The sequence below is a fragment of the uncultured Arthrobacter sp. genome (genome assembly GCF_964021775.1).
Lineage (GTDB): Bacteria > Actinomycetota > Actinomycetes > Actinomycetales > Micrococcaceae > Arthrobacter.
Window position 1 is genome coordinate 56,832 of the sequence record NZ_CAXHZI010000010.1, and the last position, 57,050, is coordinate 113,881.

44 protein-coding genes (1 of these 44 only partly in view) are annotated in these 57,050 nt (G+C 68.7%); 14 read left to right on the plus strand and 30 right to left on the minus strand.

What is annotated here, in order from left to right; all coding sequences use genetic code 11:
- The 3 genes from ABIN76_RS10645 to wecB form a co-directional block, all read left to right on the plus strand.
- A protein-coding gene (locus ABIN76_RS10645) for a glycosyltransferase (RefSeq protein WP_346959687.1) crosses the window boundary here: on the plus strand, positions 1-785 show its 3' portion. Its footprint begins 373 nt before the window's first position; only the last 785 of its 1,158 coding nucleotides appear in the window; its start codon lies off the left edge, out of view; the stop codon is at positions 783-785.
- Between the two features lie 109 nt (positions 786-894).
- Complete coding sequence (locus ABIN76_RS10650; protein WP_346959688.1) at positions 895-2,901, plus strand: DUF6541 family protein; 2,007 nt, start codon at positions 895-897, stop codon at positions 2,899-2,901.
- A 75-nt stretch (positions 2,902-2,976) separates the two neighbouring features.
- Entirely contained in the window at positions 2,977-4,053 is a 1,077-nt protein-coding gene (wecB, locus tag ABIN76_RS10655) for a non-hydrolyzing UDP-N-acetylglucosamine 2-epimerase (RefSeq protein ID WP_346959689.1), read from the plus strand.
- 107 nt (positions 4,054-4,160) lie between these two features.
- On the opposite strand, the gene ABIN76_RS10660 is transcribed toward wecB, so the two are convergent.
- From ABIN76_RS10660 to glf, 11 genes are all read right to left on the minus strand, one after another.
- Positions 4,161-5,261 carry a glycosyltransferase family 2 protein gene (locus ABIN76_RS10660; protein ID WP_346959690.1) on the minus strand — a complete coding sequence of 367 codons (1,101 nt, stop codon included), beginning with the start codon at positions 5,259-5,261 and terminating at the stop codon, positions 4,161-4,163.
- Positions 5,254-6,372 carry a glycosyltransferase family 4 protein gene (locus ABIN76_RS10665; RefSeq protein ID WP_346959691.1) on the minus strand — a complete coding sequence of 373 codons (1,119 nt, stop codon included), beginning with the start codon at positions 6,370-6,372 and terminating at the stop codon, positions 5,254-5,256. The genes ABIN76_RS10660 and ABIN76_RS10665 overlap by 8 nt, the downstream gene beginning before the upstream one ends.
- Positions 6,369-7,475 (minus strand): glycosyltransferase, encoded by a 1,107-nt coding sequence (locus tag ABIN76_RS10670; RefSeq protein ID WP_346959692.1) that lies wholly within the window; start codon positions 7,473-7,475, stop codon positions 6,369-6,371. The genes ABIN76_RS10665 and ABIN76_RS10670 overlap by 4 nt, the downstream gene beginning before the upstream one ends.
- Before the next feature lie 53 nt (positions 7,476-7,528).
- Positions 7,529-8,524, minus strand: a complete 996-nt coding sequence (locus ABIN76_RS10675; protein ID WP_346959693.1) for a Gfo/Idh/MocA family oxidoreductase — start codon at positions 8,522-8,524, stop codon at positions 7,529-7,531.
- Position 8,525: 1 nt separating this feature from the next.
- Positions 8,526-9,617 (minus strand): DegT/DnrJ/EryC1/StrS family aminotransferase, encoded by a 1,092-nt coding sequence (locus ABIN76_RS10680; protein WP_346959694.1) that lies wholly within the window; start codon positions 9,615-9,617, stop codon positions 8,526-8,528.
- Positions 9,614-10,210, minus strand: coding sequence for an acyltransferase (locus ABIN76_RS10685; protein ID WP_346959695.1), 597 nt, complete (start codon positions 10,208-10,210; stop codon positions 9,614-9,616). The genes ABIN76_RS10680 and ABIN76_RS10685 overlap by 4 nt, the downstream gene beginning before the upstream one ends.
- Before the next feature lie 48 nt (positions 10,211-10,258).
- Complete coding sequence (locus ABIN76_RS10690; protein WP_346959696.1) at positions 10,259-11,548, minus strand: nucleotide sugar dehydrogenase; 1,290 nt, start codon at positions 11,546-11,548, stop codon at positions 10,259-10,261.
- Positions 11,549-11,650: 102 nt separating this feature from the next.
- A complete protein-coding gene (locus ABIN76_RS10695; RefSeq protein ID WP_346959697.1) occupies positions 11,651-12,376 on the minus strand; it encodes an ABC transporter ATP-binding protein in 726 nt (241 codons plus the stop codon).
- Positions 12,376-13,254, minus strand: coding sequence for an ABC transporter permease (locus tag ABIN76_RS10700; RefSeq protein ID WP_346959698.1), 879 nt, complete (start codon positions 13,252-13,254; stop codon positions 12,376-12,378). The genes ABIN76_RS10695 and ABIN76_RS10700 overlap by 1 nt, the downstream gene beginning before the upstream one ends.
- The gene (locus ABIN76_RS10705; RefSeq protein WP_346959729.1) at positions 13,251-15,149 is read right to left on the minus strand and encodes a glycosyltransferase; all 1,899 of its coding nucleotides are present in this window, start codon (positions 15,147-15,149) and stop codon (positions 13,251-13,253) included. Before ABIN76_RS10705 ends, ABIN76_RS10700 begins: the two co-directional genes overlap by 4 nt.
- A gap of 119 nt (positions 15,150-15,268) precedes the next feature.
- Positions 15,269-16,456, minus strand: a complete 1,188-nt coding sequence (glf, locus tag ABIN76_RS10710; protein ID WP_346959699.1) for a UDP-galactopyranose mutase — start codon at positions 16,454-16,456, stop codon at positions 15,269-15,271.
- 271 nt (positions 16,457-16,727) lie between these two features.
- Here glf and ABIN76_RS10715 point away from each other — a divergent pair, with 271 nt between their 5' ends.
- Positions 16,728-20,717 carry an FtsK/SpoIIIE domain-containing protein gene (locus tag ABIN76_RS10715; protein WP_346959700.1) on the plus strand — a complete coding sequence of 1,330 codons (3,990 nt, stop codon included), beginning with the start codon at positions 16,728-16,730 and terminating at the stop codon, positions 20,715-20,717.
- 24 nt (positions 20,718-20,741) lie between these two features.
- On the opposite strand, the gene ABIN76_RS10720 is transcribed toward ABIN76_RS10715, so the two are convergent.
- Positions 20,742-21,122 carry a hypothetical protein gene (locus ABIN76_RS10720; RefSeq protein WP_346959730.1) on the minus strand — a complete coding sequence of 127 codons (381 nt, stop codon included), beginning with the start codon at positions 21,120-21,122 and terminating at the stop codon, positions 20,742-20,744.
- A gap of 356 nt (positions 21,123-21,478) precedes the next feature.
- Here ABIN76_RS10720 and ABIN76_RS10725 point away from each other — a divergent pair, with 356 nt between their 5' ends.
- Positions 21,479-21,727, plus strand: coding sequence for a WhiB family transcriptional regulator (locus ABIN76_RS10725; RefSeq protein WP_003804966.1), 249 nt, complete (start codon positions 21,479-21,481; stop codon positions 21,725-21,727).
- Positions 21,728-21,835: 108 nt separating this feature from the next.
- Here the strand turns inward: ABIN76_RS10725 and ABIN76_RS10730 are convergent, their stop codons facing one another.
- The 4 genes from ABIN76_RS10730 to ABIN76_RS10745 are packed head-to-tail and all read right to left on the minus strand — an operon-like array spanning position 21,836 to position 30,327.
- Complete coding sequence (locus tag ABIN76_RS10730; protein ID WP_346959701.1) at positions 21,836-23,305, minus strand: PAS domain-containing sensor histidine kinase; 1,470 nt, start codon at positions 23,303-23,305, stop codon at positions 21,836-21,838.
- 35 nt (positions 23,306-23,340) lie between these two features.
- Entirely contained in the window at positions 23,341-28,236 is a 4,896-nt protein-coding gene (locus tag ABIN76_RS10735) for an NAD-glutamate dehydrogenase (protein WP_346959702.1), read from the minus strand.
- Positions 28,237-28,294: 58 nt separating this feature from the next.
- Positions 28,295-29,686, minus strand: coding sequence for a chromosome partitioning protein (locus ABIN76_RS10740; protein ID WP_346959703.1), 1,392 nt, complete (start codon positions 29,684-29,686; stop codon positions 28,295-28,297).
- The gene (locus tag ABIN76_RS10745) at positions 29,686-30,327 is read right to left on the minus strand and encodes a hypothetical protein (RefSeq protein WP_346959704.1); all 642 of its coding nucleotides are present in this window, start codon (positions 30,325-30,327) and stop codon (positions 29,686-29,688) included. The genes ABIN76_RS10740 and ABIN76_RS10745 overlap by 1 nt, the downstream gene beginning before the upstream one ends.
- Positions 30,328-30,480: 153 nt before the next feature.
- Here ABIN76_RS10745 and ABIN76_RS10750 point away from each other — a divergent pair, with 153 nt between their 5' ends.
- Positions 30,481-30,696 (plus strand): helix-turn-helix domain-containing protein, encoded by a 216-nt coding sequence (locus ABIN76_RS10750; RefSeq protein ID WP_346959705.1) that lies wholly within the window; start codon positions 30,481-30,483, stop codon positions 30,694-30,696.
- A gap of 10 nt (positions 30,697-30,706) precedes the next feature.
- On the opposite strand, the gene ABIN76_RS10755 is transcribed toward ABIN76_RS10750, so the two are convergent.
- Positions 30,707-31,279 (minus strand): hypothetical protein, encoded by a 573-nt coding sequence (locus tag ABIN76_RS10755; protein WP_346959706.1) that lies wholly within the window; start codon positions 31,277-31,279, stop codon positions 30,707-30,709.
- 176 nt (positions 31,280-31,455) lie between these two features.
- Here ABIN76_RS10755 and ABIN76_RS10760 point away from each other — a divergent pair, with 176 nt between their 5' ends.
- Together ABIN76_RS10760 and ABIN76_RS10765 are read left to right on the plus strand one after the other, a co-directional pair.
- A complete protein-coding gene (locus ABIN76_RS10760; protein WP_346959707.1) occupies positions 31,456-32,193 on the plus strand; it encodes a LysM domain-containing protein in 738 nt (245 codons plus the stop codon).
- A gap of 46 nt (positions 32,194-32,239) precedes the next feature.
- Entirely contained in the window at positions 32,240-32,713 is a 474-nt protein-coding gene (locus ABIN76_RS10765; protein ID WP_346959708.1) for an Rv3235 family protein, read from the plus strand.
- Positions 32,714-32,809: 96 nt separating this feature from the next.
- On the opposite strand, the gene secA is transcribed toward ABIN76_RS10765, so the two are convergent.
- The 7 genes from secA to mtrA all read right to left on the minus strand — a co-directional run bounded on the left by secA (position 32,810) and on the right by mtrA (position 43,051).
- Positions 32,810-35,548 carry a preprotein translocase subunit SecA gene (gene secA, locus ABIN76_RS10770; RefSeq protein ID WP_346959709.1) on the minus strand — a complete coding sequence of 913 codons (2,739 nt, stop codon included), beginning with the start codon at positions 35,546-35,548 and terminating at the stop codon, positions 32,810-32,812.
- 84 nt (positions 35,549-35,632) lie between these two features.
- Positions 35,633-36,889: a DNA glycosylase AlkZ-like family protein gene (locus ABIN76_RS10775; RefSeq protein ID WP_346959710.1), complete on the minus strand. Its 1,257-nt coding sequence runs from the start codon at positions 36,887-36,889 to the stop codon at positions 35,633-35,635.
- 29 nt (positions 36,890-36,918) lie between these two features.
- Positions 36,919-37,638 (minus strand): ribosome hibernation-promoting factor, HPF/YfiA family, encoded by a 720-nt coding sequence (gene raiA, locus ABIN76_RS10780; protein WP_346959711.1) that lies wholly within the window; start codon positions 37,636-37,638, stop codon positions 36,919-36,921.
- A 143-nt stretch (positions 37,639-37,781) separates the two neighbouring features.
- Positions 37,782-38,762 carry a ComF family protein gene (locus ABIN76_RS10785; protein ID WP_346959712.1) on the minus strand — a complete coding sequence of 327 codons (981 nt, stop codon included), beginning with the start codon at positions 38,760-38,762 and terminating at the stop codon, positions 37,782-37,784.
- Between the two features lie 68 nt (positions 38,763-38,830).
- Positions 38,831-40,549 carry an LpqB family beta-propeller domain-containing protein gene (locus ABIN76_RS10790; RefSeq protein ID WP_346959713.1) on the minus strand — a complete coding sequence of 573 codons (1,719 nt, stop codon included), beginning with the start codon at positions 40,547-40,549 and terminating at the stop codon, positions 38,831-38,833.
- Positions 40,546-42,405: an MtrAB system histidine kinase MtrB gene (gene mtrB, locus ABIN76_RS10795; protein ID WP_346959714.1), complete on the minus strand. Its 1,860-nt coding sequence runs from the start codon at positions 42,403-42,405 to the stop codon at positions 40,546-40,548. The genes ABIN76_RS10790 and mtrB overlap by 4 nt, the downstream gene beginning before the upstream one ends.
- Positions 42,377-43,051 carry an MtrAB system response regulator MtrA gene (gene mtrA, locus ABIN76_RS10800; RefSeq protein ID WP_346959715.1) on the minus strand — a complete coding sequence of 225 codons (675 nt, stop codon included), beginning with the start codon at positions 43,049-43,051 and terminating at the stop codon, positions 42,377-42,379. Before mtrA ends, mtrB begins: the two co-directional genes overlap by 29 nt.
- Positions 43,052-43,598: 547 nt before the next feature.
- On the opposite strand from mtrA, the gene ABIN76_RS10805 reads away from it, so the two are divergent.
- Genes ABIN76_RS10805 through ABIN76_RS10830 form a run of 6 tightly spaced genes read left to right on the plus strand, consistent with a single transcriptional unit; the run spans position 43,599 to position 49,548 of the window.
- Positions 43,599-44,648 carry a hypothetical protein gene (locus tag ABIN76_RS10805; RefSeq protein WP_346959716.1) on the plus strand — a complete coding sequence of 350 codons (1,050 nt, stop codon included), beginning with the start codon at positions 43,599-43,601 and terminating at the stop codon, positions 44,646-44,648.
- Positions 44,645-45,358, plus strand: coding sequence for a DUF4129 domain-containing protein (locus ABIN76_RS10810; RefSeq protein ID WP_346959717.1), 714 nt, complete (start codon positions 44,645-44,647; stop codon positions 45,356-45,358). The genes ABIN76_RS10805 and ABIN76_RS10810 overlap by 4 nt, the downstream gene beginning before the upstream one ends.
- Positions 45,355-46,512 (plus strand): DUF4350 domain-containing protein, encoded by a 1,158-nt coding sequence (locus tag ABIN76_RS10815; protein ID WP_346959718.1) that lies wholly within the window; start codon positions 45,355-45,357, stop codon positions 46,510-46,512. Before ABIN76_RS10810 ends, ABIN76_RS10815 begins: the two co-directional genes overlap by 4 nt.
- The gene (locus tag ABIN76_RS10820; protein ID WP_346959719.1) at positions 46,509-47,525 is read left to right on the plus strand and encodes a MoxR family ATPase; all 1,017 of its coding nucleotides are present in this window, start codon (positions 46,509-46,511) and stop codon (positions 47,523-47,525) included. The genes ABIN76_RS10815 and ABIN76_RS10820 overlap by 4 nt, the downstream gene beginning before the upstream one ends.
- Positions 47,526-47,528: 3 nt before the next feature.
- Entirely contained in the window at positions 47,529-48,821 is a 1,293-nt protein-coding gene (locus ABIN76_RS10825) for a DUF58 domain-containing protein (protein ID WP_346959720.1), read from the plus strand.
- 16 nt (positions 48,822-48,837) lie between these two features.
- Entirely contained in the window at positions 48,838-49,548 is a 711-nt protein-coding gene (locus ABIN76_RS10830) for a DUF4166 domain-containing protein (protein ID WP_346959721.1), read from the plus strand.
- Positions 49,549-49,551: 3 nt separating this feature from the next.
- On the opposite strand, the gene ABIN76_RS10835 is transcribed toward ABIN76_RS10830, so the two are convergent.
- From ABIN76_RS10835 to ABIN76_RS10860, 6 genes are all read right to left on the minus strand, one after another.
- Positions 49,552-50,583 (minus strand): hypothetical protein, encoded by a 1,032-nt coding sequence (locus ABIN76_RS10835; protein WP_346959722.1) that lies wholly within the window; start codon positions 50,581-50,583, stop codon positions 49,552-49,554.
- Positions 50,584-50,591: 8 nt separating this feature from the next.
- The gene (locus ABIN76_RS10840; protein ID WP_346959723.1) at positions 50,592-51,029 is read right to left on the minus strand and encodes a chorismate mutase; all 438 of its coding nucleotides are present in this window, start codon (positions 51,027-51,029) and stop codon (positions 50,592-50,594) included.
- Positions 51,030-51,182: 153 nt separating this feature from the next.
- The gene (locus tag ABIN76_RS10845; RefSeq protein ID WP_346959724.1) at positions 51,183-52,898 is read right to left on the minus strand and encodes an ABC transporter ATP-binding protein; all 1,716 of its coding nucleotides are present in this window, start codon (positions 52,896-52,898) and stop codon (positions 51,183-51,185) included.
- Positions 52,895-53,929 carry an ABC transporter permease gene (locus tag ABIN76_RS10850; RefSeq protein WP_346959725.1) on the minus strand — a complete coding sequence of 345 codons (1,035 nt, stop codon included), beginning with the start codon at positions 53,927-53,929 and terminating at the stop codon, positions 52,895-52,897. The genes ABIN76_RS10845 and ABIN76_RS10850 overlap by 4 nt, the downstream gene beginning before the upstream one ends.
- Position 53,930: 1 nt before the next feature.
- A complete protein-coding gene (locus ABIN76_RS10855) occupies positions 53,931-55,022 on the minus strand; it encodes an ABC transporter permease (RefSeq protein WP_346959726.1) in 1,092 nt (363 codons plus the stop codon).
- A 132-nt stretch (positions 55,023-55,154) separates the two neighbouring features.
- Positions 55,155-56,789 carry an ABC transporter substrate-binding protein gene (locus ABIN76_RS10860; protein WP_346959727.1) on the minus strand — a complete coding sequence of 545 codons (1,635 nt, stop codon included), beginning with the start codon at positions 56,787-56,789 and terminating at the stop codon, positions 55,155-55,157.
- Positions 56,790-57,050: the final 261 nt, after the last annotated feature.

The following is a 57,050-nucleotide window of genomic DNA, read 5'->3' on the forward strand; positions in this document are numbered from 1 at the left end:
CCGTCATCGCACCGTTGCGGACACCCGAGGGAAACATCCTCGCGGCGCCACGGATCCGGCCGTCAAAGCCGCGCGTCCTGCACCCGCTCCGAGACGGGCTGGCGTACCGCAGCGTGCCGTACGGCCTGCTGCGCCGCGAGAGCCTGCAGGCCGTGGGGTTTGGCTACACCGAAGGCATCCTTACCGGTGAAGACCTCGAACCGACGCTGCGCCTGTGGTTCCGCTCCGGGCCCATCTGCTACCCCTACGGCGCCCCGGCGTACCGGCAAACCGACGACTCAGGACCGGCCCGCGTCACAAGCTCGATCCGGCCGCTGCGGCAGGAGTTCGCCTGGCTGGAGAACCTGCTGGAGGCTGACTGGCTGCGGCAGGCGACGACGCCGGAACGGCGCGCCATCGCGCATAAGATCCTGAGGGTGCACGGCATCGGCGCCCTGCTCCGGCGCGCGGACGCCCCCGGCTTCCTCGGCGACCCCCCGTTGTGGGACTCCGAGGAAAGTCTCTACTGGCGCGAACTGGCCACAAGGGTGATGTCTTTGGCGGGCGGTTCCATTCCAAGCATCAGCCGGCGTGACGCCAACTTTCTCCAAGCGGCTGGGGCGGCGAGCGATCTTCGTCAACTGCAGGTCCTGACGGCGGGATACCGGGCTTCCGGCAGGAGCGGGGAGCTGCTCACCCCACGGAAACTGGACTCGCTGTCGAACGATTCGATCATTCGTCACTACGTCAAAGAGAGACTGAGGGGCTGGACCGGCGTTTTCCGGGCACCGCCCGCCGCAACTTGACGACGGCACCCGTGCCCCGGCCCGGCCGGTTGCCGGCGGCTTCCGGGCACGGCGGGACCCACCGCGCTTGCTAGACTCGAGTCGATCATTCGGACGGGCAGGAGCATTGATGAACTGGTGGCAGGCGTTTCCCGCTATCGCCGTGGCCGCACTCCTGCTGTTCCTCCCGGGGTTGGTGCTCGCGCGCGCACTGGGCGCCAAAGGATACGCCACCGCAGCCATGGCCCCCTTGGCCTCCGCGGGACTCATCGGCCTGGCCGGCGTGGTGGGGGGACTGGTCCGGCTGGGCTGGGGGCTCCCCAGCTACCTGCTCGTGACCGCAGTCTGCACCGGCCTGGCGGTCCTGCTGCGACGGTTCCTTAGGGACCGGATCACCCCCGTCGCGCCGGCCTCGGCGGCACCCGCCGTCCAATGGGCTGCAATCCTGGGCGGCCTGGTGGCAGGGGCCACCCTCATCACCACCCGCCTGCTTCCGGCCATCGGCAAGCCCGGGAACTTCGCCCAGGTCTATGACAACGTCTTTCACCTCAACGCGATCCGCTACATCCTCGAGACCGGCAACGCATCGTCACTGACGCTGGGCCGAATGCTCACCCCTGACGCCGGGATAGCCATCTACCCTTCCGTATGGCATTCCCTGGCCGCCCTCGTGGCCCAGCTGACCAACAATGACGTCTTCGTCAGCGAAAACGCCGTCACCGTCGCGGTGAGCGCCCTGTTGTGGCCCTTCGCCTGCATCATGCTGGTCCGGGGCATCGTCGGTCCCCGTGTCCTGCCGCTCGTCGTGGCCGGCACCCTGAGCGGTGGCTTCTGGATTTTCCCTTTCCAATTGCTCCAGTGGGGCCCGCTGTACCCCAACACCCTTGCCTACAGCCTGCTGCCGCTGGCGCTGCTGGTCCTCGTGGGGTTGTTCAAGGCAGGCCGGGAAAGGTTCCTGGACAACATCAGTCTCTGGACTTTTTTGCTGGTTGCGCTGGCGGCATTGTTCCTCTCGCAACCCAATGGTGCCACGGCACTGATGGCGTTCTCCGTCCCGCTGATCGCCGGCTTGTGGTTTTCCCAGTTGCGCGCCCGGATCCGGGCCAGGGCCGGCGTCAAGCCCATCGCGGTCGTCGTCCTGTGGGGGGTGGCCTCAGCAGCTGCATTCCTGGTCATCTGGCAGGCCCTGCTCCTGAGCTATGACAACTGGAAGCCCAGCCGGACCCTGGCCGAGGCGGTAGGAGACGTCACGACCGGCACCCTCCTTGGCGGCAGCGAGACCATGGTCGCCTCGTGGGCGGCGCTGCTGGGCGTCGTCACCATCCTGCTGCGGCGGAAGGGGGCGTGGATGATTGCCTGCGCGCTCATTGCCGGCGCCCTCTACATCGTCGCCGTCTACCTGTACCAGGGCCGCTTCCGGCACTTCACGACCGGCAGTTGGTACCAGGATCCCTACCGGCTCGCCGGCCTGGTGCCGTTGTTCATGATTGTGCTGGCCGGCGTGGGCGCCGACGGCCTGGTGTCCGCGGTCAGGGGACTGCTTCAGCGCGTCGCCGCGAAACGATCCGCCGGCCGGCGGCTGGGACTCCCCGAGTTCAGGGGATCCGGCAGCCTGTACGCCGTCGCAGCAGCTGCGATCATGGCCGTCCTGCTCTCCAACCTGGTGAACAGCGTCCAAGGCCCCGGCCTGACCGTCGTCGCCGCGAAGATCACCAAGTCCTATTCCTTTTCCCCGGGCTGGGCGGTATCCAATGATGAGTTCGCCCTGATGTCCCGGCTGGGGTCGACAGTGCCGAAGGACGCCGTGATCGGCGTCAACCCGTTCAACGGCGGCCCGCTGGCCTACGCCGTTTCCGGCCGCCACGTGACGCAGTACCACATTTCGCCCGGGCCCGACGCCGAGCTGCGCAAGATCGCGAAGGACATCACCACGGCGCAGCCGGGATCGGACACCTGCCGGTTCGCGGCGAAAGACCATGTGGACTACATCCTCGACTTCGGCAGTTTTTACATGCTCAACTTCCCTGAAGCCCGGGCCTACCCCGCGTTCGTTGACGTCATGACGACCCCGGGCGCCAAGGTCGAACTCGTGGACCAGCAGGGCGCGGCCAAACTGTACAAGGTCGACGCCTGCTGAGCCTGCCGCTTCGGGGGCCCGTGCCCGGGGTCACAGCCGCCGTGGCCGGGTCCCGCAATCGCCTAAACTGGGACAATGCGTATTCTTAGTGTTGTCGGCGCAAGACCACAGTTTGTAAAGCTCGCACCGATCGCTGCGGCCCTGTCCGGCCGGGCGGAGCACCTCATTGCCCACACGGGCCAGCACTATGACGAACTCATGAGCGATGTCTTCTTCCGCGACCTGGGCATCCCGGCACCGGATTTCAACCTCGGCGTCGGGTCCGGCAAGCACGGGGCACAGACCGGGGCCATGCTCTCCGGCCTGGAGGAGATTCTGGAAGAGGCCAGGCCCGACTGCGTGCTGGTGTACGGGGACACGAATTCAACCCTGGCCGCGGCCATCGCCGCGGTCAAGCTGCACATCCCGCTGGCGCACCTTGAGGCAGGGCTACGCTCCTTCAACCGGCGGATGCCGGAAGAACACAACCGGGTCCTGACCGACCACGCCGCGGACCTGCTGCTGGCGCCGACGCAGGTTGCCGTCGACCACCTGGCCAATGAGGGCCTGGCGGCCATGACGGTCCTCGTCGGAGACGTGATGACCGATGTCCTGTACCAGGTCCGTGACCTGCTGCAGAGCCGGGACGAGCCGCTCCCCCTCGATGTGTCCCCGCAGGGCTTCTACGTCAGCACCATCCACCGCCCGGACAACACAGACTCGCCGTCCCGGCTCAAGTCCATCCTTGGGTCTCTGGCCTCACTGGACCGCCCCGTGCTCCTGCTGGCCCATCCGCGTCTGGTGAGCTTTGCCGAACGGCACGGGCTCGACCTCGAGCAGGGAAGCATCCGGGTGTGCCCGCCGCTGGCCTACCCGCAGCTGGTCAACGCCGTCGTCAACAGCGCGGGCGTCGTCACCGACTCGGGCGGACTGCAGAAGGAAGCCTTCCTGCTGCGGGTCCCGTGCACCACGATCCGTCCCGAGACAGAGTGGGTTGAAACCCTCGAGTCGCGGTGGAATGTCCTGGTGAGCGAAGACCTCTCCATCCTCGCCGACACCGTGCAGCGGCCCGCTCCGGAACCCACCGACGCTGCCCCGTACGGCGACGGGCACGCCGCCGAGAAGATCGTGGACGCGCTGCTGAAATTCAGCGCGGAGTCCGGCAGGAGCTAGGACGCGCAAGCGTCCGTCAGGGGCGGGAACGGGCCACAAGAGCCCTTTCCCGCCCCTGCTCCTCTCCGGCACCCGGAGCGCTGCCCGGTGGCCGGGTCTGTGCAGTCCTAGAGCAGCGCGGAGGCCGCCATGAACCGCAGCGGCGCTTCAGGTTGCAGCTGCACCGCCAGGTTCGATGCGATCAAGGTCTCCGGCCGTCCAAACCTGCGGCGTGCTGTTGCTGCCGCCAGGATCTCGGCCGTCGGGCTGAGCGCAAGGATCCCGCGGAGCAGCCGGGCGTCAGCCAGGGATAAGGGCCGCTCCGCCCCCGGTGCCGCGGCGAGAAGTTCCCGGGCCACGCGCGAAAGTTCTTCGCGGTCCGCGTCAGTCCAGCCGCCTTGTTCGGTGCGAGGGAGAATGACGCCAAACACATGAACCCGCAGCAGCTTGGTGACCAGGGCACGTCGATGCGCCAGGGAAAGCGCCAAGAACCAAGGGTCGGCGACCAGCTCCGTGGCAAAGGCGAACAACTCGCCAATGTCCCGTCGCTGTCCGGTGACCCGGTCTTCGGCGTCTGCGCCAACGACGTATTTACCGGCCCCGCGGGCGTAGTCGATCCGTCCGCCGCCGAACCAGAGTTTGGCGGAGAAGATCTGGTCCTCCCCCGTCCGCAAATCCGCGCTGAATTCAAGGCCAAGCCGCTGGATTTCGCTGCGTCGAAGCAGCCCCAGTGGCGCTGTTCGGTAGCTCAGGCGGTCCTTCACCGGATCGAGTTTAAATCGTCGGCCGACCCGCACCGGCGGGGTCCGTACCAGCGCCCCGGCGGCGTGCCGCTGCGGAGCAATAACCATCGCCGAGGAGTGCGTGCGGGCGAGGTGGAGCCAGTCGCGTAGGGCTCCGTGTTCAAGATAATCGTCGCTGCCAAGGATGCACACAAATTCAGCGGTGGCCTGGGCCAGCGCGTAGTTGAACGGCCCGGCCGGGCTGGGGATGCCGTCACGGAGTTCCAGGAATCTGGTGGCCGACGCCAATTCAGGCGGGACGTTGCCCGCAATCTCCTCCATGGAGATGTTGTGGCACACCACCGTAATCCGGACTCCGTCTGGGGCATTCAGCTCCAGGCCGGCCGAGGCAATCGAGGCGACGGCCCGTGCCACCGGCCGGGTGCTGCTGTGCACGGCAATGACGACGTCCACTGCCGGGGCTACGCCCGTTGTGCCGTTATCCATGTCGTCTCCGCCTTGTTGTCCCTTTGGTGGCCGGCACCCGGTCGTAGATGTCCTCGAAGAGCCGTCCGACAGTGCTTCGGCTGAACCTGGCCCGGATCGGCGCGGCAATGGCTGAGGGGTCGATTTCCGCGAAGGTCCGGCGGGCCGCGACGATGGCGGCGGCCAGGGACTCCGGCGAAGCGTCATCCACGAGGACGCCGTTCGCCGGGGTCACGTAGTCGGTGAACCCGCCCACCCGCGGTACGACGACGGCGCGCCCGGCAGAGAGGGCCTCGGCGGCGGAGGTGAAGAAGTTCTCGTGCGCCGTCGGGAGGAAAAATAGATGGGCCCGTTCGAAGAACGCAAAGACTTCTGCGGGGGGAACCGTGCCGACCAGGGTGACGTTTCCGTCGAGCTTCAGCTCCGTTATCAGTTCTTCGGCCTCCGGGCGCAGGGGTCCGTCACCCACCCAGCTGAGATGCACGTCGTGACCTGATTCCTTCAGCGCCGCAACGGTCCGAATGGCCAGCAGCGGCCTCTTGCCCGGAACTAGGCCGCCAACGGCGACCAGGCGCAGCCGATCCCCGGCGGGCAGCGGCTGCAGCGGACGCTCATTGGCGACAACACAGGGAACCAGCACCGCAGCCCCCGGACGTGCGAAGACCTGCAGTTTCTCCACGAGTTCCGCCGTTACTCCGGTGACAGCATGCGGAAGGCGCAGGACCCATCGCAACCATGCGAAACGTGGCCACAGCCCCGCCACGTTCCGCGGGTTAGTGACACCGCTCCAGTGTTCGGAATGCACCCAGGGCATCCGCCGCAGGAGAGCTGGCAAGGCGGCCACGAGTGCCGAGGAAAAGGCCATTGTGTGCAGCACATCCGCCGTCGAGCATTCCCTCAGCAGGCGCAGCACAGACAGTGCGGTCCACGGCCGGCGGGGGTCGAGGGAAATCCGTCGCACGGGCAGGCCGTCATAGGTTTCGGTAGCCGCGGGCAGCCCGCTGCCCAGCCGCATATGCACCACACGGACGTCGTGAAGGCGTTGGATCGCTTTCGCGTGCTCCAGATTGAAGGGTGCCTGCGCCGGCGACCCCGCACTGGGGAACCACGTGGTGACCACGAGAATTTTCAACGGTGGTTCCTCCCTAACGCCGCGATGACGGCAGCGGCCTCCTGGCCAGCTGCGGCGAGGGAGGCGTTGTCCGCCACCCACTGCGAGCGGAGTCCCCGGCCGGAGTCGGCGTTTTCCAGGGCGGCGACCATGGCGGCCGCCACCGCCTGTGGGTCGTGGGCGACGGCGTCGCCGAGTCCGTAGCCGGCCACCACGGCGGCCCCCTCGCCGGCGCCGGCGAAGATCACCCGGGTGCCGCACCCGGCGGCGGCGTAAATCTTGGTTGGCTTGGCGAAGTCATAGCCCTGGCCCGGCTTAATACTGACAAGTGCAGCCGCGGCTCCCCGCAGCCAGGACGCAGCCTGCCGGGGCGGAACGACGCCGCCGAAAACAACACCGCCCGGAGCGATCTCGGCGGCCAGCGCGCGGAGCGCCGGCTCGTCCGTTCCCTGCCCGAAAAAGCGGATCTCCGCGTCCGGGAACTTCTGCTGCACGATCGGCAGGGCGCGGACAAAGACGTCGGCTCCCTGCCATTCGGAGATGGTCCCGGTGTAGGCGAAATAGGGCCGCCGGCCGGCGACGGCCTCGACGTCGGGGTTGAAGACCGAAGTGTCGACCCCGTTGGCCACCACCCGGAGCCGTTCGGCCGGCACGCCGAACTTCGCGACCTGCTCGGCAACCGCGTCGGAGATCGCGATAACGCTGGAGGCGCGGCGCAACACAAAGCCTTCAACACGCCGCATCAGGCCGATGACGACGCCCGGCACATCCATGGCGGACAGCGCTTCGCTCCACACGTCTGCCGCGTAATAGACGAACGGACGGCGGCGCAGCCAGCTGCTGAGGGCCACCACCAGGCCGGTGGTGGGGGGCGGTTCGGAGACGACAACATCCGCGTCCAGTGCCAGCAGGCGGAAAAACGCCGGAATGTCGAAGCTCAGGTACTGCAGGTACCCCCGGACGTTGCCGCCCGGGTCCCGCAGCACCGGCCACCGGCTGATCCGGAACGGGACGCTGCCCGCCGAGGCACCCCCGGGGGCACGGGTCGTCACGACGTGCACCTCAGCTCCTGCCGCCACCAGCCCGTCCACCAACGCCTGGAGGCGGAATGCGGCGGCCCCCACTTCGGGTGTGAAAAGCCGGGTGGCGACCGCGACCCGCAATCGGGGACCGGCCGTCACGAGGCGGCGACTTTGACCATCTGCCCGCTGCGCGCGGACTCCAGCACGGCCTCGGCGACGGACAGGGTGTCGAGCCCTTCGCGCATGGTCACGACGTCGTTGCGCAGCCCCAGGACGGCGTCGCGGAAGGCTTCGTGCTCGGTACGCAGCGGCTCCGGCTTGGCGATCGCCAGCCGCGTCATGTTGCCCTCGGAGACACCCCGGAAGGCCGCCATGGACTCCCACTCCGTGGCCACGGTGCCGTTCTCGAAGAACGTCAGGTCCGCGGTCACCGTGTCGGCAACGAAGGCGCCCTTTTCGCCGGTGACGATGGTCAGGCGCTCCTTCATCGGGGAAAGCCAGTTCACCAGGTGGTTGGTGATGACACCGTTTTCCAGCTGGCCGGTTGCGGCGACCATGTCTTCATGCGGACGGCCGCTGCGGGTGGTGACATGGGCGAAGATCGACTCGAAGCGGCTCTGGGCGAGCCAGGCGGTCAGGTCGATATCGTGCGTGCCCAGGTCCTTGACGACGCCGACGTCGGCGATGCGCGAGGGGAAAGGACCCTGCCGGCGGGTGGCAATCTGGTACACCTCGCCGAGTTCGCCCGCTTCGATCCGCTTCCGCAGGGACTGCAGCGCCGGATTGAAGCGCTCGATGTGCCCGACGGCGCCGACCAGGTTCTTGGCCTCGAAGGCGTCGACGAGGCGCTGGCCTGCCGGGGCGCTGGCGGCGATCGGCTTCTCCACGAGGGTGTGGACGCCGGCTTCGGCCAGGGCCAGGCCGACTTCCTCGTGCATCCCGGTCGGGACAGCGGCGACGGCCATGTCGAGGCCCTGGGCGATCAGTTCCTCCACCGAGGACAGCACCTTGAGGCCGCCGGCGACGCCGTGCGGGTCGCCGTAGGCGTCCGCGACCGCCACCAGGTCGACGCCGGGCAGTTCGCGCAGGACGCGGGCGTGGTGCCGTCCCATCATTCCCAGCCCGATCAGGCCGACACGCAGGTTCGCCATCTCAGGCACCGGCCTTGGCGACGGCGTTAACCGCCGTGACGATCCGCTCGAGGTCATCCTGGCTCAGGGACGGGTGGACCGGCAGCGAGAGCACTTCCTTGGCTGCCGTTTCCGTGTTGGGCAGGTCTTCGGTGCGGTTGAAGGACGGGAGCCGGTGGTTCGGGACCGGGTAGTACACGCCGGTTCCGATGTTGTATTCCTCCCGCAGTGCCTTGGCCAGGCCGTCACGGTCCTCGGTGACCCGGATGGTGTACTGGTGGTAGACGTGGCCCGCGCCCGCCTTGACGGCCGGGGTCCCGACGTTCTCCAGGTGGGCGTCGAGGAAGGCAGCGTTCTGCTGCCGTTGCGCGGTCCAGGCCAGCACCTTGGTGAGCTGGACGCGGCCAATGGCCGCGTGCAGGTCGGTCATGCGGGCGTTGAAGCCGACGATTTCGTTCTCGTACTGCTTCTCCATGCCCTGGTTGCGCAGCAGCCGCAGCTTGTGCTCGACGGCGGGGTCCGACGTCGTGACCATGCCGCCCTCGCCGGAGGTCATGTTCTTGGTCGGGTACAGGCTGAACATGGCGAAGGTGCCGAAGCTGCCCACCTTCTTGCCGTTAAAGCTGGCGCCGTGCGCCTGGGCGGCGTCCTCGTACAGGTCGATGCCCCGCTCCGCGGCGAGCCGGCCGAGGCCCTCGACGTCGAACGGGTGGCCGTAGAGGTGGACCGGCATGATGCCCTTGGTCTTCTCCGTGATCAGCGAAGCGACATGGTCCGTGTCCAGGGTGTAGTGGTCCAGTTCGATGTCGGCGAACACCGGAGTGGCGCCGGTCAGCGCCACCGCGTTGCCGGTGGCGGCAAAGGTGAACGAGGGCACGATGACCTCGTCGCCCGGGCCGACGCCGGCGGCGAGGAGGCCAAGGTGCAGCCCGGAGGTGCCGGAGTTCACGGCGACGGCCGCGCGGCCGTCAACCAGCACCGAGGAGAACTCGGTTTCGAACTCCGCTACCTGCTTGCCTTGGGCCAGCATTCCGGAGGCGAGGACGGCATCGACGGCCGCCCGCTCTTCATCGCCGATGATCGGCTTGGCTGCGGGGATAAAGTCCAGGCTCATGCGTTGTCCTCTGCCTCTTTCAGGAAGTTTTCTTCTTCAACATATTTGGCGCCCGTCTCGGGGCACACCCAGAAGCCGTCCGCCTCACGCAGCGGGAAGCCGGCCTTGCCGACCCACCCGAGCCGCTTGGCCGGTACGCCGGCCATCAGGGCGAACGCCGGGACATCCTTGGTAACGACGGCGCCCGCGGCGATGGTCGCCCAGCGTCCGATCGTGACCGGTGCGACGCACACGGCCCGGGCGCCGATGGACGCTCCATCCTCGATGGTGACACCCACCGGGGTCCAGTCGTGCGCGCTCTTCAACGATCCGTCCGGGCTGACCGAGCGCGGGTAGGTGTCGTTCGTCAGGACCACCGCGGGTCCGATGAAGACGCCCTTCCCCAGCTTGGCGGGCTCGTAGACCAGAGCGTAGTTCTGGATCTTGGTGTTGTCGCCGATCTGGACGCCGGTGCCGACATAGGCGCCGCGGCCGACGATGCAATTTTCTCCCAGGACGGCGTCTTCACGCACCTGGGCCAGGTGCCAGATCTTGGTGCCGGCGCCCAGCACCGCGCGGTCCGAAACATCAGCGCTCGGGGCAATGTTATTCATCGTGGATCTCCTGTCAAAGGGAAGAAGTGATCGGCGCGCGGGTCGGGGTCAGGCCTTGCCGATGACGCGGTACTGGACGCCGTCCCAGGCCTCGGCGCTGCTCACGCGGCGGCCGTCGATGAACACCCGGACGCCCGGGAGGTCCTGCGGCCCGAGGGTCCGGTACTCGGCGTGATCGGCCTGGACCACGGCCGCATCGGCCGGCTCCCCCAGGTGGTAGGGCTGGAAGCCCAGCTTCTGGAGTTCCTCGTCGGTGTACAGCGGGTCGTGGACGAGTGCCGTGGCGCCGCGGGATTCGAGTGCCTTGACGGCGTCGAAGACACCGGAGAACGCCGTTTCCTTAACGCCGCCGCGGTACGCGGCGCCCAGGACCACCACCCGGGCTCCCGCCAGGTCGCCGTAGGCGCCCTCCAGCAGGCCGATGGTGTAGGCCGGCATGCCGGCGTTGGCCGCGCGGGCGGCGCGCACCACGGTGGCCTCCGGATCGTTCCAGAGGTACAGCCGCGGGTAGACGGGGATGCAGTGTCCGCCGACGGCGATTCCGGGCGTGTGGATGTGGCTGTAGGGCTGGGAGTTGGCGGCCTCGATGACCTGGTAGATGTCGATCCCGGCCGTGGCGGCGAAGCGGGCGAACTGGTTGGCCAGTCCGATGTTGACGTCGCGGTAGGTGGTTTCGGCAAGCTTGGCCAGCTCCGAGGCCTCGGCGGACCCCAGGTCCCACACGCCGTTCGGGCGGACCAGGTCGGCCCGCTCGTCGAAGTCCAGCACGGCCTCGTAAAACTCGACGGCCTTGGCTGCGCCGGCCGGCGAGAGGCCGCCCACCAGTTTGGGGTACTTGCGCAGGTCCTCGAACACCCGGCCGGTGAGGACCCGCTCCGGCGAGAACACGAGGTGGAAGTCCTGGCCCTCGACCAGGCCGGAGGCGGCTTCCAGGGCCGGCTTCCAGCGGCTGCGGGTGGTGCCGACCGGGAGGGTGGTCTCGTAGGAGACCAGGGTGCCGGGCGTCAGGTGCTTGCCCAGTTCCGCGGTGGCCGCGTCCATCCAGCCGAAGTCAGGGTTCGCGTCGGCGTCGACAAACAGCGGGACGACCAGCACGACGACGTCGGCGTCGGGGACCGCGTCCGCGTAGTCGGTGGTGGCCCGGAGCTTGCCGGCGGGCACCAGCTCGGAAAGCTTTTCCTGCAGGTGGGCTTCGCCGGGGAACGGCTCCGTTCCGGCGTTGATGAGGTCGACAACCTGCCGGTTCACGTCGACTCCGACGACCTCATGACCCTTGGACGCAAACTGGACGGCCAAGGGCAGGCCGATCTTTCCCAACGCAATTACAGCAATCTTCACGATTCTCGTGCCTTTTCTCTCATACCTGATGGCGGGGCCAAAGGACCTGTCTCCACCCTAGCGGCTGCCGCACGGCGGCGGCGTTGTAGCGGGGCCGGACGGCTAGTTGCGGAGCCGGCTGACCGCCTCGTGGATCGGCCCATCAAACAATACATTTCCGTGCTCAAGCAGGACACCGCGGGCGCAGATCCGGGAGACCAGGTCCAGGTCGTGGCTGACGACGACGAGCGTCTTGCCGCGCTCGGCCAGCTCCTGGATCTTGTCGATGCACTTGCGCTGGAACGGTTCATCGCCCACGGCCAGGATCTCGTCGATCAGGAAGACCTCGGGATCGGTGTGGACTGCTACGGAGAACGCCAGGCGCAGGTACATGCCGGAGGAGTAGAACTTCACCTCGGTGTCGATGAATTCGCCGATTTCCGCGAATTCCACGATCGACTCGAAGCGGTCGTTCACCTCCTGCTCGGTCATCCCCAGGATGGCTCCGTTGAGGTAGACGTTGTCGCGGCCGGAAAGGTCGGGATGGAAACCGGCGCCGACCTCGATCAGGCCGGCGACCCGGCCCCGGGTGCGCACCGATCCGCTGTCCGGGAGCATCACACCGGAGATGTGCTTGAGCAGCGTGGATTTGCCGGAGCCGTTCAGCCCGAGCAGTGCAACGGTTTCGCCGGTCTGGACATGCAGCGAGACGTTCCGCAGGGCGTGGAACTTCTTGGTCAGGTCGCCTTTCCTGCCCTTGGCCAGCCACACCACCGTCTCCTTGATGGAGCGGGTGTGGCGGAGCACGAACTGCTTGCTGATATCGGTGACTTCAATTGCGTTTACCACTACAGCTCCTGGGCGAAACGGCCCTCGAGCCGCCTAAAGGTGAATTGGCCGAGCGCCAGGACGAGGACGGACACGACGAGGCCGACCGGGAACCAGAGCCCCAGCAGGTCCGGCGGCATGGGCGAAGACCCGTCGGTGGTGGGGTACCAGAACGCGTAATGGAACAGCTCCACGCCGACCGTGATCGGATTGGCCTGGTAGACCGCGAAGGCGGCCGCACCGAGTTTCGCCTCAACCATGGACCACGCGTACATCACCGGCGACGCCCAGGTCGCCACCATCAGCAGCATGTCGACCAGGTTCTCGGAGTCCCTGAAATAAACGTTCGCGGCACCGAAGAGCAACCCGAGTCCGGCGGCCAGCAGTGCAACGATGGCGAACCCGCCGACGGCCGAGAGCAGCTGGAAAAGGTCCGGCTTCCAGCCGGTGAACAGGCACGCCGTCACCAGCACCACCAGCTGCGGGAAGAAGTGCACCGCCGAGACCCACACCGACGCGACCGGGAAGAGCTCCCGGGGCAGGTAGATCTTCTTGATCAGGTTGCCGTTGTACACGATGGACCGGGCAGCGTTCCCCAGGGCCTCCGTGAAGAAGTTGATCAGGACGATGCCGGAGAACAGGTAGACCGCGTAGTTCGTCAGCCCTTCCGGATTCCGGGGGCTCCGCTCCAGCCCGAGGAAGACCCCGAGCGCGATGTAGAAGACGATGAACTGGACGCCCGGCTTGACGTAGGACCAGAGCAGGCCCAGGACCGATCCCCGGTAGCGGATCTTGAGTTCCTTGCGGACCAGCAGCTTGAGCAGGAACCGCGAACGGGCCACGTCGGCCAGGCCGCGGCCCAGGCCGGGCTCAACGAGTTCCTGGGTGCTGGCGGTCATCGGGTGCTGTCACCTTTGCTGTTGGCGTCGAAGGTCTGCTTCCACGCGTCCATCGAGGTGATCTCGGCGAGGGCGCCGCGGTATTCCTGCTTGAGGGCCGGCCACCGGCGCAGCACCTCGCCGTAAACCTTGACGCTTTCGGCGAGCAGGGCGCGCACCCGGCGGGGATCGCGCTTGTACCAGGACACCGCGCTGCCCTCGGCGTTGGAGACCAGTGCGCTGTCGAACTGGGAGACCCGCCACCACTTGTTGTCCTGGTGGGGCACGATGGTCTCAGGGTGGGCCTTGGACGTGTCCGACACCGGGAAACCGACGTGCCGGACCACAGTCTTTGCCACCCACGGCAGCAGCCCCAGGTAGGACGGCACCGAGACGCCCTTGCCGCGGCGCGGAACCTTGGTGGACAACACCGACGGGTAGTCGTCAAAGCTCGGCTTGAACTGGGCTTCCGAGAACTCCTGGGCCATGGCACGGATCTCGGGGAGCTTGGTGGGAAGCATCTTGTGCAGGCTCCCGGGTCCCTGCAGCAGATCCTTCATGGCCTCGATGCGGCCCTGCAGCGTGTAGTACTGCATCGAAATGTTGTGCTTGAGGTCCAGCTTGATCGAGTTCTCCACCAGGCCGCCGCCGAAATCGTAGGGGCTGTGCAGCAGTGCGTAGATGAACCGGTTCCGGGTGTGGAAGTAGGCCTGCCAGCCGACCAGGTCGTCCTTGTCGATCCAGGAAACATGCCAGACAGCGGACCCCGGCAGCGACACCGTGTTGTACCCGGCGGCCTTGGCGCGGACTCCGTATTCGGAATCGTCCCACTTGATGAAGACGGGCAGCGACAGGCCGATCTCACGGATCACCGCGGTAGGGATCAGGCACATCCACCAGCCGTTGTAGTCGACGTCGACGCGGCGGTGCATCCACGGGGTGTCCCGCAGGTTCCGCTGCGCGAAGTTGTGGCGCATTTCCTGGTTGGGGTTGGGTTCGGCCGGGCCGATCAGGTACGGGTTGACGACCTCGCCCAGGGTGTGCAGGACGTTGCGGTCGTGCAGGTCGAACATGTGGCCGCCGACGAGGGTGGGCTTCTTGCAGTAGTCAGCGAAGGTGCCCAGCCGGATGAGGCTCTCGGCCTCGATGACGACGTCGTCGTCGAGCAGCAGGACGTAGTCGCTGCCGTTCTCCACCGCCTCGTACATGCCGCGGGCGAAGCCGCCGGAACCGCCCAGGTTGTTCTGGTCAATGATGCGCAGCTTGCCGCCGAGTGCACTCTCAACTTCGGCGAAGCCCTCGGCATCGGCCACCTTGTCGGTGCCCTGGTCGACGACGATGACTTCCTTCACGTGCTCCAGGGCCTCCGGGTGCTGCCCCAGGATACGGAGGTTGTTGATGCAGTAGGCGGTCTTGTTCAGCGTCGTGATTTCGAGCGTGATCAATCCGGTCTGCCGCCGCGCGGCCCGGGTCTGCCATTCGGCGCCGACGAACTCCATGTCGTCGGTTCCGGCGGTGATGTCGAACCAGTACCAGCCGCCGTCGCCGAAGGGGGCCAGGGACAGGACGAACTCCGTCTGCGCTTCGCCGTCGACCCTGGTGGTCTCGACGTGTTGCAGCGAGCCGCGGGCGTTGGAGCGGTAGATGCTGACGGTGCCCCGCCCGGACGTCCGGACCTGGAGACGGACCTCTTCCACCGTGGTCCAGCGGCGCCAGTAACTCGCCGCGAAGGCATTGAAATAGGTGGCGAAGGAGATCCGCTCGCCGGCCCGCACCGAGGCGCTGGTCCGCGAGGTGATGTCATCCGCGTGCGCCATCCGGGCCGGGTCGAGGAGCTTGACCGGCGTCTTGGAACGGCCGAACCCGGACAGTTCCGCCGAGATGTCGGTGGCACTGCTCACCACGCCGGAGTCCATGTAGAGCGGGAGGGTCTCGTGTCCCCGCTCCCCCGGCAGGATCACACGCTGGATGGTTTGCCAGGCGGCGTCGTTGCCCGGCCCGGCGGTCACGGTCTGGTTGTCCTGCTGGCCTACGCTCACGCGTCCACCCCTCCGCTTTCAATCTTGGCGCCACCCTCGAAATGCGGGCGGATCTTGTTCTCGAACATGGTCAGGGCGGAGCCGATGGCCATGTGCATGTCCAGGTACTTGTAGGTGCCGAGGCGCCCGCCGAACAGCACGTCCTTCTCCGCGGCCGCGAGGTCACGGTACTTGAGCAGGCGTTCGCGGTCCGCGGGGGTGTTGATGGGGTAATAGGGCTCGTCGCCCTTTTCCGCCGCACGGGAGAACTCGCGCATGATGACGGTCTTCTCCGTCTGGTAGTCGCGCTCGGGGTGGAAGTGGCGCGGTTCGATGATGCGGGTGTAGGCGACATCGGCGTCGTTGTAGTTGACCACCGACGTTCCCTGGAAGTCCCCGACGTCGAGCACCTCCTCCTCGAAGTCGATGGTGCGCCAGGAGAGGTCGCCCTCGGCGTAGTCGAAGTAGCGGTCCACCGGTCCGGTGTAGACGACGGGGATGTTGCCGACGAGTTTGTCCTTGCTGTACTCGTGGGACTCGTCGAAGAAGTCGGTGTTGAGTCGGACTTCGATGTTCGGGTGCTCGGCCATCTTCTCGATCCACGCGGTGTAGCCGTTGGTCGGCAGGCCCTCGTACTTGTCGTTGAAGTAGCGGTTATCGTAGTTGTAGCGCACCGGGAGGCGGGAGATGATGCCGGCGGGCAGGTCCTTGGGATCCGTCTGCCACTGCTTGCCGGTGTAGTGCTTGATGAACGCCTCGTAGAGCGGCCGGCCGATGAGCTGGATGCCTTTGTCGTTGAGGTTCTGCGGGTCGGTGCCCGCCAGCTCTCCGGCCTGTTCCTTGATCAGGTCCTGGGCCTGGCCCGGGGTCAGGTTCGCGCGGAAAAACTGGTTGATGGTGGCCAGGTTGATGGGCAGGGAGTAAACCTCGCCCTTGTGGACGCCGTAGACCTTGTGCACGTAGTTCGTGAACGTCGTGAAGCGGTTGACGTACTCCCACACGCGGTCGTTTGAGGTGTGGAAAAGGTGGGCACCGTACCGGTGGACTTCGATCCCGGTCTGCTCCTCCTTTTCGCTGTAAGCATTGCCGCCGATGTGGTGGCGGCGGTCGATGACGACGACCTTCAAGCCCAGCTCGGTGGCGGCCTGTTCTGCGATTGTCAGGCCGAAAAAGCCCGACCCTACGATGACGAGGTCAGCGGTCACAAAATCTCCTGGTTCGAATGCGGGCAGCGCAACGTTGTGCATCGTCTGCTGCTCTAGACTACCGAGCGTTATGCCGGAGCCACGAATCGCGGCGTCCCGGGCGCTGTGCCGCCGGCGGCCCCCGGCCCCGTGCTATGCCCGGCCGCCCGTTGCGCCGGAGGCACTTTTCCACCTCCGGGCGTTATCCACATGGCTGGATTGTGTTGCCACCGGCGCCGGGCCGGTCCCTAGCCTGTTTTAAGTACACGTCTGAGCAGGAGGGAGTTTCCCGGTGTTGCTGCACTGCACCCTGGTCCGCGGGCCGGGCGCCGCACCAGGAATAACGGCTGACCCGGTTGAGCTGTCCGTGGAGCTGCCGCGCGGCTGCCCGGGAACCGAACTCGAGGCAGCGGTGGCCCGGCAATACGACACCACCGGCCTGACGGTGGCCGGCGTGCCGCTGGGCACCCTGGCCGCCGGGGATGCCCCGCTGGTCAGCGGCGCGGTCCTGGTCGACGGCGCCCCTGCCGGCCCGGCGCCCGACGGCGGAGCCGCCCTTCTGCTGGCCGTGCTCAGCGGACCGGGGGCGGGGACGCTGCTGCCGCTGCGCCGCGGAAGCTACCGCGTGGGCCGGGGCGGAACGGACCTGATCCTCCCCGACCCGGAGCTGTCCCGCGCACACGCGCTGCTGGAGGTGGCCGATACGGGGGTCACCCTGGTCGATCTGGGCAGCGCGAACGGCACCACAGTCGACGGCAAACCGGTCACCAGCGTGCGGGTCTCCAGCGACTCCATCATCGGCTGCGGCCAGTCCACCCTGGGCCTGGTGTTCCGCGGCGGCCGCGCGGCCCGGCGAAGCCCGGCGGCGGGGCCCGGCGGCTCCGATGCCGGCCGTGACACGTCGGAGCCGCTGCGGATCCCGAACCCGGGTCCCGCCGGCAACCGCGCGGCCCTGGTGCTGACCGCCGTGGTCCCGCTGGCCGTGGGCGTTGCGCTGGCCGTGGGCACGGGGCTGTGGATGTTCCTGGCGTTCTCGGCCCTGTCCGCGGTGTCGGTCCTGGTACCGGCACTGTCCGGCCGGAGGCGGCGGCGCGAGCTGAAGGCCGCCATCGCCGCCGCCGTCGACGAGGACCGCGGCCGGCGCCGGCGGGCCGCCCCCTCCGCCGCGGACCTCGCCCTCAACGCCGGGGCCCCGGACTCCGGCGAGGCCCGGGACGGACCCGACGGCGGCCCCGTCTGGTTGCGGCTTGGCCTCGCCCGGGAAACCGCGAGAATCAGCCTGGTTCCGGACGACCCCGCATTCCTGGCCCCTGCCGTGGGACTGGTTCCGGTGTGCCTGGACCCCGCCGCGCCGGCCGGTTTCCGCGGCCCGGAAGATGCCCTCGCCGGGCTGGTCCGTTTCCTGGTCATGCAGCTGGCGAGCTTCCCCCGGGCGCGCCGGACGCGGATTCTGCTGCACGGTCCCGTCCGGTCACTGCCGCCCGCGGCCCGCTTTCTGTCGCAGGTGTCCCTGTCTGCCAGCGGGTCACTGACCGCAGCGGACCTTGCCGCCGGCCCCGGCCCGGGCTGGGACCGGGGCGTGCTGATCGTGCTGCCCGGGACGGACCATGCCGCGGCGCTCTGCGCTGCGGGGGCCGGCTGCGGCTGGCAGGTGCTGGATTGTGCCGCCGCCTCTCACCCCGGTCCTGGCCAGACGGTCGTGCTGGGCGGGCGCGGGGCCGTGCTCACCATCGGCACCGCCAGGACCGTCTTCACCCCCGATCTTGTGCCGGCGGAGGTGTTTGACCGGTTCTGCCGAAGCGCGGGCGGAGCGGAGCCCGCGCCGGAGGCAGGCTCCTCGCGCGTCCCGGACGCGTGCCGGCTGGGTGAGCTTCTGCCGCTCTCGGCCGGAGAGATCGAGCGGCGCTGGTCCGCGGCCGGCGGCCAGCCCCGGCGGGGACTGCCTGTTCCGGTCGGCCGGGCGGCAGCGGGGCCGCTCCACCTGGACCTGGAGTCGGACGGGCCGCACCTGCTGGTGGCCGGGACCACCGGATCCGGAAAGTCCGAGTTCCTGCGCACCCTCGTGGCCGGGCTGGCGGCCAGCTACCCGCCGAACCTGCTCAACCTGCTTTTCGTGGACTTCAAAGGCGGCTCCGGGCTCGGACCGCTGACCGGCCTGCCGCATTGCGTCGGCATGCTGACCGACCTGGCCAGCCACGAGGTGGAGCGCAGCCTGGCGTCGCTGCGCGCGGAAGTCCGGTACCGGGAGGAACTGCTGGCCGCGGCCGGAGTCCCGGACCTGTCCTCCTACCCGGCACAAACCTCCGGGGTGCCGGCGCTGCCCCGGCTGGTCCTGGTGATCGACGAGTTCAGAATGCTGGTCGAGGAGGCGCCCGCCGCACTGCGGGAGCTCATGCGGATCGCGGCAATCGGACGGTCCCTGGGGATCCACCTCGTCATGGCCACGCAGCGCGCCCAGGGAGCACTCTCAGCAGACATCCGGGCCAATGTCACCAGCAGCGTCGTGCTGCGGGTCCAGTCGGAGCTGGAGTCCGCCGACGTCATGGATTCCCGGCTCGCCGCGGCCATTCCGCTGGACAGCCCGGGGCGGGCCTACCTGCTGCGCGGCAACGCGGCACCCGAGGAATTCCAGACCGCTGTCCTGACAGCCGCACCGCAGGCCGCCGGCCAGGCCGTGACCGTCATGACGGCCGCGGCCCGGCTGGACCGGGAGCCTGCATCCCGCCGAAACGCCCCGGGGCCTCGCGTCCTGGCCACCCCCGCCCAGGCTGCTGCTCCGCTGGTCCGGCTGACGTCAGGGCTGTGGGCCGGGCATGGCGGCGGGCTCCCCCGGCGCCCTGTAGCCCCGCCGCTGCCCGTGCGGTTGCCGTTTCCCCGGGCTGGAACCGGACTGGCCGCCACTGCGGCCGCGCCGGGCGTGCTGCTGGGGATGGTGGACGTGCCCGAACAGCAGCAACTCCGCGAACTCCGTTGGCACGCGGGCGGGCACGGCCATCTTGCCCTCATCGGAGACGCCCGCGGCGGCACGTCCACCGGGCCCGCAGCGGCCTGCCAGCTGGCCGTGGAACAGCTGCTGGGCGATGACGTCGAATCCCACCTGTACATCCTCGACGCCGACGGCTCCCTGCGCCGCGCGGCGGGCTCGCCCCGGACCGGTGCATGGGCGGGCGCCGATGAGCTGCGCCGCGCCGTCCGGGTGCTGGAGCGGCTGGCCGGGGAAATCCGGAGCCGGTTGACCGCTCCCGGAGCGGCACCTGCCCCTCCGCTGGTCCTCGTGCTCAACCACTGGGGGTCGTGGGTCTCCGCGTTTCGGTCGAGTCCCCTGGCGTGGACCGAGGACCTCGTGAACGACATCATCCGGGACGGCCCAGGGGCGGGCCTGACCGTCATCGTCTCCGGCGGGCGCGAACTTGTGACGGCACGGTTCTTTGCGGCGCTTCCCAACCGCATCTTCTTTCCGGCCGGATCGACGGAGGAAAGCAGGCACGGCTGGCCGCGGCTGCCGGAAATTCCGGCCCTGCCCGGCAGGGTGGCCGCAGCCGGCGCCTTCGCCGGGGCCACTGCGCACGCGGCGCAGCTGTGCGAGCCGCCGGAGGCAGGGATCCGGACGAACACCCGCGGCGGCCTGACCGTTCGGCCGTTCCGGGTTGAGCCGCTTCCCGCGGTAGTGACCGTCCCCGAGGTCCGGGCCCGGATCGGCCCGGAGCTCCCGGCGCCGCCCGCCGGCCCCGGGTGGCTCTGGGTCGGGTTGGGCGGGGATGAACCCGGCCCGGCCGGCCTGCCGCTGCCGCCGGGCACCGTCCTGGCCGTGCTTGGCGGACCCGGAGCGGGCAAAAGCTGCCTGCTGCGGGCGCTGCCGGGCCTCAATCCTGTGCTCGAGTGGCTGCGGCCCGGGCCCGGCGCCCGGCCGGAGGACTACTGGTCGGCCGTCCTGGCGCGGGCGCGGGCCGGGCAGCTCGACCGCGGCGCCATCGCTCTGGCCGATGACCTGGACCTTGCCGGCATGGACACCAACATGCGGCTGGTGGAGCTCAACGGGCTGGGCTGGACTGTGGTGCTGACCGCCGGTTACCGGCCGCTGCTCCAGCAGCGGGTGCCGCTGGCGCTCCAGGTCCGTGGCCAGGGCTGCGGGATCCTGATCGCCCCCCGCGCCGCGGCCGATGCGGATCTTTTTGGCATCCGGTTCGAGCCGGAGCACAGCCCGCCGCCAGGCCGGGCCGTCCTTGTGGTCAACGGCCGGCCCGCGGCCGTGCAGTTGGCGATCGAGGTGCCGCCGGCGTAGCGCGGTTCCGGGAGCCCGGAGTCGCTAGAGGGCGCGGCTTGAGCCGCCCGGACGGGATGCGAAGGCAATGACCCGCTTGTCGAACAGCAGCACAATCGCCAGGGCCGCAGGCAGCAGCATGGCCAGCCCCGCCGCGGGGTACCCGCCGGTCAACGTCGGGAAGCCGATGGTGAGCATAAACAGCTGGGCCACCAGCGCGCCGGCCCTGGGCCAGCGGTAGCCGCGGAAGAGGAAGTAGCTTACGGCGAAAAGCCACGCGGAGAACGCCAGCAGGAGCCCCAGGGTGAAGACCGCGCCCCAGAAGGACAGGACGGGGGCTCCGGTCAGCAGCTGGAAACCGTACCAACCGGCGGCCACCAGCAGCGCCGTGGCCTCCAACGCCGTGACGACGGCGATGACGGTGATTCCGGCGGGCCTCGCTGAGGGAGCGGGTCCCGGTTCGCCGGGTACTGGACCGCCGGCCACCGGACCGCCGGGCTGCGGCTCAGGGGGCTGGGCGGGGTTTACGGGGGGTCTTGACACACTGGCACCCTACCGGACATAGTCGAGCAGATGTGGGGGTACCGCCAGCCAATGTGATGCATCGCTCACGATTTGGCGGCATTTGTACGGCAAATACCCCTTGTTTACACAGCGTTAACATGACACGCTTAATCCAGATGACCGAGGGGGCCCACAGGGCCCCTTTCTTATGAAGCCTCTAGTGAATAATTTCACAAGAGGCATTTAACGAATTCCCAGGAATGGAGTTACTGATCAGCATGGATTGGCGTAACCGCGCAGCGTGCCTTGACAAGGACCCGGAGCTGTTTTTCCCCGTCGGAAACACCGGCCCCGCCCTCCTGCAGATCGAGGAAGCTAAGAGCGTCTGCCGGCGCTGCCCCGTTGTGGACACCTGCCTGCAGTGGGCCCTCGAATCCGGCCAGGACGCGGGCGTCTGGGGCGGCATGAGCGAAGACGAACGCCGCGCCCTAAAGCGCCGCGCGGCCCGCGCCCGCCGCGCTTCCTGATCCCCCGCCTTCGGGCGAGACATCAGCAATGGCCCCGGACCACTTGGTCCGGGGCCATTGCTTTGCCTGTGCCCTTTGCCTTTGCCGTTGGCTTTGCGCTGGGGGCGCTCAGCGGGTGGCGAGGCTGAGGACCACCTGCACAGCCGTTCCGCCGCCCTCGCGTGGCTTCCACTGGATGCTCCCGCCGAGTTCGCTGGTGACCAGGGTGCGCACAATCTGCAGCCCCAGACCCTCGGTGTAGGACCCGGCCGGCAGCCCGACGCCGTCGTCCGCCACCGTCACGGTGAGCAGTTCGTCCCCGTCCTCGCTTTCGGAACGGTCGGCGAGCAGCCAGACCGTCCCGGCCCTGCCCTCGAGCCCGTGCTCGACGGCGTTGGTGACGAGTTCGTTGATGACGAGGGCCAGCGGCGTCGCGAAGTCGCTGGGCAGTTCGCCAAACAATCCGGAGCGCTGCGTCTTGACTTGCTGGGAGGGGGAGGCGACTTCGGCGGACAGGCGGAACTGGCGTCCGATCAGCTCGTCGAAGTCCACGCTCTGGGTCAAACCCTGCGAGAGCGTCTCGTGGACCAGGGCGATGGTCGCGACCCGGCGCATGGCCTGTTCGAGCCCCTGCTTGGCCTCGTCGCTGACCATCCGGCGGGACTGCATGCGCAGCAGCGCCGCCACGGTCTGCAAGTTGTTCTTCACGCGGTGGTGGATCTCGCGGATGGTGGCGTCCTTGGTGACCAGCTCCATCTCCCGGCGGCGCAGCTCCGAGACGTCGCGGCAGAGAACGAGCGCCCCGAAGCGCTGCTGTTCGTCCCGCAGCGGGATGGCCCGGAGCGAAAGGCTCACGCCGCGGGATTCGATCTCGCTGCGCCACGGCATGCGCCCGGTGACCACCAGCGGCAGCGTCTCGTCCACCATGCGGCGGTCCCGCAGCAGGCCCGCCGTGACTTCGGCCAGCGACCGGCCCTCCAGCGATTCGCCGTCGCCGAGGCGGCGGAACGCCGAGACGCCGTTGGGGCTTGCGTACTGGACGATCCCCTCGGCGTCGAGCCGGATCAGGCCGTCACCGACGCGCGGGGCGCCGCGGCGCGATCCGGTGGGCGAGGCAAAGTCCGGCCAGAGTCCGAGGGTGCCCATCCGCAGCAGGTCATAGGCGCACTGCCGGTAGGTCAACTCCAGCCGCGAAGGCATCCGCGAGCTGGAGAGGTCCATGTGCGAGGTCACGATCGCGAGTGTCCGGCCGTTGCGGACCATCGGCACGGCCTCGACCCGCATCGCCATGTCGCTGCTCCAGTTGGTCTCGTTGGAGCGTTCGATGGTCCGGCTTTCCCACGCCTTGTCCACGAGCCGCAACAGGTCCGAGCGGATCCCCTCCCCGACGAAGTCGGCGTGGAACACCGTGTGCGTGGTGGAGGGGCGAACGTGGGACAGCGCCACATAGCCGAGCTCCGGGTGCGGAAACCACAAGGCGAGGTCGGCGAAGGCAAGATCGGCGACCATCTGCCAGTCCCCCACGAGCAGGTGCAGCCACTCGGCATCCCCCGGCCCGAAATCAGCATGCTCCCTGATAGGGTCCGTAAAGATTGCCACAGCACCTCCATTTGCGACGCGGGGGCCGGCAGACCCTAGCGTCGGACGATTGACCTCAAGAGCCTCAATGCTACCGAGAGTGAGGCCATGTCATCGGCCTCGAGCGCGTTCACCTCGTCGAACATGCTCTTCGCCCGCCCCAGCTGCTCCACATTCTGGCTTTCCCAGGCCGCCAGCCGCTCTTCCGCCGGAAGATCCGACGGCGTCGCCTCCAGGACCGCCGTCGTCATGTCCGAGACGGTCGAGTACAAGTCATCGCGCAGGGCCGCCCGGGCCAGCGCCTGCCAGCGGTCCTTCCGGGGCAGCTTGGTGATGCGCTCCAGCAGCGAATCGGCGTGGAAACGGTTGAAGACCGTGTAGTAGACATGGGCGATGTTCTCCACCGGCTCGGAGCTGACGTGAACGATCTTGGCGATGTCCAGCAGCACAAAGCTTTCGAACAGCTCGGCCCAGCGGTGCGCCAGGTCCTCGGGAAGTTCCCAGCCCCGGGCCTTCTCCAGCCACTGCGACACCCGCTCGCGGTCGTCGCCGCGCAGGTAGTCCAGCAGCCGGGCCCGCATCGGATCCATCAGCGGCTTGAATTCGGCCACGATCTCGGCGATCGGCCGTGCCGCGTTGCCCTGGCTCAAGACCCAGCGGACCGCGCGGTCCAGCAGCCTGCGGATGTCCAGGTGGACGGTGCTCCAGTGCTCGGTCGGGAACGACGCCGGCAGCTCGTTGAGCTCGGCCACCATGATATCCAGCTCATAGACTTCGCGGAGGGCGACGAATGCCTTGGCGACGGCGGACTCGGTGGCTGAGGTTTCCTCTATGGCGCGGAACGCGAACGTGATGCCGCCCAGGTTGATCATGTCGTTCGCGACGACGGTCGCGATGATCTCCCGGCGCAGCGGGTGGGTGTCCAGTTCGGCGTCGAAGCGTTCCCGCAGCTGCTTCGGGAAGTAGGCGCGGAGCGTTTCGCGGAACCACGGGTCCTCCGCGAGGTCGCTGTCGCGCAGCGCCGTCGCGAGTTCGATTTTGGCGTAGGCGGCCAGGACGGAGAGTTCCGGCGAGGTCAGCCCCTGGCCCTGCTCGAGGCGCTCGCGCAGCGTCTCGGTGGTGGGCAGCGCCTCCAGCTCACGCTTGAGGTCGGCGGATTTTTCCAGCCAGTCCATCAGCCGCTCGTAGCTGGGGCTCCATTCGGCCACCCGCATGCGGTCGTTGAGCAGCAGGATGTTCTGGTCGATGTTGTCCTCGAGCACCAGCCGGCCCACTTCGTCCGTCATTGCGGAGAGGAACTCTGCACGCTCGGCCGGGTCCAGTTTGCCGGCGGCCACCATCCGGTCCACGAAGATCTTGATGTTGACCTCGTGGTCGGAGCAGTCCACGCCCGCCGAGTTGTCGATCGCGTCCGTGTTCAGGATGACGCCCTGCAGCGCGGCTTCGATCCGGCCGCGCTGGGTCATGCCCAGGTTGCCGCCTTCGCCTACCACCTTCACGCGCAGCTCCCGGCCGTCGACGCGGATGGAGTCGTTGGCCTTGTCGCCGACCTCGGCGTTGGTCTCGGTACTCGCCTTCACGTAGGTGCCGATGCCGCCGTTGTAGAGCAGGTCGGCCGGGGCCAGCAGGATCGCACGGAGCAGTTCCGGCGGGCTGAGCCGGGTGGTGCCCTCCGGCAGTCCCAGCGCTGCCCGGACCTGCGCGGAGACGGGAATGGATTTGGCCTGGCGGGCGAAGACGCCGCCGCCTTCGCTGATCAGCGACTTGTCGTAGTCGTCCCAGGAGGAGCGGGGCAGTTCGAAGAGCCGCTGCCGCTCCGTGAAGGAGGCCGCCTCGTCCGGGGCCGGGTCCAGGAAGATGTGCCGGTGGTCGAACGCAGCGAGCAACCGGATGTGCCGCGAGAGCAGCATGCCGTTGCCGAAAACGTCACCGGACATGTCCCCGACGCCGACGACGGTGAAGGGCTCGGTCTGGGTGTCCAGGTCCAGCTCGCTGAAGTGCCGCTTGACCGATTCCCAGGCGCCGCGGGCGGTGATGCCCATCGCCTTGTGGTCGTAGCCGACGGAGCCGCCGGAAGCGAAGGCGTCGCCGAGCCAGAAACCGTACTCGGCCGCGAGGGAGTTGGCGATGTCGGAGAACGACGCGGTTCCCTTATCCGCCGCGACGACGAGGTAGGAATCGTCGCCGTCGTGCCGGACGACGTCGGCGGGCGGCACCAGCGTTTCGCCCTCCGGGGTGGTGACCAGGTTGTCGGTGATGTCCAGCAGGCCGCGGATGAAGGTCTTGTAGCTTTCGATCCCCTCGGCCATCCAGGCGCCGCGGTCCGCGGCGGGATCCGGAAGCTGTTTGGCGTAGAAGCCGCCTTTGGCTCCGGTCGGGACGATCACGGCGTTCTTGACCGTCTGGGCCTTGACCAGGCCCAGGATCTCGGTGCGGAAATCCTCCCGGCGGTCAGACCAGCGCAGCCCGCCGCGGGCCACCTTGCCGAAGCGCAGGTGTACGCCCTCGACGCGGGGCGAGTAGACCCAGATCTCGAACATCGGCCGCGGGAACGGCAGCCCGTCAATGCCGGAGGGGTCCAGCTTGAAGCTAACGTGGGTCTTGTCCTGGTAGAAGTTGGTCCGGAGCGTGGCCTGGATCAGGTTCTTGAAGGTGCGCAGCACCCGGTCGGCGTCGAGCGTGGCCACCTGCTCGATGGCGGCGTCCAGGCCGGCGCGGACCTCGTCCTGGCGCTGTTCGCGGTCGCCATCGGCCAGCGCCGGGTCGAAGCGCGCGGCGAAAAGGGCGTTCAGCCCCCGGGCCACGTCCGGGTTGGCCAGCAGGGTGTCCGCCATAAATTCGAAGGAGTTGGTGTTGCCCATCTGGCGCATGTACTTGGCGTAGGCGCGCAGCACCACCACCTGGCGCCAGTGCATGCCTTCGCGGAGCACCAGGCGGTCGAAGCTGTCCGATTCCACGGCGCCGGACACGGCCGCGCCGAAGGACTCGCCCAGCAGGGCTCCGGTGCGCTCCGGGTCCACCCCGGCCGGGTACTTCAGGCCGAGGTCGTAGAGGAAGAAATCGCGGTGGTCGGCCGTCTCGATCTCGAAGGGGCGTTCGTCCAGGACCTCGAGGCCGAGGTTGTGGAAGTACGGCAGGATCTGGCTCAGGCTCTTGGGTTCGAGCATGTACAGCTTGACCCGGGCGTCCTCCTCGAGGGTGGCGCCGGCGCCCTCGGGCAGGTAGACGTGGACGCCGGGCTGATCGACGACGGGCTCGACGGCGCCCTCGGAGGCGCCGCCCTGAGAGGCAGCGCCCTGGGCGGCGGCGCCATATTTTTCGAACCGGGCGATGTCCTGCAGCGCGTCCTCAACCTCGTAGTCGACGCGGTAGCCGGCGGGGAACGCCTCGGCCCAGATCGCCGCGAGGTCCTTGGCGCCGTTCTCGCCGTCCGCGCCGGCCCGGGCGCGCAGCACCTCGGCGATGCCCTCGCTCCAGGAACGCGCGGCACGGACCAGCCGCTTCTCCAACTCGTCACTGTTGACGTGGCTGACGTCGGCGTCCTTGGGAAGCCGGATCCGGAAGAACAGCCGGGCGAGGGCGGATTCGGTCATCCGCGCCTCATAGTCGATCGAGACCGCGTCGAAAGTCTGCCGCAGCTCCTTCTCGATGCGCAGCCGGACATTGGTGGTGTACCGGTCGCGGGGAAGGTATACCAGCGCGGACATGAACCTGCCGTAGATGTCCGGGCGGAGGAACAACCGGGTCCGGCGGCGCTCCTGCAGCCGCTGGATGCCGGTGGTGATGGCGGCGAGGTCGGGGATTTCGATCTGGAAGAGCTCATCGCGCGGGTACGTCTCGAGGATGCCGAGCAGATCCTTGCCGGAGTGCGAGTCCGGCGGGAACCCGGCATCGCGCAGCACGGCGTCGACCTTCTCGCGGACCACCGGGATGTCCCGGACGGAGCCGGAGTAGGCGGTCGTGGCGAACAGGCCGATGAAGCGCCGTTCGCCGTTGACGTTGCCGGCGGCGTCGAAGCTCTTGACGCCGATGTAGTCGAGGTAGGCGGAGCGGTGCACCGTGGAGCGGGAGTTGGCCTTGGTGATCACCAGTGCCCGCTTCTCGCGCGCCTTCTTGCGGCCCGTTTCGGTCAGGTGCTGGATCTGGTGGCGGGTGTCGGCGCCGTTGCGCAGCAGGCCGAGGCCGCTGTCTTCCCGCAGCTCCAGCACGTCCTCGCCGGATTCGTTCAGCAGGTCGTATTCGCGGTAGCCCAGGAAGGTGAAGTTTCCGTCGTCGAGCCAGCGGAGCAGTTCCTGCGCCTGGCGGAGTTCGGCGATCTGGCCGGAGTTGGCCACCTTGTCGAGGTCGTCGGATATCTCGTGCGCCTTGTTGCGCATCTTCGGCCAGTCCTCAACCGCCGCCCGGACGTCGCCGAGCACCCGGGTCAGGCCCTCGATCAGCTCGGCGCGCTTCGCATCATTGACCCGGTCAATTTCGACAGCGATCCAGGACTCCATGTGCGAGGCGTTGTCGCCTTGGGCGATCAGGTGCGACAGGTTGGGCATCGCCGCCGTGTCGCCGCTGGAGATCCCCAGATGCGAGGGCACCCGGGCGACCTTGACCAACTGGCCGGTTGCGCGGTTGCGGGTGACGACGAAGAGGGGGTGGATCACGAGGTGGATCGGGGACTTCTGCCGGACGAGTTCGGCGTTGACGGAGTCCACCAGGAAGGGCATGTCATCGGTGACGATGTAGATGACACTGGCCTCGGCCTCATCGGAGATCGAAATGTTGGCCACGCCAGGCTGGCGGGTGGCGGCCGCCTGCAGGTGCGTCTGGGACCGGGCGGTCAGGACGTCTTCGCCGTAGCCGCGGGCATCCTCCTCGGCGAGATGTTCGTAGTACTCCGCGAAGTACCCTTCACCGGCACCGATCGAAACGGGTTGATCCTCCACGCTGGACCCAGACGACATCGACAAACGCCTCCATCAAAAAGTTCATTGCCGCACCGTTGCGGCCCTCATGGCGAGCCTAGCCCTTTAGCCCGGCCTTCGCTGTGGAAGAAAGTACAGAGGATTTACGATTTCGCTGGAGAGGTGCACAAACCAGCGCGGCGAGGGACCTGCGCAGGGGCGAGTCGGGCGCGGCCTCAAGCAGCAACGAGCCGGCCAGCAAGGCGGCGTCGCACGCTGCGGCATCCGCCGGAAGGAACGCTTCCAGCGGCACGGCGGGTCCGTAGCGCGCCCAGGCCTCGCGAAGCTGGCGTTCCGGGGAGCGTCCGACGGCGGCGGCCCGCACCTTGTTCAGGACGACCCGCGGTGAGGCCTGCGGGACGGCCGCCGAGAGTTCGGCCAGGCCGCGCACCAGCCTGGGCACCCCGACCGGGTCGGCGGCGCCGACGGCAAAGACGGTATCCGCCAGCTCCAGGCTGCGCAGGGTCGCGGCGTTGCGGCGCGGCGCCATCGAATCAAAGCTGAGCTCCTCGTCGGCCTCCAGGCAGAAGCCGGCGTCGATCACCGTGACCTCGGCGACCTCCCGGGCCCGTTCGTAGACCAGCGAGAGCGCCGCGGCGCGCAGTTCGGTCCAGCGGTCGGCCCGGGTGATGCCGGTGAGGACCCGGAAGGTCCCGGCACGGCTGGCCACCGGCGCGGCGATCCGGAGCAGCGCAGCGCCGTCGAGCAGCCCCTGGTCCGCCAGCCGGCAGGCCTGCGCGAGTCCGGCAGCCTCGTCGAGCAGCCCCAGCACCGCGGCGACGCTGGCGCCGTAGCTGTCGGCGTCGACCAGCAGCACGGATTTGCCCTCGGCGGCCAGTTCGCCGGCGATGTTGGCGGCTAGCAGGGTCCGGCCGGGCGAGCCGGCGGGGCCCCAGACGGCGATGATCCTCCCGGCCGCGGGCCTGCCGCCGCCGGCCCCGCTCCTCGCCCCGCATGCCCCGGCTGCCCCGGGATCCGATCCGCGGTCCCCGGCGCGCTGCGCTGCTGCACTGCCCGCCGCCGTGTCCGCCGCGCCCGCGGATGTGCGAGGCGCCGCGAAATGGTCGGCGAAGGCAGTTGCTGGCGGTTTGGGCCGCTCCCCCGCGAGCTGCGCCACCGCACCTGCGATCAGAATGGCGAGCGCGGCCGGTTCAACCCCGGAGACCTCGGCCGTCACCCCGATCCCCCGCAACCTGGCGGCTTCCTCGGGGCTGTCGGTCAGCGCTACCACGGCCACGCCGACGGCGGAGAGACGGTCCACGAGGGAGGCAGTGAGCTCCGCACTGCCTTCCGCGACGACGGCGGCGCGGGCCAGCCCCGTCTGGCACGCGGCGAGCAGCTCGGCAAGTTCGCCGCAGCGGCGCACCACGGACACCGGCCCATGAAGCCGCTCCAGCCCGCCGACGAGGTCGTCACGGGTCCTCCCCACCGTCACCACCGGAATGCCCATCAGGGCGCACCGCCCGGATTCCAGACCACCGAGATGTTCGCCTTGTTCGCCTGCGCCCCCAGCAGTTTCGGCATCTGCCCGTCCGGGACCAGCACCATCACCACGGTGGAGCGCTGCGACCCCAGGGCGGTGCTGCCCGGCGTGAGTTGCGCAATCTCGGCCCCCGGAAGCAGCAGTGTGGGCTCGCTGAACCCGTTTCTGGTGTCCGGAAGCGCTACCCAGACATCCACCCGCGAGCCGGCTACCGCCTGCGGCGGCAGGGCTTCATCGATGGTGATGGCGACGGGCTTGCGGTCCAGCCCGTCCTGCCGGCCGAAGCTTTCGCGCGGCAGGAGCTGGTCCTTGCCGACACGCTGAACCGCCACCAACCCGTCAGCCAGGCCCGACTCCGGCGTGAAGTAATGCCCTTCGACGTCACCCAGCCGGACCTTGACCCGGTGGAGTTTGTCCGGGGTGAGCTTCTCGCCGACAGCGATCGGTTCGCTGGCTGCAAAGGCCTCCGTGGTCTGGTCAGCCGTAGCCACAAGCGAAACGACACCGGCAACCGAGGCCAGCACCAGCAGGATCCCCACGAGGAGCCGCGGGTCCTTCCACGAGGGCTTTTTCAACCGGGCGCCGCCGGCAACCGTGCTCACACTCATGCGTCCTGCTCCCCCTGTAGTCGCAGCCCGGGCTGCGGGCGCCGGACACCCCTATTGTCACGAATTGGTGCCCCGGCGGGAAGAGACCTGGACAAACAGCAACAAATTGTGGATAACGGCCCCAAACGCCGCCACTGGTGGCAAAATGGTGCCATGCCCCGATTCCTGACCCTCGCGGACGTTGCCGAGCAGCTCCAGATCAACTCCCCCGCTGCGTACGCCCTTGTCCGCAGCGGCCAGCTCAAGGCCATCCAGGTGGGGGGCCGCGGCCAGTGGCGGGTTGAGGAGACCATGCTGGAGCAGTACATCCAGGAACGCTACGCCGAGGCCAGCCGGATGATCGAGGAGGCCCGGGCCAGGGGCAACTGAGTCCGTCTGGCTACCCGTCGGCGCCGCGTGCCGATCTCACCCCGGCAAGGGCGCCAAAGGGAATCGTTGCCACCGCGCGGACATTGGCCGGGCGCCGTTCCTCGCCCGGACCGGTGACGGCCAGGTCCAGGTAATCGCGCCCGACCCGGTCAATGACCCCGTGCAGAGCGGATTCCCCCGCTGCCCCGCGGGACACCATCACGGCCACGCTGGCGCGGTCCCTGGCCAGGCCCCGGAGTGCGCTGGCCAGTCCGAGCCGCTGCCGGACTTCCGCACCCGCGCCGACCGCCAGCCCGGACAGGCCCGCGTACCGAACCGCAGCGGCGTGGGGAATTAGCAGCTGGTGCCGCTCCTCATCGAGGACCAGCCACTGGCTGCCCGCGTGGCTCAGGGTCCCTTCGTACACCGTCCCGGAGCCGAGGTGCACGCCGATCCGAAGGCCCACCGAACCCCGCAGCCGGTCCGCCAACTCGACCGTTGCGGCTTCCACCCGCGCCCGTTCACCGACTTCGACGTCGAGGTCGGTGCGTTCGCCGGCAGCCAGCTGTGCCTCCAGGTCTGCAAACAGATCGTCCCAGCGCATGGCGACAGCGTAGGGGTGGTCCCGGCGGCGGTCAATCCACATTCTTTCGTGCGGCTCTGGACAAACCACCCCAACCGGACCAAACTCGCTTAAAACACCCAAACCGCATCAAACCACATCAAACTTATTCCCAGCCACAGTGCAGGCGGGCGGCCGGGCCCAAGGAGGAGGCAGTCATGGACACCACGGAACTTTCCCGCGGCGGGCACGGGCCCGGCACCGACGCCGCCCTGGCGTTCCTCATCCTCCTGCTCGGAACCTTCCTCGCCGGATCGGGCGCCCAGCTCACCCAGCGCCTGCACTCCTCGGCCGCGCGGCGCCAGTCCCTCTCCTTCGAGGACCACCTGGCAATCGCCGCCAACACCACCGGGTTGATCATCGTCGCCTGGTGGGTGCTGTCCTTTCTGATCGCTGTCACGGCTGCGCTGCTCGAACGCAGCGGCAGCCGCCGCGCCGCAGTGGCCGCCGGCCGGTTCAGCCCCGCCTTCATGCGCCGGCTGGCCCTGGCCGCCGTCGGGCTGCAGCTCGCCACGGCCCCGCTGGCCTACGCCGGTCCCGGTTCAGGGGCGCCGGCACCGCCCACCCCGCCGGCCGTTGCCGCGGCGTGGACCCCCACGGGCGGCGCCGTGGGCGCGGATCCGCGCTGGGCACCGGCGCCGCCGCCGGTGGACCCCCGCGCGCTGGCGCCCCTCCCGCTGCGTCAGCAAAAGCCGGCCGCGGGCGCGGGCGAGGTCACCGTCCGGGCCGGGGACTCACTGTGGAGCATCTGCGCGGCGGAGCTGGGCCCGCTGGCGTCCGACGTCGACATCGCCCTGGCCTGGCCGCGGCTCTATCAGGCCAACCGGAAGCTCATCGGCAGCGATCCCGGACTGCTGCTGCCCGGGCAGGTCCTTCGGCTGCCGGCCAATCCCTGAAACCCGCCCACCTGTACCCCCATCAAACGACAGCAAAGGAAGACCCATGAGTTCCGTAACCGGTATCCGCGCAGGCGCCGCTGTCCCTTTCCCGGCCGCGCCGCCGGGGCCCTGCCCGGTCCCCGGGCCCTCCGGGCCGCGCGGTCCGGCACCGGCCCTGCGGGTCGTGGACCAGGACCGCGAGGTATGCGCGATTTGCCGGTCCACCGTGCAGGCCGCCATCGAGGTCCTCGCCGGCACGCGCCCCGCCCAGCAGCTCGCGCGCCGGCTGGACGAGCGCTGCCTGGCCGCGCTGCAGCACCGGGCCGCCCTGACGCGCCGTGTTGCGTCCGGCACCTCCCCGACAGCCGGCCGGCTGCACCGGAACCCGGCCGTCCGCTCGGTCCGCGCCTTCCGGGTGTCCGAGGACGTCTACGAGGCCAGCGCCGTGGTGTCCGACGAACTGCGCGTCCGCGCCGTCGCCCTGCGGCTGGAGCGCAGCAGGCTGGTCTGGCGGGTCACCGTCCTGGAGATCGGCTGAGGATTCGCGCCAGGAACGAGGGAAAGGAGGTCAATACAAAAAGCAGGGCCGGAACTGTCGTTCCGGCCCTGCTTTTTTGCTGTCAGCGCGTCGGCGTTAGCGGCGCTTCTTCTTGTTCGCGCGGCGCGGCGACTCCTGGGCTGCGGCCTTCGCCGGGTTGCCGGAACGGCCGGAGGACTTCGCCTCGACCCGCGTCTGGGCTGCCCCGTCCTCGCCGGGCGCCGTGTACTGCAGCTGGGCCGGCTGCTCCGGCGCTTCCAGGCCGGCGGCGTGGATCTGCGGCTCGAGGTGCTCCGTGTGCTGGCCCGCGGCATCGGCCACCACAACGTCCTGCGCCGGGGTCACCTCGACCTCCAGGTTGAACAGGAAGCCGACGCTCTCCTCGCGGATGGCCTCCATCATGGCCTGGAACATAATGAAGCCTTCACGCTGGTACTCGACCAGGGGGTCGCGCTGGGCCATCGCCCGGAGGCCGATGCCTTCCTTGAGGTAGTCCATCTCGTAGAGGTGTTCCTGCCATTTGCGGCCGATCACGGAGAGGACAACGCGCCGTTCAAGTTCGCGCATGCTCTCGGAGCCGATCAGCTCCTCGCGGGCCTGGTAGACCAGGCGCGCATCGGAGAGGATCTCCTCCTTCAGGAAGTCGGCCGTGATCCGCGACTTGCCGCCGGCCTCGTCGATCACATCGCGCGGTGCGAAACTGACCGGGTACAGGGTCTTCAGGTTCGACCACAGCAGGTTGAAGTCCCAGTCGTCGCCGGTACCTTCGGCGGTCGCCTCATCGATGAACGCGGTGATCGTGTCCTCGAGGAAGTACTGGACCTTTTCGTGCAGGTCATCGCCTTCCAGGATCCGACGGCGGTCACCGTAGATGGCCTCGCGCTGGCGGTTCAGGACGTCGTCGTACTTCAGCACGTTCTTGCGCTGTTCGGCGTTGCGGCCCTCCACCTGGCCCTGGGCCGAGGCGATGGCCCGCGAGACGAGCTTGGATTCGAGCGCGACGTCGTCCGGCACGGAGCTGTTCATGAGCCGCTCGGCTGCGCCGGAGTTGAACAGCCGCATCAGGTCGTCGGTCAGCGACAGGTAGAAGCGGGACTCGCCCGGGTCGCCCTGGCGGCCGGAGCGGCCGCGGAGCTGGTTGTCGATCCGGCGGGACTCGTGCCGCTCGGTGCCGAGCACGTAGAGGCCTCCGAGGTTGAGGACTTCCTCGTGCTCGTCCTTGACCGACTGCTTGGCGGCTTCGAACGCAGCCGGCCAGGCGGCCTCGTATTCCTCGGAATTCTCCTCCGGATCGAGTCCGCGCTTGGCGAGCTCGGCGACGGCGGTGAACTCGGCGTTGCCGCCAAGCATGATGTCGGTACCGCGGCCGGCCATGTTGGTCGCGACCGTGACGGCGCCCTTGCGGCCGGCCTGCGCCACGATGGACGCCTCACGGGCGTGGTTCTTGGCGTTCAAAACCTCGTGGCGGATGCCTTCCTTGGCCAGCAGCCGGGACAGGTATTCGCTCTTCTCGACGCTGGTGGTGCCGACCAGGACCGGCTGGCCCTTTTCGTGCCGCTCGGCGATGTCCTTGACCACGGCGTCGAACTTGACCGTCTCGTTCTTGTAGACGAGGTCCGGCTGGTCGATACGCTGCATGTCCCGGTTGGTGGGAATGGCGACAACGCCGAGCTTGTAGGTGCTCATGAACTCGGCGGCTTCGGTTTCGGCGGTACCGGTCATGCCCGCGAGCTTGTCGTACATGCGGAAGTAGTTCTGCAGCGTGACCGTGGCGAGGGTCTGGTTTTCGGCCTTGATTTCGACGCCTTCTTTGGCTTCGATCGCCTGGTGCATGCCCTCGTTGTACCGCCGGCCGGCAAGGATACGGCCGGTGTGCTCGTCCACGATCAGGACTTCGCCGTCGAGGATGACGTAGTCTTTGTCCCGCTTAAAGAGTTCCTTGGCCTTGATGGCGTTGTTCAGGAAGCCGATCAGCGGGGTGTTCGCGGATTCGTAGAGATTATGGATGCCGAGGTAGTCCTCGACCTTCTCGATGCCGGCCTCGAGGACGCCGACGGTGCGCTTCTTCTCGTCGACTTCGTAGTCGGTCTCGGGCTGCAGCCGCAGCACGACCTTGGCGAACTCGCTGTACCAGCGGTTGGTGTCGCCCTGCGCGGGTCCTGAAATGATGAGCGGGGTGCGGGCTTCATCGATGAGGATGGAGTCCACTTCGTCGACGATGGCGAAGTGGTGGCCGCGCTGGACCAGTTCGGATTTGTCCCACGCCATGTTGTCGCGCAGGTAGTCGAAGCCGAATTCGTTGTTGGTGCCGTAGGTGATGTCCGAGGCGTACTGCTCGCGGCGGACGGCGGGGTCCTGGTTGGAGAGGATGCAGCCGCTGGTCAGGCCGAGGAAGCGGTAGACGCGTCCCATCAAATCCGACTGGTACTCGGCGAGGTAGTCATTGACGGTGATGACATGCACGCCTTTGCCGGTGAGCGCGTTGAGGTAGGCCGGAGCGGTGGCCACCAGGGTTTTACCTTCACCGGTTTTCATTTCGGCGATGTTGCCCAGGTGCAGGGCGGCGCCGCCCATCAGCTGGACGTCGAAGTGGCGCATCCCCAGGGTGCGGGACGATGCCTCGCGGACGGCGGCAAACGCCTCGGGCAGCAGGTCGTCGAGCTTCTCGCCGTCGGTGTGGCGGGCACGGAGACGGTCGGTCTCTTCGCGCAGTTCGGCGTCGGTGAAGGTCTTAAAGGAGCTTTCCAGGGCATTGATGGAATCGGCATAGTTCCGCAGTTGCCGCAGGGTCTTTTTGTCACCCGTGCGGAGAAGTTTTTCAATAAGTGATGCCACGTGAAATTGCTCCCAGTCTCAAGCTGCCGAATTCCGGCGTGTTTAGTCTACGGGAGAGACGCAGGGCGGGACGCGCCTGTTCCCTCAGAGCGGAGGCAAGCCGGCCACGGCCCGCCCAAGCGCCGGCGCCAGGTCCCCCACGGGGGCGACAACGATCCGGTCCAGCTCCAACCACTCTGCCATGAGCTGCAGTTCTTCGGCGAGTTCGACGGCGGTGTCCACCGGCGCGCCGGGCTCTGCATGGCTGCCGCGGACGAGCAGGCTGCCGGTCGCCCGGTCTGCTTTCAGGTCCACGCGCGCCACGATCCCGTCGCGCAGCAGAAACGGCAGCACGTAGTAGCCGTAGCGGCGCTTGGCTTCCGGGGTATAGATCTCGATCCGGTAGTGGAAGCCGAACAGTTCCTCCAGCCGGCGTCGTTCAAAGACAAGGGAATCGAAGGGGCTGAGCAGTGCACGGCCGCGGGCCGCGCGGGGCAACCCGGCGTCCGCGTGAAGGTAAAGGGGCCTGTTCCAGCCGGTGACCGTTACCGGCCCCAGCCGCCCGGCCTCCACGAGTTGCTCCACCGCGGTGGCGGCGGCGCGCAGCGGGGTGCGGAAGTAATCCGCGAAGCACCGCACGGTGCCGATCCCGTGGGCCTGCGCCGCGGCGTCGATCAGCCGGACCATGGCCGCCGCGGCGTCCGGTTCCCGGCCTGCGGCGGGGTCCGCCTGCGCCGGCTCCGACCGGCCGTCCGGGAGCGAGGCCGCCAGGACCCTGGCGGTCAGCGTGTAGCGGCGTTCAAAGGACCCGGTCCGTGACGCGGCCGAGACAAGGCCCTCCTCGAAGAGGTGCTCGAGGACGCGTTTGACCGCGTTCCAGTTCCACCCCCAGTTGTCTTTTGGCCGGTCCTCCACGTGGCCCAGCCTGGCGGTGAGTTCGGCGGCGGTCAGCGGCCCGCCCGCGCCCAAAACCTCCAGCACGCGCTGTGCCATCTCGCCGCGCAGCTCCGGGTCCATGGCGTGGGCGCCGACCCATTTGCGCTTTTGCCACAGCACGAGGTCCGGGAAGTGCTCGGGCCGGATGAAGCTGGCCTCGTGGGCCCAGTACTCCATCATCCGCCGCGGGTGCTTTTCCGCCATGCGGTGCAGCATGGCCCGGTCGTAGTTCCCGAGCCGGGAAAAGAACGGCAGGTAGTGGCTCCGCGAGAGCACGTTGACCGAATCGATCTGGACCAGGTGGAGGCGGGCAAAGGTACGGCCCACCGCCCGTGCGCTCACGGGTGCGGTGGGCCGGACCTTGTCCAATCCCTGGGCTGCCAGTGCGATCCGCCGCGCCTGATTGAGGCTCAGCGATGCGTGCACATCAGTCCCTTCGTCGGATGGTCACCAGCTCAGGCGCTGGCAGGCTCATCCTCTGAACGATAAGCGATGATCTTCTCTTCCAGCGTAGCCTCGCCCGGTTCGCAGGTCTGGTCCAGGCTGATGACGCCGTAGGTCCAGCCTTCCCGGCGGTAGACGACCGAGGGGGCCTTCGTCTCCTTGTCCACGAACAGGTAGAAGTCGTGGCCCACGAGTTCCATATTGTCGACGGCGTCGTCGAGCGAGAGGGACGCTGCAGGGAAAACCTTCCGGCGGATCAGCACCGGCGAGTCGCCGGCCGGGATGTCATTCTCCAGCTCGTACGGCGATTTCTCTGCCGGCGCGGACTGCGGCGGACGGCTGGCTTCCTCATAGATGGGCTCGCTGGTGCTGGCGGGCTCCAGGGATGCCGTCGCCTCGGTGACGGACTTCGGCGTGTGCCGGCCGTGGTGGACCTTCTTGCGGTCCTTGGCCCGGCGCAACCGTTCAAGAAGCTTGTTGTAGGCGAGATCGAAGGCAGCAAATTTGTCTGCCGCGCTGGCTTCGGCGCGGATCACGGGACCTCGTCCGAGGACTGTGAGCTCTACGGTGAGCAGTTCGGCGGTCTGGCGGGCCTTGGTCTCCTTAGTGACCTTCGCATCAACCCTCTGGACCTTGTCCCCCAGGGACGCGATCTTTGAGATCTTTTCGTCGGCGTATTCGCGGAACCGGTCGGAAACCGTCAAATTACGTCCGCTGATCATGAACTCCATGGTGCCCTCCAAATGACTTCGGTGACACGACAGCGGCGCTTCCGGGGGCTGATCTGACTGACAGTCGAGCCCCTTTCCGAGCCGCTATCGACAGGTACATCTGTTCTTGGTACCCATCTTCGACGTTAGTTCATAGCCCCCTGTTATTCATCTTTTTTTGGTTTATTTTTTTCCTCCCGCCCGTGGTTCCCGCCAGCGGCGGGGATTGCCGCGGCAAAGTCGTACTGGTCCGGCGGGCGTGTCGCCGCGAGCACCACCGCGCCGCGGACAACGCCGCCTGCGGCGCGCAGCGCCCGGGCCGCTTCGGCCAACGTGGCACCGGTGGTGAGCACGTCGTCGACCAGGACGCAGGGCGCATCGACCAGCCGCGCCCGGCGCGTTGCGCCCTTGACCCGCATGGAACCGCGGACCTGCCGGACCCTGGCCGCTCGGCCCAAGCCCTTCTGCCCGCCGGGCCAGCCGGGCCAGACGGGCGCCGCCGTGCTGCGGCTGCCGGGAGCGGCCGCCGCGGGACGGGTCCGGCGGAGGACATCGGCGACGTCGGCCCGGTCCAGCGCCGGATTCAGCCGGGCCCTGGCGAGCAACAGGTGCACCGGGCTGAACCCCCGGCGTCGAAAGGCCGCGCTGCTGGTGGGGACGGGCACCAGCACGATCCGCTCCGCCTGGCCGGCAGCGGCACCGACGGCCTTGACGAGGGCCGCGGCCAGTTCCTCGGCCAGCTGGCGCTGGCCGTATCGCTTGAAGGACAGCACGGACTGCGCCAGCTCCGCCCGGTAGACGCCGGCCGCGACCACCGGCAGCAGGAGGGAGCCGTCCATGTCCACCAAGGCGGGAGCCCTCCCCTCGGCCCGGAACGGCCGGCGCGTCAGCTGGCGGATGCGCCGGCTACAGGCGGCGCAGAGGGTCCGGTCCTCCGCTCCGCAGCAGACGCATTCCACCGGAACGGCGAGCGCCAACAACTCCGCGGCGGCAGCGGCGGCCCACTCCGCGACCCGCGCCGGCCAGTGGGAGTAGCCGCCGCGGTGTTTCGCCGTTCCCGGGTGCGGGGCGAGGTCCGGGTCAGGGGTCCGGTCAGGGGTTCGGTCAGCGATCCGGTCAAGGGCGCGGCGCCGGAGTTTAGTCACCATCCAAGGCTGGGCGCGCCGTGCCCGGCGCGGCAGGGGTCACCGGCGCTATGTGGACAGGCAGCCGGTCAGCCCGGGAAGGACGGGTCGATGGCACCCTTGAGCTGCGCCGACCAACCGTTGCCCAGGCGCTGGAAGATCCCTTCCGTGGATTGCCCGAAAATCTCCGCCGGCCCGTTGCCCGCGCTGAGCGCGGTCAGCCCCGGCCAGGGCGCCAGCTCCTGCGGAGCGGTTGACGTCAGGGAGAGCAGCTCGGGAGTGACGTTACCGCTGGCTGAGCTCTTCATCACCGCGACGGTCGTGTCGTTGACCCAGACACCGCGGTCCGGGGCCCGGGCCGTCAGCAGGGTGATGGGCGCGGTGAGGTCCCGGGGGGTGCCGTCGGCGGTTCGGACGATTCCGGTGATCTGGACGGAGGTCTTGCCGTTCAACTCTGAAATGACGAGGGCCCGGGTTCCTTCCCGCGAGACCCTGAATTCCTTGACGCTCCGGCCGTCCAGCCACGGCGGCGCCAGGGTCACGGTGGGTACGTTTGCCCCCGTCGCGATCCCGGTGGGCCGGTAGGCCAGGACCTCGGTGGTCCCGTTGCCGCCGGGTCCGGCGGTCCAGACCCAGTCGTAGCGGCCGAAGGACGGCCGGGAAAGGCTGGCCCGCGTGGTGAGCGCGCGTGCCGGCTGGCCCGGGATGATCGAGTACAGCGTGCTGTGGCCCCGGTTCAGGAACGCCACGGCCTGGGAGACCGGGGATTCCGCGGGCAGGCGCGGGGCCAGGGCCCGGACGGACTGGATGTCCGGCACCGGCCCCAGCTTGTTGTTCTCGTAGCGGACAAGGTCGTTGTTGCTGACGGCGATCTGGCGGGCCGGAACGTCCTCGTCCCGCACCGGCGGGAGCACAGATCCGTCATCTTCCACCCGCACCAGGTCCTGGTTGGCCCGCAGTTCCACGTTGATGACATCGGGCTGGCTGCGGAAGGTCAAGGCGAGCTGGGTCTGCATCCGCAGCCGGTCCTTGTTGGAGGCCTCCACGAGGTCCTTGGCCGTAAGGTCCACCTGCGCGGCGCCGGAGACCACCGGAACCGACTCGCGGGCCAGCTTGATGCCCGAGGGGAAGGCGCTCACCACGGCGCCCTTGAGGTAGGGGGCGGGACCGCCGAGCAGCGCACTGGCCATGGCCTTGACGGTCTTTTTCTTGATGAACCAGCGCATATCCGGCACCGCGTAGGTAAACGTGGGGTCGTAGAAGTAGATGGGGTACGCGCCGTAGATGACCTTGAACGTCTGTTCCGGGATGGCGGTGCCGTCCGGGATCTCCGCGATCCGCCACTCGCCGTCTACCTTGGTCAGCGTCGCGGGAATGCTTTCCTTGGACCCTTCCGGCAACGCCGTCGCGATCCCGTCGGCGTCGACGGTGTAGGCGAGGTCCAGTTCGTAGTTGAAGACGTTTTCGACGGCGGTGCGCACCACGCGGGCGGAGCGGAACACCAGTACCCGGCGGTCCGGCTTCCACTGCACCGACGAGGCCTGGGTGAGGTACTGCCGGGCGACGGCGTAGTCGTCCTCATAGCCGCTGCCCGCGAGATAGAAGTCCTCGATCACCGCTTCCGGGGTTGCGCCGGCCCGAGGAGCCACGGGGAAGAAGACCGGGGCGTTGTTGGGCTTCCCGGCACTCTCATCGGTGCTCTTGCCCACCGGCCCGGATCGCGGAATCTGGGCGCAGGACGTCAGCAGAACCAGGATCACCGCCAGCAGGGCCGCGGCGGGGCTGGTGAACTTCCCGGTGCCTTTCATGACTGCTCCTTCGTCCCGTCGCGGCCGGCGGCCGGACGGGGATCGGTGACGGCCGTCTCCAGCAGCAGCATCGTCCGTTCGGACTGGTCGCCGGCCGGGCCCACATCGGCGGGTTCCAGTTGGAGCGGTGACCTGGTGATGGTTTCCCCCTGGCGCAGCGGCAGGGTGAGGCGGAAGTTGGAGCCGCGTCCCTTGTTGCCCCAGGCCTGCAGCCAGCCGTTGTGGAGCTTGGTGTCCTCGGTGGCGATGGAGAGTCCCAGGCCGCTGCCGCCGGTGGTCCGTGCCCGGGCGGGGTCGGCGCGCCAGAACCGGTCGAACACGCGGGCGGCTTCCGCGGCGCTCATGCCGATGCCGTGGTCCCGGACGGCGACGGCCACCGCGGTGTCGTTCGCCGCCACCGAGACGTTCACCGGCCGGCCCTCGCCGTGCTCCAGGGCGTTCAGGACCAGGTTGCGCAGGATCCGGTCAATCCGCCGGTCATCCATCTCGACAATAATGCTCCCGGCGGGGGCATTGAGCGTCACCTCGGAGCCGTACTCGGCGGCTACCGGGGCGACCCCCTCGATCACGTGCGAGATGAGCTGGACGATGTCGGTGGGTTCGGCGTCGAGCATGGCCACGCCGGCGTCGAACCGGGAAATTTCCAGCAGGTCCGCCAGCAGCGACTGGAAACGTTCGACCTGGTTGTAGAGCAGTTCCGCGGACCGCTTGTTAATCGGGTCGAACTGGTCGCGGGCGTCGTACAGCACCTCGGCGGCCATCCGGACCGTGGTGAGCGGGGTCCGGAGTTCGTGCGAAACGTCGGAGACGAACCGCTGCTGCATCTGGGACAGGGTGGCCAGCTGGGTGATCTGCTCCTGCAGGCTGGCGGCCATGTGGTTGAACGAGGCGCCGAGGCGGGCCACTTCGTCCTCACCCTTGACCACCATGCGCTCCTGCAGCTGGCCGGCGGCCAGCTTTTCGGAGACGACGGCGGCATGGCTGACCGGGCTGACCACGTTGCGGGTGACGTACCAGGCGACGGCCCCGATCATGAGCGCCAGGGCTGCGGCACCGGCCAGCAGGACGTTCTGGATCTCGTCCAGGGTCTTTTGCGCCGTGTTGAGGTCATAGATGAGGTAGAGCTCATAGACGGTTCCGTTGAAGGTCACCTTGTTACCGACGGCGATCCCGGGGCGGTCCTCGGTCCCCACCGGGAACTCCGTGGAAGCCCAGAACTGGTCCTTGCCGGAGTCCTGGACCGCCTTGCGCAGCTCGGGAGGGATCACACTGATGGTGAGCTGGTCCGATGCCCGAGATTCTACCCACCGGTTGCGGGGTTTGGTCTGTTCGGGCATGGCTTCGAAGACATAGCGGCGCTGGATCACCGAGCCGCGGCCTTCGACCGCGTTCAAGGTGTCGTACACCAGGGTGATGACGCTCGACTGGTCGGTGACCTGGGCGCCGTCGAACGTGTCCTGGACCTGCTTGACGTTGTAGCGGGTCTCGGACTCCGCCTGGGCCAGCCGTTCCTGGAAGAGGTTCTTGGCGATCTGGTTCGACAGGTACGCGCCGACCACGGCGAAGGAACCGATGGCGAGCATGAGGGTGGTCAGCACGGTGCGGAACTGCAGGGACCGGCGCCAGCGCCGCTGCAGGGCGCGCAACAGGTACCTGGCTGCCGGCAGCAGGCGCGACGCTCCGGTGCGCACCAGCCGAAGAACGCGGGCGGTGACGATCCGGGCGCGACGTGCCCAGATGCGGGCGCGGAAAAGCGGACTCTGCCCGGCGGGCGACGCCGGCGGCCCGGCGGGCCCGGGTTCCGGCTGCGGGTGGCCGTCCGCCGGCTCAGGAGCCTGCTTTATAGCCGACACCACGGACCGTCAATACAACTTCAGGGGCTTCCGGATCGCGTTCGATCTTCGAGCGCAGCCGCTGGACGTGGACGTTGACCAACCGGGTGTCCGCCGCGTGGCGGTAGCCCCAGACCTGCTCCAGCAGCAGCTCGCGGGTGAAGACCTGCCAGGGTTTGCGCGCCAGGGCGACGAGCAGGTCAAATTCCAGCGGAGTCAGTGAGATCCGTTCGCTGTTGCGGCTCACCACGTGGCCGGCGACGTCGATCGTCACGTCAGCGATGCGCAGGGTTTCGGGCGCCTTCTGGTCGCCCGGACGCAGGCGCGCCCGGACGCGGGCCACGAGTTCTGCGGGCTTGAAGGGTTTGGGCACGTAGTCGTCGGCACCCGACTCAAGCCCGCGGACCACATCCGAGGTGTCCGACTTGGCCGTCAGCATGACGATCGGCACATCGGACTCGCCGCGGATCTGGCGGCAAACTTCAATGCCGTCCATCCCCGGAAGCATCAGGTCCAGCAGCACCAGGTCCGGCTTGGAGGAGCGGAAAACCTCCAGGGCCTGGCCGCCGTCCGCGCAGAAGACGGGGTCGAAGCCGTCGTTGCGCAGCACAATACCGATCATCTCGGCCAGCGCCTCGTCATCGTCAACTACCAAAATCCGTGCCTTCATAGCTTATATATTCCCCTATTGAAATGGCTTTGTCGTATTCGGGCGGTCCCCGGCATGGCGCGGAGAGTTGCCCGCCGTGGGGCGGCCGGGCTGCGTCCGCCGGTAATCGCGCACCGCGCACCGGCCTAAGGCTTGCGGCCGGCCGCCGAAACTATAGGCTGGGGGCACAGCTGGCCCGGACTCACGCCGGGGCCTGCGGGCAGCAGGGCGTCCGGGCCCGGGCCGCGGGCGTCCGGCGGGCAATTTCTTGGGGAGGAAAAGCTTGTCTGAGCAGGAACCTAACGAGCCGCAGCAGCGCGGCCGGCAGCCGGGGGACGGCCCGCCCGCGCAGCAACCGCAGTGGGACAGCCGGCCTCAGTGGGGGCAGCAACCGCAATGGGGAACCCCGCCGCCGCCCCCTCCGGCCCCGCAGCCGCCGTGGGACAACCGGCCGCAGTGGAGGCAGCAACCCCAATGGGGGCAACAACCCCAGTGGGGGCAGCAACCGGGCCCGGGTTTCCCCGGCCCGGGCTCCCCTCACCTGTCGCCCTACGGCCAGCCCCGTTACGTGGCCCCGCCGAAGCCCGGCATTGTGCCGTTGCGTCCGTTGATGCTGGGCGAGATCCTGGACGGCGCCTTCCAGACCGTCAGGCGCAATCCCGCGGCCATGCTGGGCGCGGGCGTGATCGCCCAAGGCCTCGGCTCTGTCGTCTCCGCCGTCGCGCAGACCGGCGCCGTCTCCGGGTGGTCGCCGGCTCCGTGGCTGGAGGGCATCGGCCCCTCGCAGGCGGCGGCCCTCGTATTCGGCATCGCCGGCGTCGGCCTGGTGTTGATGCTCTTGACCGTCCTGATGTCGGTCGTCATGCAGGGCGCGATGGCGGTTCCGGTGGCCCGCTCGCTGCTGAACAGGTCGACGGGCTTCCGCCAGATGTGGACCCTCTCACGCTCCCGGACCGGTGCGCTGCTGGGGTTCGCCGGCCTCATGGTCCTCGGGGTGGCCGCCGTCGCCGCCGTCGTGGTGGTGGGAACGGTGGCGCTCGTGCGCGTCCTGGAGCGCGCTGCCGCGCTGGCCCTGGTCTTCCTGTTTCTGGCCCTCACGGTTGGGCTGGTCTGGCTCGCCGTACGGTTGCTCGTCGCGCCCGCGGCGATCGTCGTCGAGGAGATCGGCGCGGCCGCCGGCCTGCGCCGCTCCTGGCAGCTGACCCGCGGCAACTGGTGGCGCATCCTCGGCGTCACGCTGGTGGTCGGCCTGCTCGTTGGCGTCCTTACCCAGATCATCCTGATTCCCGTGAACCTCCTCGGCAGCGGCATCGGGGCCACGGTCTTCGCCCAGGGCGGCGAAGGTGAGTCCCAGGCGGTCCGGATCATGGTCACCGTCATCGGCGCGGTGGTCGGCGCCCTGGTCGCAGCCCTGGGCTTCGCCTTCCAGACCTCGGCCGTCGCCCTCGTCTACCTGGACCTGCGGATGCGCAAGGACGGGCTGGACCTGTCCCTGCTGCGGCAGTTGGAGACCGGCAGCGACCCGGAAGGGGTCCCGGGACGGGGTTCAGCGGTGGTCCGCGGGGACACCTCCGCCTGGCAGCAGCCGCCCTACGGCCCTCCCCCATTCCGCGGATGACGGGTATCCCCGCCCTCGCGGCGGACCGTGCCAGGGCGGCGCTGTCCGCACAGTTCCAGCAGGAACCACCGGTGCTTCCCGGACGCGACGAAGCCGGACGCTGGGCCGCGGAAGAACTCGCGAAGGCGCCGTACCGCGCCGCCGAGCCCAGCTGGCTCGACGATGCGCTTGCGGAATTCGCCCGCTGGCTGCGGACGCTGACCGGCAACGGCGCCCCGGGCGGCGACGGCGGTTATGCCGTGCCGCTGCTGCTGATCATCGCCGCCGTGGTCATCGGCGTCGCCGTCCTGGTGGTGCGGCCCCGGCTCAACGCCCGGAACCCCGCGGTCAAGGACGTCTTCGACGCCGGCCCGGACCTGACCCCGGCGGCGCACCGTGAGCGCGCCGCGCAAGCGGCCGCCCGCGGGGACTGGCCCGCTGCCGTCGTCGAACAGTTCCGGGCCCTGGTCCGCGCGGCGGAAGACCGCACCGTCCTGGACCGGCAACCCGGACGGACCGCCGGCGAGGCCGCCGCCCGACTGGGCCGTGCCTTCGGTGCGCACGCCGGGGGGCTGCAGGGCGCGGCACTGACCTTCGACGCCGTCCGCTACGGCGGCGCGGCGGCCGGCCCACACGAGCATGCGGCACTGGCCGAGCTCGACGCGGCGCTGGCCGGCACCACTCCGGACTATCAGGGCACCGGCACGGACGCCCTTGTCAGGCCGCTGTGACCGGCGTGTCGACGCTGCGCCGCTGGCTGCGCCGGCACCGCACCTGGACCGTGCTCGGCGTCGTCTTTGTCGCCGCGCTGGTTCTCACGGCGGTCCTTCAACTGCAGCCCCGCGGCGACCGGACGGCGCTGTCCACCCGCAACCCTGCCCCGGAAGGAGCGCAGGCCGCCGCGGAAATCCTCCGCCGCCACGGCGTCAACGTGCAGCAGCAGGACTCTTTGGAGGCGGCCAGCCAGGCGCTGGAGGCCGCCGGACACGCCGGCGAGCGCACCACCGTCCTGCTCTACGACCGCAACGGCTACCTCGGCCGCGACCAGCTGCAGTACCTGGGCGGTGCCGCGGACCGGCTGGTGGTGATGACGCCCCGGCTGAACACGCTGCAGGGCGTGGGCGGCGGGATCGTGCAGGCCGGAGTGGTTCGGGACGGCACCGGGGCGCTCGCCCCGGCCTGCGGTCTTTCGGACCCTGCCGCCGCCGGCACGGTCTCGGCCGCGAACGGCTACCTCTACGACGGAGAAGTGGTCTGCTACGAGCCGCGCGACGGCGGGGGCGGCCTCTACGCCGGCAGCGAGGACGGCCGGACCGTGGTCCTGGGCAGCACCGAAATCCTCAGCAACGGGGCCCTCGCCGACCAGGGCAACGCCGCTCTTGTGCTGCGGACCCTCGGAGCGGAGCCACGGCTGATCTGGTATCTGCCCGGGATCGCCGACGTTCCCGCCGCGAGGGAACCGGTGACCCTCGATCAGCTCGCCGCGCCCTGGACCCACGTCCTGGGGCCCTGGCTGGCCTTCGTGGCGGTGCTCGCAGTCTTCTGGCGCGGCCGCAGGCTCGGTCCCCTGGTCTTCGAGCCGCTCCCCGTGGTGGTTAAGGCGGTGGAGACGGCGGAAGGACGGGCCCGCCTCTACCACGACGCCCGCGCCGTCGACCATGCCGCCGAAGTCCTCCGCGCCGGGACTCTGGTGCGGCTGGCCAGGATGCTCCGGCTGGGACCGGACGCCGGGGCCGCAGCCATTTCTGACGCGGCCGCCCGGCACCTGGACCGGGCAGCGGAAACCGTCGCCGCTGTCCTCGACGCCACACCCCGCGCCGAGGCCGACCTCGTGCGCTGGGCCCAGGAGCTGGACCGACTAGAGAAAGAGGTACACGCCCGATGAATGATCAGCCAAGCGTCTCCACGCACGCCCCGGAAGCCCCCGGGCAGTGGGATTCCCTGGACCGGGACCCCCTCCGGCAGGCACTGCTGGACGTGCGCCGCGAGGTCGGCCGGGCCGTCGTCGGGCAGGACGCCACCGTCACCGGGATGCTGATCGCCTTGCTGTGCCACGGCCATGTGCTGCTCGAGGGGGTGCCGGGGGTAGCGAAGACCCTGCTGGTGCGCAGCCTCTCGGCCGCCCTCAGCCTGGACACCAAGCGGATCCAGTTCACCCCGGACCTGATGCCCGGCGACGTCACCGGCTCGCTCGTCTACGACTCGCACACCTCGGAGTTCAGCTTCCGCGAAGGCCCGGTCTTCACCAATATCCTGCTGGCCGACGAGATCAACCGGACGCCGCCCAAGACCCAGGCGTCGCTGCTGGAAGCGATGGAGGAGCGGCAGGTGTCGGTGGACGGCGTCTCGCGCCAGCTGCCGACGCCGTTCATCGTGGCGGCCACGCAGAACCCGGTGGAGTACGAGGGCACCTACCCCCTGCCCGAGGCCCAGCTGGACCGCTTCCTGCTCAAACTGACCATGCCGCTGCCCGGGCGGGAGGACGAAATCGAGGTGATCCGGCGGCATGCGGCCGGCTTCGACCCGCGCAACCTGGCCGCCGCCGGGGTCCGCCCGGTGGCCGGCCGCGCCGAGCTGGAGCAGGCACGGCACGCCGTGGCCGCCGTCGAGATCGGCCCCGAGGTCCTCGCCTACATCGTGGACCTGGTCCGCGCCACCCGCGCGGCGCCGTCCTTCCAGCTGGGCGTCTCGCCGCGCGGCGCCGCCGCCCTGCTGAACGGCTCGCGCGCCTGGGCGTGGCTCTCCGGCCGGACCTTCGTCACCCCCGACGACGTGAAGGCCCTCGCCCTGCCCTGCCTGCGGCACCGGGTGGCGCTGCGCCCCGAAGCGCAGATGGACGGCGTGCAGGTCGACGGCGTGCTGGGCAGCATCCTCACCTCCGTCCCCGTGCCGCGCTGAGCCATGGCAGTTTCCGGACGCTTCGTGGTGCTGGCGCTGCTGGGCCTGATCCCGGTGGCGCTCTTGCCCGGCTGGGGCTCCGCTGCCTTGGTGGGCCTGCTGCTGCTTGCCGCCGTGCTGCTGGACCTGGCGCTCGCGGTACCGCTGCGGCAGGTCTCGGTGCAGCGCAACGACGCTGGCAGCGTCCCGCTGGCCGGGCAGGCCGAGTCCGTGCTCACGGTGGCCAACGCCGGGCGCCGGATGTTGCGGGGGCTGGTCCGGGACGCCTGGCAGCCCTCGGCCGGCGCGCGGAACCCGGTCCAGCCCCTGCTGGTCCCGCCCGGCGAGCGCCGCCGGGTGACCGTCACGCTGCAGCCCACGCGGCGCGGTGAACTGGCCGCCGCGCACGTCACGGTCCGCGCCTTCGGCCCGCTGGGCCTGGCCGCCCGGCAGCGCACCTTCCCGTGCCCGGGCACGCTCCGGGTGCTCCCGCCGTTCCACTCGCGGCGGCACCTCCCCTCCAAGCTGCGCCAGCTGCGCGAGCTCGACGGGAAGGCGGCAGTGCAGATCCGCGGCGCCGGCACCGAATTCGATTCCCTGCGCGACTACGTGCGCGGCGACGACGTCCGCTCCATCGACTGGCGCGCCACGGCGCGCCGCTCCGCCGTCGTGGTCCGGACCTGGCGGCCGGAACGGGACCGCCGCGTCGTCATCCTGCTGGACACCTCCCGCACCGCCGCCGCCCGGATCGCCGACGAGCCGCGGCTCGACACCGGCATCGAAGCGGCGCTGCTGCTGGCCGTCCTGGCCGAACGGGGCGGGGACCGGGTGGACTTCCTCGCCTTCGACCGCAGGCTCCGGGCGCAGGCCGGCTCCGCGGCCAAGGGAAACCTGCTCGGACAGCTGGTCCAGGCCATGGTCCCGCTGGAGGCTGAACTCATTGAACTCGACTGGCCGCAGATACCGGCCCGGGTCCGCTCCGTGTCGGCGCACCGCTCCCTCGTGGTGCTGCTCACCGCGCTCGACGGCGGCGCCCCCGAAGAGGGGCTCCTGCCGATGGCGGCACAACTCGCGCAGCAGCACGTGGTGGTGGTCGCCTCGGTCCGCGACCCCCAGCTCGGCGAAATGCAGCGCGAGCGCTCGACCGCCACCGGTGTTTTCCGCGCCGCCGCGGCCGAACGCGCCCTGCTGGAACGCGAGGCGGTCAGCGCCCAGCTGCGCCACGCGGGCGTCGAAGTCGTCGACGCCGAACCGGCGCAGCTGCCGCCGGCGCTCGCGGACGCGTACATTCGTTTGAAGGCCGCCGGACGGCTGTGACCCCCAGGAGGATGCCGTGACCAGTTACGACCCCATCTACCGGCTCGGGCTCGGGCCGGACTTTTCCCGGCTGCAACCCGAACTGCAGGACTATTTCTCGCTCGCCCCGGGTTCCGGCCATTACGGCGTCGGCGAAGGCGTCTTCGACGTCGTCGGGTGCCGGCAGCGCTGGCTGCGTCCGCTGCTGCGGCTGGCGACCGGCGAGCAGGCGTTCTTCCCGGAGTACGGCGAGGGCATCAGGTTCCGGATCGAGAACCACGCCCATCTTGACCCCTTCGGACGCTCCAGCCTGACCGCCCGGCGGGAAATTTTCTTTCCGCAGACCACCAGGATCTTCCATGACACCACCAGCCTGGACTCCTCCGCCGGCACCCCGCGGCTGGTGGATTACGTCGGCCGGTACCGCCGGCTGGTCACCGACCTCAACCTCAGCGTCACGCCGGAAGGCCGGCTGCGCGGCGTCTCGGAGGCCTCCCGGCTGTTCCTGGGCCCGCTGCGGATCCCGCTGCCGGACGCCCTGGACGCCAAAGCGTACGCCGAGCAGTGGTGGGAGCCGGACGAGGGCCGGCACCGGATCCAGGTCAAGGTGATCCAGCCGCAGATCGGCCTGGTGCTGGTCTACGCCGGGCACTTCGACTACCGGCTGGAGCCTTACCCGGACGCTGCCGCGGCGCCGGGCCATCTTCCCGAACGCGCACGGCCCGACCGCTGGGAAAGCCGCGTGTAGGTCCTAGCCGAGCGCGAGCTGGTTCAGCCCGTCCGCGAGCTGCGTCAGCCGGGTCAGCACCGCCGTCGCGGACTGCGGCGTGTAGCCGGCGAGGCCTGCCGACGGCGTGACCCGCACCGAGCCCAGCGCGGTGGCCGGGAGCCCGAGCTGGCGCCACGGGCGCCAGAGCGTTTCGACAGCCTGGGGCACACGCGGCAGCGCCGCGGCGGGATCGTCGACCTGCAGGGTCCCGGCCCACAAGCGTTTCCCGGACTCCACCGCGCCCGCGATGTGTTCCCACTGGCGGGAGGTCAGGGCCCGCAGGGGCACCGCGAACCCGTCCGCGCCGGCGGCGAGGATCCGGTCGAAGGGCGCCTCCACTTCCGGCACGGAGACCACGATCTCGGCCGCGCCGGCAGCCCGCAGGGCGTCGATGACGAGCCGCCACGATTCGGTGATCTCCGACCCCGCGACCGCGCGCAGGGTGCGGTAGCCGCTGGAAGTGGGGATGGTGCCGGCCATGACGGCGGCGATGTCCGGCTCGTCGAGCTGCACCACCAGGCTCGCGCCCGGCGCCGCGGCGGCAGCCCGGCGCAGGTAGGCGCCCACACCGGCGGCGAGCGAGGCCGCGAGGTCCCGCCGTGCGCCGTGGTCAATCAGGGCCCGTTCCCCGTTGTGCAGGTGCAGCCCGGCGGCGAGGCTGACCGGGCCCCGCAGCTGGAGCTTGAGCTCCGCGGCCGGAGTGTCCTCGGCCCCAACGACGTCGGCGAGGACGTTGAGATCAGTGGACAGGGCCGACCGGGCGCGCAGGAGGTCCTTGCCAGGCCGGTCGACGAGCCGCCAGCCGTAGGGCTGGACGTCGACGGCGAGGCCTTCCAGCAGTGACGCAGTGCGGCCCAGGGCGTCCGAACCGACGCCCCGGTCGGGGAGCTCGGCGAGGAAGGGCAGGTGTGGGCTGCCCAGCTCGCCGCGGATGATGCGGGCGGCCTCGACCGGGTCTTCGCCCGGCCACGGCCCCAGGGCGGTGGCCGTGACCTGGCCGGGGATCTCTGGCACAGGCACTGCTACGCTTCGGCGGCGACGGCGGGGTCCGCGTCAGCCGTGGACCGCTGCGCAGCGGCCTGGTGGGCCGCCGCCTGGTGGTCCTCCGCAATGGCCTCGTGGTGGCGGATCACCTCGCCGATGATGAAGTTCAGGAACTTCTCCGCGAACGCCGGATCCAGGTGGGCTTCGGCGGCGAGCCGGCGCAGGCGCGCGATCTGTGCCGTCTCCCGTCCCGGGTCGCCGGCCGGAAGCTTGTGCGCGGCCTTGAGGAAGCCGACTTTCTGCGTCGCCTTGAACCGCTCGGCCAGCAGGAAGACGAGCGTGGCATCGATATTGTCGATACTCGAACGGATCGAGAGCAGCTCCGCCATCACCGCGGGGTCCACCTGCCCGGCCAGGGAGCTGGCGGCGGGGTCGTAGCTATCGGCGTCGGGGAGGTTCTGGTTCTGCTCGGTCATTCGTCCAGTCTAGGCGCTGGCGCACAAATCCTTCCGGGTGTTAAGCGGCCGCGGCAAGGCAACGAAAGAGGGGCCATACCCGCCGTTCGTGAACGGCGGGCATGGCCCCTTCGCGGCAGCGCACCTCAGGGCGCCGCATGCCCGGCCGGGCTGTCAGGCCCCGAGTACCGCGCGGAACTGCTCGCGGCGCCGGGCCTGCTCGTCCGGGTCCGGAACCGGCAGGGACGCGATGAGCTTCTTCGTGTAGTCGTGCTGCGGGTGGCCCATCACCTGGTTTCCAAGGCCCTGTTCCACCATCTTGCCCTTGTAGAGGACACCGACCCAGTGCGAGAGGATGTCCACCACGGCGAGGTCGTGGCTGATGAAGAGGCAGGCGAAACCGAATTCGGCCTGGATCTCCTTGAACAGCTCCAGCACCTTCGCCTGCACCGAAACGTCCAGCGCCGACGTCGGCTCATCGGCGATCAGCAGCTTCGGGTTCAGGATCAGCGCCCGCGCCAGCGAGGCGCGCTGGCGCTGGCCGCCGGAGAGCTCGTGCGGGTACCGGTCGGCGTACGCGGCGGGCAACTGCACGGCTTCGAGCAGTTCGCGGGTCCGCTGCCGGGCCTGCGCCGGCGTCGGCTTGGTGTGGATGATCAGCGGCTCGGCGATGCAGTCCCCGATGGTGAGCTGCGGGTTGAACGACGCCGCCGGGTCCTGGAAGACGAAGCCGATCTGCTTGCGCAGCGGCTTGAAGGTGCGCTCCTTGAGATTGAGCATCTCGTAGTCCAGCACCTTCAGGCTGCCGCCCGTGGTCCGGTTCAGGCCCGCGATGGCGCGGCCGATCGTCGTCTTGCCGGAGCCCGACTCGCCCACGAGGCCGAAGACCTCGCCCTCGGACAGGGTGAAGCTCACCCCGTCCACGGCCTTGAACGCCGGACTGCCCAGGCGGCCGGGGTATTCGATGGTCAGGTTCTTGGCCTCGACCAGCACCTTGCCGCCCTGGTGGGCGCGCTCGGTCATGCCGGCCGAGGCGGAGTTCCGGCCCAGGTGCGGGACGGCGGCGAGGAGCTTCCTGGTGTAGTCCTGCTTCGGTTCCGCGAAGAGCACCCGTGCGCTGGCTTCTTCGACGACGTCGCCCTGGTACATCACAACGACGCGGTCGGCGAGGTCCGCGACGACGCCCATGTTGTGCGTGATGAGCACAATCGAGGTGCCGTACTGGTCCCGGAGGTTGCGCAGAAGTTCCAGGATTTCCGCCTGCACCGTGACGTCCAGCGCGGTCGTCGGCTCATCCGCGACGATGAGGCCCGGGTTCAGCGCCAGCGCGGCGGCGATCACCACGCGCTGCTTCTGGCCGCCGGAGAACTGGTGCGGATAGTAATCGACCCGGGTTTCCGGATCCGGGATGCCCACCTTGCGCAGGGCGTCGATCGCCCGTGACCTGGCCTCCTTGGCGCTGACCCGGCCGGCTCCCCCGTGTCCGGCGTGGGCGCGGATGCCCTCGGCGATCTGCCAGCCCACGGTGAAGACCGGGTTGAGCGCCGTCGAGGGTTCCTGGAACACCATGGCCACGTCCCGGCCGCGGATTTCCCGCAGCTTCGCGGCGCTGACGCTGATCACGTTGTTGCCGTTGATCAGGACTGCGCCGGAGCTGATCGCCGTCTCCGGCAGCAGCCCCAGGATGGTTTTGGCGGTGACGGTCTTGCCGGAGCCGGACTCGCCCACGATCGCGACGACTTCGCCGGGGTTGACCTCAAGGCTGACATCCTTCACCGCGTAGACGTCCCCGGCGTCGGTGGCGAACGTGACCCTCAGGTGGTCGATGTCCAGCACCGGTCCGGAGCCCCGGGTGTGCTGGTCTGAAACGGAGCCGAGATTGGTGCTCATGAACTTCTCACTTCTGCTGTGTCCGCGGCCGGTGCGCTGGAGCTACCGGGTCCGGCAGTGTCGGGTCCGGCTTTGCCGGAAGCGGCCTTCTTGCGACCCCGAAGGCGCGGGTCGTTGAGGTCGTTGATGCTCTCGCCGACCAGGGTGAGCCCCAGCACGGTGAGGACGATGGCCAGGCCGGGGAAGACACCCGTCCACCAGATACCGGAGGTCGTGTCCGCAAGCGCCTTGTTGAGGTCGAAACCCCATTCAGCGGCCGAGGTCGGTTCGATGCCGAAGCCCAGGAAGCCCAGCCCCGCGAGGGTGAGGATGGCTTCGGAGGCGTTCAGCGTGAAGATCAGCGGCAGGGTGCGGGTGGCGTTCCTGTAGATGTGGCGGGTCATGATCCGGATGTTGGACGCGCCCACCACCTTGGCCGATTCAACGAAAGGTTCGGCCTTGAGCCGGATGGTTTCGGCCCGAATCACGCGGAAGTACTGCGGGATGAAGACCACGGTGATGGAAATCGCCGCGGCCAGGATGCCGCCCCACAGGCTGGAACGGCCGCCGCTGATCACGATCGCCATCACGATCGCGACCAACAGGGACGGGAAGGCGTACACGGCGTCGGCGATGACCACGAGGATCCGGTCCAGCCAGCCGCCGATGTAGCCGCTGACCAGGCCCAGGATGACGCCGATGAAGATGGACATGATCACGGCCACCACAATCACCAGCGCGGCGGTCTGCGCGCCCCACACGACGCGGGAGAACACGTCGTAGCCGCCGACGGTGGTGCCCAGGAGGTGCTTGCCGCCGGGGGCCTGCTGCGCGGGGAAGCCGCCGTCGGCGTCGGAAATCTGGGAGAAGCCGAACGGCGCGATCAGCGGAGCGAAGATTGCGGTCAGCAGGAACAGCGACGTCAGGATGAGCCCGGCGACGAGCATGCCGCGTTGCAGGCCGACACTCTTGTTGAAGTGGGAGACGACCGGCAGCTTCCCGAACCAGGGTTCCCGGCGGTTGTCGTTGACGCTATTGGGTTCGATGCTCATGTCAGTACCTCACGCGGGGGTCGATCAGCGCGGCGATGATGTCCACGATGAAGTTGGTGACGGCCACGATCACGGCAAGCAGGACGACGATGCCCTGCACGGCCACGAAGTCGCGCGCGGTGAGATAGCTGGCGAGCTGGAAACCGAGGCCTTTCCATTCGAACGTGGTCTCGGTCAGGACGGCGCCGCCGAGCAGGACCGCGATCTGCAGGCCCATCACGGTGATGATGGGGATGAGCGCGGGCTTGTAGGCGTGCTTGGTCACCAGGCGGAATTCGCTGACGCCGCGTGAACGGCCGGCTTCCACATAGTCCTTGCCGAGCGTGCCGATCACGTTGGTGCGCACCAGCCGCAGGAAGATTCCGGCGGTCAGCAGGCCCAGCGCGAGGGCGGGCAGCACCGCATGGGCGATGACGTCGCCGAGGGCATTGAAATTGCCGCTGCGGAGCGCGTCGAGCCAGTAGATGCCGGTGGGCGCCTGGAGCGCGGTAAGGGCAAGTTCCGTGGAGGTCTTGGCCCGCCCGGCAACCGGAAGCCAGCCGAGCCAGACCGAGAACGTGAGCTTGAGCAACAGGCCGGCGAAGAACACGGGCGTGGCGTAAAAGAGGATGGCCATAATCCGCAGCACGGCGTCGGGGGCCTTGTCCCGGCGGTGCGCGGCGATCATGCCCAGCGGAATGCCGACGAGCAGGGCCACGATAACGGCGTTGACGGCCAGTTCCAGCGTCGCCGCACCGTAGGTGGTCAATACCTCCACGACCTGGCGGTTATCCGAGAGCGTGGTGCCCAGGTTCCCGGACATGAGCTGGCCAAGGTACTCGAAGTACTGCACGAAGATGGGCCGGTCATAGCCGGCCGAGGCGATTCGTTCTGCGAGCTGTTCGGGCGGGAGCCGGCCGCCCAGGGCGGCGGTGATGGGATCACCGGTGATTCGCATCAGGAAGAACACCATCGTCACGAGAATGAGGATGGTCGGGAAGATCAGCAGGAACCTGATCAGGATGTATTGGCCCAGTCCCCCACCGGACGCCTTCTTCTTTGTCGGCAATAGGCCGTCGGCGTCGCTGGGCGGCGCCTCAATAAGTGTTGTCATTGGTACCTAAATGTGTGTTTCCATCGGCTTCGTGGGCCTCCGGAATCGGTTGTCCTGCTCTCAGCAAGAAAGGCGGGACGCCGCGCAGGCGCCCCGCCTCCTTGGCTGGTCAGGACCGGATGGGGAATGGACCTACTTGGAAATCACGCCAAGACGGGTCTTGAAGGACGCGTCGAGGGTCTTTTCGACACCCTGGACGTCCTTGCCGGCGACCATCAGCTGGGCGCCCTGCAACAGCGGCAGCGTGGAGAGGTCCTTGGCAACGGCCGTCTGCGCCTCGCCGAGCAGCTTCTCGCGCTCACCCTTGTCCACTGTCGTGAGCTGCTTCTTGATCAGCTCGGTGACGGTGGGGTTTTCGTAGTGGTTCTTGAGGAAGTTGCCCGGGATGAAGAACGGGGTCAGGTAGTTGTCGGCGTCGGAGTAATCCGGGAACCAGCCGAGCTGGTAAACCGGGTAGACGTCCTTGGTGCGGTCCTTGGAGTAGGTAACCCATTCGGTGGACTGCAGGTCAACCTTGAACAGGCCGGACTTCTCCAGCTGCTCCTTGATCATGGCGTACTCGTCGCCGGAGGACTTGCCGTAGTGGTCCGGGTTGTACTGCAGCTTCAGGGTGACCGGCGCGGTGACGCCGGCGTCGCTGAAGGCCTTCTTGGCCTTGTCGAGGCTGGGCTTGCCGCTGCCGTCGCCGTACATTTCCTTGAGCGGGGTGATGGCGCCGACGAAGCCGTCCGGAACGACGGAGTACGCCGGCAGGTAGGTGCCCTTGTAGACCTGGGTGGCGATCGCGTCGCGGTCAACGACGTTGGCCATCGCCTGGCGGACGGCGAGGGCCTTGGCCGGGTCGGCGTCGGCGGACTTGGCGCCGAACGGCATGGTGTCGAAGTTGAAGACGATGTAGCGCAGCTCGCCGCCCGGGCCCTTGTGGACCTTGACCTTGGAGTCCTTCTCGAGGTCGGCGGCGTCGGTCGCGGTCAGGCTGCGGCCGGCGACGTCGATGTTGCCCTGCTGGACATCGAGCTTGAGGTTGTTGGAGTCCGCGTAGTACTTGATCGTGGCGCCGTCGTTCGCCGGCTTGCCGAGCAGGCCCTGGTAGTCCGGGTTCGCCTTGAGGCTGACGAGCTCGTTCTTCTTGTAGCTCTCGATCGTGTACGGTCCGGCGAAGGGCTTGCCCTTGACGATGTCGTCGTCGCTCATCAGCTTGTCGGCGGCGAAGACCTCTTCGTCGACGATCGGGCCGGCGTTCGCGGCGAGGACGCCCGGGAAGACTTGGTCGTTGCCTTCTTTGAGCTTGAAAACGACGGTGGAGTCGTCTTTGACTTCCACCGAAGCGAGGTTGCCCAGCAGCGACGCCGGGCCGTTGTCGTCATTGATCTTGACGACGCGGTCGATCGAGAACTTCACGTCGGAGGACGTCAGGGCGTGGCCGTTGGCGAACTTGAGGCCCGGCTTGAGCTTGACGGTGTACTCCGTCGGGCTCGTGAAGGACGCGGACTCGGCGATGTCCGGGGTGGAGTCAGCCGTTCCGGGCTTCGAGTTCATCAGGAACGGGTAGATCTGGTTCATCACCATGAATGAGCCGGCGTCGTAGGAGCCGGCCGGGTCGAGGGTGACGACTTTGTCCGTGGTGCCGTACGTAATGGTGCCTCCGCCTGCGGCGCTGCCGGAGGCCGTTCCGCCGCCGGAAGGGCCGGTGCAGGCCGTCAATGCAAAGGCGGAAACCCCGGCGAGCGCGATGGCGCTCTGCAGGGCCTTTTTGTTCATTGCCATCTGTGAACTTTCTGTTCGATGAGTACTAGTGCGCAGCCCGAAGTAGCTTGACTCGAGGGGCGCCCACTGTCCTGATTCCTAGATTCAACCAGAAGACCATGGCGTGAATCGCAATATCTTGTGAGTTGAGACACAAAATTTACACGATTCCACGGAACTCATCGTTTTCTTCAGCGAAAGGCCCCGATACTCGGCACCCCGCGGCCGCCGGACATGCCCCTCCTCCAGGCACGGCAGCGGACATGTCCCATCGGCAGGCCG

Bases quoted from the DNA above. Each gene is read 5' to 3' on its own strand.
- ABIN76_RS10650 (WP_346959688.1), top strand. From the start codon at position 895: ATGAACTGGTGGCAGGCGTTTCCCGCTATCGCCGTGGCCGCACTCCTG.
- wecB (WP_346959689.1), top strand. From the start codon at position 2,977: ATGCGTATTCTTAGTGTTGTCGGCGCAAGACCACAGTTTGTAAAGCTC.
- ABIN76_RS10660 (WP_346959690.1), bottom strand. From the start codon at position 5,261: ATGGATAACGGCACAACGGGCGTAGCCCCGGCAGTGGACGTCGTCATT.
- ABIN76_RS10675 (WP_346959693.1), bottom strand. From the start codon at position 8,524: ATGGCGAACCTGCGTGTCGGCCTGATCGGGCTGGGAATGATGGGACGG.
- ABIN76_RS10680 (WP_346959694.1), bottom strand. From the start codon at position 9,617: ATGAGCCTGGACTTTATCCCCGCAGCCAAGCCGATCATCGGCGATGAA.
- ABIN76_RS10685 (WP_346959695.1), bottom strand. From the start codon at position 10,210: ATGAATAACATTGCCCCGAGCGCTGATGTTTCGGACCGCGCGGTGCTG.
- ABIN76_RS10700 (WP_346959698.1), bottom strand. From the start codon at position 13,254: ATGACCGCCAGCACCCAGGAACTCGTTGAGCCCGGCCTGGGCCGCGGC.
- ABIN76_RS10705 (WP_346959729.1), bottom strand. From the start codon at position 15,149: ATGGACTCCGGCGTGGTGAGCAGTGCCACCGACATCTCGGCGGAACTG.
- ABIN76_RS10725 (WP_003804966.1), top strand. From the start codon at position 21,479: ATGGATTGGCGTAACCGCGCAGCGTGCCTTGACAAGGACCCGGAGCTG.
- ABIN76_RS10735 (WP_346959702.1), bottom strand. From the start codon at position 28,236: ATGTCGTCTGGGTCCAGCGTGGAGGATCAACCCGTTTCGATCGGTGCC.
- ABIN76_RS10740 (WP_346959703.1), bottom strand. From the start codon at position 29,686: ATGGGCATTCCGGTGGTGACGGTGGGGAGGACCCGTGACGACCTCGTC.
- ABIN76_RS10745 (WP_346959704.1), bottom strand. From the start codon at position 30,327: ATGAGTGTGAGCACGGTTGCCGGCGGCGCCCGGTTGAAAAAGCCCTCG.
- ABIN76_RS10750 (WP_346959705.1), top strand. From the start codon at position 30,481: ATGCCCCGATTCCTGACCCTCGCGGACGTTGCCGAGCAGCTCCAGATC.
- ABIN76_RS10755 (WP_346959706.1), bottom strand. From the start codon at position 31,279: ATGCGCTGGGACGATCTGTTTGCAGACCTGGAGGCACAGCTGGCTGCC.
- ABIN76_RS10760 (WP_346959707.1), top strand. From the start codon at position 31,456: ATGGACACCACGGAACTTTCCCGCGGCGGGCACGGGCCCGGCACCGAC.
- ABIN76_RS10765 (WP_346959708.1), top strand. From the start codon at position 32,240: ATGAGTTCCGTAACCGGTATCCGCGCAGGCGCCGCTGTCCCTTTCCCG.
- raiA (WP_346959711.1), bottom strand. From the start codon at position 37,638: ATGGAGTTCATGATCAGCGGACGTAATTTGACGGTTTCCGACCGGTTC.
- ABIN76_RS10790 (WP_346959713.1), bottom strand. From the start codon at position 40,549: ATGAAAGGCACCGGGAAGTTCACCAGCCCCGCCGCGGCCCTGCTGGCG.
- mtrA (WP_346959715.1), bottom strand. From the start codon at position 43,051: ATGAAGGCACGGATTTTGGTAGTTGACGATGACGAGGCGCTGGCCGAG.
- ABIN76_RS10810 (WP_346959717.1), top strand. From the start codon at position 44,645: ATGACGGGTATCCCCGCCCTCGCGGCGGACCGTGCCAGGGCGGCGCTG.
- ABIN76_RS10820 (WP_346959719.1), top strand. From the start codon at position 46,509: ATGAATGATCAGCCAAGCGTCTCCACGCACGCCCCGGAAGCCCCCGGG.
- ABIN76_RS10825 (WP_346959720.1), top strand. From the start codon at position 47,529: ATGGCAGTTTCCGGACGCTTCGTGGTGCTGGCGCTGCTGGGCCTGATC.
- ABIN76_RS10840 (WP_346959723.1), bottom strand. From the start codon at position 51,029: ATGACCGAGCAGAACCAGAACCTCCCCGACGCCGATAGCTACGACCCC.
- ABIN76_RS10845 (WP_346959724.1), bottom strand. From the start codon at position 52,898: ATGAGCACCAATCTCGGCTCCGTTTCAGACCAGCACACCCGGGGCTCC.
- ABIN76_RS10850 (WP_346959725.1), bottom strand. From the start codon at position 53,929: ATGAGCATCGAACCCAATAGCGTCAACGACAACCGCCGGGAACCCTGG.
- ABIN76_RS10855 (WP_346959726.1), bottom strand. From the start codon at position 55,022: ATGACAACACTTATTGAGGCGCCGCCCAGCGACGCCGACGGCCTATTG.
- ABIN76_RS10860 (WP_346959727.1), bottom strand. From the start codon at position 56,789: ATGGCAATGAACAAAAAGGCCCTGCAGAGCGCCATCGCGCTCGCCGGG.